56 protein-coding genes, 2 tRNA genes and 1 pseudogene (2 of these 59 cut by a window edge) are annotated in these 55162 nt (G+C 70.7%); 36 read left to right on the top strand and 23 right to left on the bottom strand.

Annotation, left to right across the window (positions count from 1 at the left end; genetic code table 11):
- On the top strand, positions 1 to 229 hold the end of the coding sequence (locus HP507_RS07290) for a phosphoglyceromutase (RefSeq protein WP_175351123.1). 518 nt of this gene lie to the left of the window's left edge; the window shows 229 of its 747 coding nt (coding positions 519-747); its start codon lies beyond the left edge, outside the window; its stop codon occupies positions 227 to 229.
- Positions 230 to 278: 49 nt separating this feature from the next.
- On the opposite strand, the gene HP507_RS07285 is transcribed toward HP507_RS07290, so the two are convergent.
- Positions 279 to 827, bottom strand: a complete 549-nt coding sequence (locus tag HP507_RS07285; RefSeq protein ID WP_175351122.1) for a P-loop nucleotide/nucleoside kinase family protein — start codon at positions 825 to 827, stop codon at positions 279 to 281.
- Between the two features lie 49 nt (positions 828 to 876).
- On the bottom strand, positions 877 to 1539 hold the full coding sequence (phoU, locus tag HP507_RS07280; protein ID WP_175351121.1) for a phosphate signaling complex protein PhoU: 663 nt from the start codon (positions 1537 to 1539) through the stop codon (positions 877 to 879).
- 156 nt (positions 1540 to 1695) lie between these two features.
- On the opposite strand from phoU, the gene HP507_RS07275 reads away from it, so the two are divergent.
- Entirely contained in the window at positions 1696 to 2862 is a 1167-nt protein-coding gene (locus tag HP507_RS07275; RefSeq protein WP_175351120.1) for a sensor histidine kinase, read from the top strand.
- Positions 2859 to 3539 carry a response regulator transcription factor gene (locus HP507_RS07270; protein ID WP_022906624.1) on the top strand — a complete coding sequence of 227 codons (681 nt, stop codon included), beginning with the start codon at positions 2859 to 2861 and terminating at the stop codon, positions 3537 to 3539. The genes HP507_RS07275 and HP507_RS07270 overlap by 4 nt, the downstream gene beginning before the upstream one ends.
- Positions 3540 to 3659: 120 nt before the next feature.
- Here the strand turns inward: HP507_RS07270 and HP507_RS07265 are convergent, their stop codons facing one another.
- Positions 3660 to 4265 carry a hypothetical protein gene (locus tag HP507_RS07265; RefSeq protein WP_175351119.1) on the bottom strand — a complete coding sequence of 202 codons (606 nt, stop codon included), beginning with the start codon at positions 4263 to 4265 and terminating at the stop codon, positions 3660 to 3662.
- A gap of 159 nt (positions 4266 to 4424) precedes the next feature.
- Here HP507_RS07265 and HP507_RS07260 point away from each other — a divergent pair, with 159 nt between their 5' ends.
- Genes HP507_RS07260 through rlmB form a run of 4 tightly spaced genes read left to right on the top strand, consistent with a single transcriptional unit; the run spans position 4425 to position 8586 of the window.
- Entirely contained in the window at positions 4425 to 4907 is a 483-nt protein-coding gene (locus tag HP507_RS07260) for a CarD family transcriptional regulator (RefSeq protein ID WP_066518156.1), read from the top strand.
- A 49-nt stretch (positions 4908 to 4956) separates the two neighbouring features.
- Positions 4957 to 6120, top strand: coding sequence for a 2-C-methyl-D-erythritol 4-phosphate cytidylyltransferase (ispD, locus tag HP507_RS07255; RefSeq protein ID WP_175351118.1), 1164 nt, complete (start codon positions 4957 to 4959; stop codon positions 6118 to 6120).
- Positions 6121 to 6137: 17 nt separating this feature from the next.
- Positions 6138 to 7547 (top strand): cysteine--tRNA ligase, encoded by a 1410-nt coding sequence (cysS, locus tag HP507_RS07250; protein WP_175351117.1) that lies wholly within the window; start codon positions 6138 to 6140, stop codon positions 7545 to 7547.
- Between the two features lie 28 nt (positions 7548 to 7575).
- Complete coding sequence (gene rlmB / locus HP507_RS07245; protein WP_175351116.1) at positions 7576 to 8586, top strand: 23S rRNA (guanosine(2251)-2'-O)-methyltransferase RlmB; 1011 nt, start codon at positions 7576 to 7578, stop codon at positions 8584 to 8586.
- Between the two features lie 96 nt (positions 8587 to 8682).
- Here the strand turns inward: rlmB and HP507_RS07240 are convergent, their stop codons facing one another.
- Both HP507_RS07240 and HP507_RS07235 read right to left on the bottom strand, forming a co-directional pair.
- On the bottom strand, positions 8683 to 9996 hold the full coding sequence (locus tag HP507_RS07240; protein WP_175351115.1) for a DUF4032 domain-containing protein: 1314 nt from the start codon (positions 9994 to 9996) through the stop codon (positions 8683 to 8685).
- An 80-nt stretch (positions 9997 to 10076) separates the two neighbouring features.
- Positions 10077 to 11177, bottom strand: a complete 1101-nt coding sequence (locus HP507_RS07235) for an ABC transporter ATP-binding protein (RefSeq protein WP_175351114.1) — start codon at positions 11175 to 11177, stop codon at positions 10077 to 10079.
- Between the two features lie 243 nt (positions 11178 to 11420).
- Here HP507_RS07235 and HP507_RS07230 point away from each other — a divergent pair, with 243 nt between their 5' ends.
- On the top strand, positions 11421 to 12353 hold the full coding sequence (locus HP507_RS07230; protein ID WP_175351113.1) for a DsbA family protein: 933 nt from the start codon (positions 11421 to 11423) through the stop codon (positions 12351 to 12353).
- A gap of 15 nt (positions 12354 to 12368) precedes the next feature.
- On the opposite strand, the gene ypfJ is transcribed toward HP507_RS07230, so the two are convergent.
- Positions 12369 to 13262, bottom strand: coding sequence for a KPN_02809 family neutral zinc metallopeptidase (gene ypfJ / locus HP507_RS07225; protein ID WP_175351112.1), 894 nt, complete (start codon positions 13260 to 13262; stop codon positions 12369 to 12371).
- An 89-nt stretch (positions 13263 to 13351) separates the two neighbouring features.
- Here ypfJ and HP507_RS07220 point away from each other — a divergent pair, with 89 nt between their 5' ends.
- The gene (locus tag HP507_RS07220; protein WP_175351111.1) at positions 13352 to 14293 is read left to right on the top strand and encodes a 2-deoxy-5-keto-D-gluconate 6-phosphate aldolase domain-containing protein; all 942 of its coding nucleotides are present in this window, start codon (positions 13352 to 13354) and stop codon (positions 14291 to 14293) included.
- Positions 14294 to 14296: 3 nt separating this feature from the next.
- Here the strand turns inward: HP507_RS07220 and HP507_RS07215 are convergent, their stop codons facing one another.
- Complete coding sequence (locus HP507_RS07215; RefSeq protein ID WP_175351110.1) at positions 14297 to 15067, bottom strand: NAD(P)H-hydrate epimerase; 771 nt, start codon at positions 15065 to 15067, stop codon at positions 14297 to 14299.
- A 34-nt stretch (positions 15068 to 15101) separates the two neighbouring features.
- On the opposite strand from HP507_RS07215, the gene HP507_RS07210 reads away from it, so the two are divergent.
- From HP507_RS07210 to HP507_RS17820, 4 genes and pseudogenes are all read left to right on the top strand, one after another.
- On the top strand, positions 15102 to 15917 hold the full coding sequence (locus tag HP507_RS07210) for an alpha/beta fold hydrolase (RefSeq protein WP_175351109.1): 816 nt from the start codon (positions 15102 to 15104) through the stop codon (positions 15915 to 15917).
- Positions 15918 to 15970: 53 nt separating this feature from the next.
- Positions 15971 to 17002, top strand: a complete 1032-nt coding sequence (locus HP507_RS07205) for an aldo/keto reductase (RefSeq protein ID WP_175351108.1) — start codon at positions 15971 to 15973, stop codon at positions 17000 to 17002.
- Between the two features lie 225 nt (positions 17003 to 17227).
- Positions 17228 to 17770: pseudogene (locus HP507_RS18535) on the top strand (DUF3800 domain-containing protein); the annotation flags it as partial.
- Positions 17771 to 17794: 24 nt separating this feature from the next.
- Positions 17795 to 17938, top strand: a complete 144-nt coding sequence (locus tag HP507_RS17820; RefSeq protein ID WP_254700983.1) for a hypothetical protein — start codon at positions 17795 to 17797, stop codon at positions 17936 to 17938.
- Between the two features lie 107 nt (positions 17939 to 18045).
- On the opposite strand, the gene HP507_RS07195 is transcribed toward HP507_RS17820, so the two are convergent.
- Positions 18046 to 18118: transfer RNA gene (locus HP507_RS07195), tRNA-Thr, on the bottom strand.
- A 37-nt stretch (positions 18119 to 18155) separates the two neighbouring features.
- Entirely contained in the window at positions 18156 to 18566 is a 411-nt protein-coding gene (msrB, locus tag HP507_RS07190) for a peptide-methionine (R)-S-oxide reductase MsrB (protein WP_175351106.1), read from the bottom strand.
- Between the two features lie 65 nt (positions 18567 to 18631).
- On the opposite strand from msrB, the gene HP507_RS07185 reads away from it, so the two are divergent.
- From HP507_RS07185 to HP507_RS07155, 7 genes are all read left to right on the top strand, one after another.
- Positions 18632 to 19105, top strand: coding sequence for a GNAT family N-acetyltransferase (locus HP507_RS07185; protein WP_175351105.1), 474 nt, complete (start codon positions 18632 to 18634; stop codon positions 19103 to 19105).
- Positions 19105 to 20100, top strand: coding sequence for a DUF2332 family protein (locus HP507_RS07180; RefSeq protein ID WP_175351104.1), 996 nt, complete (start codon positions 19105 to 19107; stop codon positions 20098 to 20100). The genes HP507_RS07185 and HP507_RS07180 overlap by 1 nt, the downstream gene beginning before the upstream one ends.
- Positions 20101 to 20196: 96 nt before the next feature.
- Positions 20197 to 20556, top strand: coding sequence for a DUF3263 domain-containing protein (locus HP507_RS17815; protein WP_271207306.1), 360 nt, complete (start codon positions 20197 to 20199; stop codon positions 20554 to 20556).
- Positions 20553 to 21128, top strand: coding sequence for a LytR C-terminal domain-containing protein (locus HP507_RS07170; protein ID WP_175351102.1), 576 nt, complete (start codon positions 20553 to 20555; stop codon positions 21126 to 21128). The genes HP507_RS17815 and HP507_RS07170 overlap by 4 nt, the downstream gene beginning before the upstream one ends.
- Positions 21129 to 21310: 182 nt before the next feature.
- Positions 21311 to 21514 carry a cold-shock protein gene (locus tag HP507_RS07165; RefSeq protein WP_022903461.1) on the top strand — a complete coding sequence of 68 codons (204 nt, stop codon included), beginning with the start codon at positions 21311 to 21313 and terminating at the stop codon, positions 21512 to 21514.
- A gap of 198 nt (positions 21515 to 21712) precedes the next feature.
- Positions 21713 to 23332, top strand: a complete 1620-nt coding sequence (gene groL, locus HP507_RS07160) for a chaperonin GroEL (RefSeq protein ID WP_175351101.1) — start codon at positions 21713 to 21715, stop codon at positions 23330 to 23332.
- A 194-nt stretch (positions 23333 to 23526) separates the two neighbouring features.
- Positions 23527 to 24543 (top strand): hypothetical protein, encoded by a 1017-nt coding sequence (locus tag HP507_RS07155; protein WP_175351100.1) that lies wholly within the window; start codon positions 23527 to 23529, stop codon positions 24541 to 24543.
- A 119-nt stretch (positions 24544 to 24662) separates the two neighbouring features.
- Here the strand turns inward: HP507_RS07155 and HP507_RS07150 are convergent, their stop codons facing one another.
- From HP507_RS07150 to HP507_RS07130, 5 genes are all read right to left on the bottom strand, one after another.
- Positions 24663 to 26366, bottom strand: coding sequence for a sensor histidine kinase (locus HP507_RS07150; RefSeq protein ID WP_175351099.1), 1704 nt, complete (start codon positions 26364 to 26366; stop codon positions 24663 to 24665).
- 64 nt (positions 26367 to 26430) lie between these two features.
- Positions 26431 to 27126, bottom strand: a complete 696-nt coding sequence (locus tag HP507_RS07145; RefSeq protein ID WP_175351098.1) for a response regulator transcription factor — start codon at positions 27124 to 27126, stop codon at positions 26431 to 26433.
- A 51-nt stretch (positions 27127 to 27177) separates the two neighbouring features.
- Positions 27178 to 28875 carry a DNA repair helicase XPB gene (locus HP507_RS07140; RefSeq protein ID WP_175351097.1) on the bottom strand — a complete coding sequence of 566 codons (1698 nt, stop codon included), beginning with the start codon at positions 28873 to 28875 and terminating at the stop codon, positions 27178 to 27180.
- Positions 28876 to 28933: 58 nt separating this feature from the next.
- Positions 28934 to 30694: a helicase-associated domain-containing protein gene (locus tag HP507_RS07135; RefSeq protein ID WP_175351096.1), complete on the bottom strand. Its 1761-nt coding sequence runs from the start codon at positions 30692 to 30694 to the stop codon at positions 28934 to 28936.
- Between the two features lie 28 nt (positions 30695 to 30722).
- Positions 30723 to 31022: a hypothetical protein gene (locus HP507_RS07130; RefSeq protein ID WP_175351095.1), complete on the bottom strand. Its 300-nt coding sequence runs from the start codon at positions 31020 to 31022 to the stop codon at positions 30723 to 30725.
- A 56-nt stretch (positions 31023 to 31078) separates the two neighbouring features.
- Here HP507_RS07130 and HP507_RS07125 point away from each other — a divergent pair, with 56 nt between their 5' ends.
- Both HP507_RS07125 and HP507_RS07120 read left to right on the top strand, forming a co-directional pair.
- Positions 31079 to 31456, top strand: a complete 378-nt coding sequence (locus HP507_RS07125; RefSeq protein WP_175351094.1) for a cold-shock protein — start codon at positions 31079 to 31081, stop codon at positions 31454 to 31456.
- Complete coding sequence (locus HP507_RS07120; RefSeq protein WP_175351093.1) at positions 31456 to 32067, top strand: DUF3027 domain-containing protein; 612 nt, start codon at positions 31456 to 31458, stop codon at positions 32065 to 32067. Before HP507_RS07125 ends, HP507_RS07120 begins: the two co-directional genes overlap by 1 nt.
- Positions 32068 to 32170: 103 nt before the next feature.
- On the opposite strand, the gene serC is transcribed toward HP507_RS07120, so the two are convergent.
- Positions 32171 to 33286: a phosphoserine transaminase gene (serC, locus tag HP507_RS07115; protein WP_175351092.1), complete on the bottom strand. Its 1116-nt coding sequence runs from the start codon at positions 33284 to 33286 to the stop codon at positions 32171 to 32173.
- 120 nt (positions 33287 to 33406) lie between these two features.
- On the opposite strand from serC, the gene HP507_RS07110 reads away from it, so the two are divergent.
- From HP507_RS07110 to HP507_RS07095, 4 genes are all read left to right on the top strand, one after another.
- Entirely contained in the window at positions 33407 to 34102 is a 696-nt protein-coding gene (locus HP507_RS07110; RefSeq protein ID WP_144711323.1) for an iron-dependent transcriptional repressor DtxR, read from the top strand.
- Positions 34103 to 34377: 275 nt separating this feature from the next.
- The gene (locus HP507_RS18165) at positions 34378 to 35370 is read left to right on the top strand and encodes a C40 family peptidase (RefSeq protein WP_175351091.1); all 993 of its coding nucleotides are present in this window, start codon (positions 34378 to 34380) and stop codon (positions 35368 to 35370) included.
- Positions 35371 to 35760: 390 nt separating this feature from the next.
- On the top strand, positions 35761 to 36255 hold the full coding sequence (locus tag HP507_RS07100) for an HNH endonuclease (RefSeq protein WP_175351090.1): 495 nt from the start codon (positions 35761 to 35763) through the stop codon (positions 36253 to 36255).
- A gap of 54 nt (positions 36256 to 36309) precedes the next feature.
- Positions 36310 to 36969: a response regulator transcription factor gene (locus tag HP507_RS07095; protein WP_175351089.1), complete on the top strand. Its 660-nt coding sequence runs from the start codon at positions 36310 to 36312 to the stop codon at positions 36967 to 36969.
- Between the two features lie 34 nt (positions 36970 to 37003).
- Here the strand turns inward: HP507_RS07095 and HP507_RS07090 are convergent, their stop codons facing one another.
- From HP507_RS07090 to HP507_RS07070, 5 genes are all read right to left on the bottom strand, one after another.
- A complete protein-coding gene (locus HP507_RS07090; RefSeq protein ID WP_175351088.1) occupies positions 37004 to 37585 on the bottom strand; it encodes a DUF2238 domain-containing protein in 582 nt (193 codons plus the stop codon).
- Positions 37585 to 38175 (bottom strand): DUF2127 domain-containing protein, encoded by a 591-nt coding sequence (locus tag HP507_RS07085; RefSeq protein ID WP_175351087.1) that lies wholly within the window; start codon positions 38173 to 38175, stop codon positions 37585 to 37587. Before HP507_RS07085 ends, HP507_RS07090 begins: the two co-directional genes overlap by 1 nt.
- Before the next feature lie 84 nt (positions 38176 to 38259).
- Entirely contained in the window at positions 38260 to 39321 is a 1062-nt protein-coding gene (locus HP507_RS07080) for a sensor histidine kinase (RefSeq protein WP_175351086.1), read from the bottom strand.
- A 41-nt stretch (positions 39322 to 39362) separates the two neighbouring features.
- On the bottom strand, positions 39363 to 40919 hold the full coding sequence (locus HP507_RS07075; RefSeq protein ID WP_175351085.1) for a glycosyltransferase family 39 protein: 1557 nt from the start codon (positions 40917 to 40919) through the stop codon (positions 39363 to 39365).
- On the bottom strand, positions 40916 to 41614 hold the full coding sequence (locus tag HP507_RS07070; protein ID WP_175351084.1) for a phosphatase PAP2 family protein: 699 nt from the start codon (positions 41612 to 41614) through the stop codon (positions 40916 to 40918). The genes HP507_RS07075 and HP507_RS07070 overlap by 4 nt, the downstream gene beginning before the upstream one ends.
- 258 nt (positions 41615 to 41872) lie before the next feature.
- Here HP507_RS07070 and HP507_RS07065 point away from each other — a divergent pair, with 258 nt between their 5' ends.
- Together HP507_RS07065 and HP507_RS07060 are read left to right on the top strand one after the other, a co-directional pair.
- On the top strand, positions 41873 to 42976 hold the full coding sequence (locus HP507_RS07065) for an epoxide hydrolase family protein (RefSeq protein ID WP_175351083.1): 1104 nt from the start codon (positions 41873 to 41875) through the stop codon (positions 42974 to 42976).
- Between the two features lie 13 nt (positions 42977 to 42989).
- Positions 42990 to 43061 (top strand) — tRNA-Arg (locus HP507_RS07060).
- 13 nt (positions 43062 to 43074) lie between these two features.
- On the opposite strand, the gene HP507_RS07055 is transcribed toward HP507_RS07060, so the two are convergent.
- On the bottom strand, positions 43075 to 43644 hold the full coding sequence (locus tag HP507_RS07055; protein WP_175351082.1) for a cysteine hydrolase family protein: 570 nt from the start codon (positions 43642 to 43644) through the stop codon (positions 43075 to 43077).
- Between the two features lie 65 nt (positions 43645 to 43709).
- Between HP507_RS07055 and HP507_RS07050 the strand changes: the two genes are divergently transcribed.
- The 3 genes from HP507_RS07050 to argG are packed head-to-tail and all read left to right on the top strand — an operon-like array spanning position 43710 to position 47063.
- Positions 43710 to 44168, top strand: coding sequence for a MarR family winged helix-turn-helix transcriptional regulator (locus tag HP507_RS07050; RefSeq protein WP_175351081.1), 459 nt, complete (start codon positions 43710 to 43712; stop codon positions 44166 to 44168).
- Entirely contained in the window at positions 44165 to 45562 is a 1398-nt protein-coding gene (locus HP507_RS07045) for an MFS transporter (RefSeq protein ID WP_217508562.1), read from the top strand. Before HP507_RS07050 ends, HP507_RS07045 begins: the two co-directional genes overlap by 4 nt.
- Before the next feature lie 58 nt (positions 45563 to 45620).
- Positions 45621 to 47063 (top strand): argininosuccinate synthase, encoded by a 1443-nt coding sequence (gene argG / locus HP507_RS07040; RefSeq protein ID WP_175351080.1) that lies wholly within the window; start codon positions 45621 to 45623, stop codon positions 47061 to 47063.
- A 337-nt stretch (positions 47064 to 47400) separates the two neighbouring features.
- Here the strand turns inward: argG and HP507_RS07035 are convergent, their stop codons facing one another.
- A complete protein-coding gene (locus HP507_RS07035) occupies positions 47401 to 48843 on the bottom strand; it encodes an MATE family efflux transporter (RefSeq protein WP_175351079.1) in 1443 nt (480 codons plus the stop codon).
- Positions 48844 to 48973: 130 nt separating this feature from the next.
- Positions 48974 to 49417, bottom strand: a complete 444-nt coding sequence (locus HP507_RS07030) for a MarR family winged helix-turn-helix transcriptional regulator (RefSeq protein WP_217508561.1) — start codon at positions 49415 to 49417, stop codon at positions 48974 to 48976.
- Between the two features lie 90 nt (positions 49418 to 49507).
- On the opposite strand from HP507_RS07030, the gene nadE reads away from it, so the two are divergent.
- From nadE to HP507_RS07005, 5 genes are all read left to right on the top strand, one after another.
- Positions 49508 to 50335 (top strand): ammonia-dependent NAD(+) synthetase, encoded by an 828-nt coding sequence (gene nadE, locus HP507_RS07025; RefSeq protein WP_175351078.1) that lies wholly within the window; start codon positions 49508 to 49510, stop codon positions 50333 to 50335.
- Positions 50336 to 50678: 343 nt separating this feature from the next.
- Positions 50679 to 52769, top strand: a complete 2091-nt coding sequence (locus HP507_RS07020; protein WP_175351132.1) for an MDR family MFS transporter — start codon at positions 50679 to 50681, stop codon at positions 52767 to 52769.
- 58 nt (positions 52770 to 52827) lie between these two features.
- On the top strand, positions 52828 to 53412 hold the full coding sequence (locus HP507_RS07015; RefSeq protein ID WP_175351077.1) for a TetR/AcrR family transcriptional regulator: 585 nt from the start codon (positions 52828 to 52830) through the stop codon (positions 53410 to 53412).
- 212 nt (positions 53413 to 53624) lie between these two features.
- Positions 53625 to 54959, top strand: coding sequence for an enolase C-terminal domain-like protein (locus HP507_RS07010; protein ID WP_175351076.1), 1335 nt, complete (start codon positions 53625 to 53627; stop codon positions 54957 to 54959).
- A gap of 58 nt (positions 54960 to 55017) precedes the next feature.
- Positions 55018 to 55162, top strand: the beginning of a protein-coding gene (locus HP507_RS07005; protein ID WP_217508560.1) for an ABC transporter substrate-binding protein. The gene runs 1088 nt beyond the window's last position; the window shows 145 of its 1233 coding nt (coding positions 1-145); the start codon lies at positions 55018 to 55020; its stop codon lies beyond the right edge, outside the window.

Raw genomic sequence — 55162 nt, 5'->3', positions numbered from 1 at the left:
GGGCAAGACCGTCCTCGTCACGGCGCACGGCAACTCGCTGCGGGCGCTCGTGAAGCACCTCGACGGGATCTCGGACGACGACATCGCCGGTCTCAACATCCCGACGGGCATCCCGCTGGTGTACGAGCTCGACGACGAGTTCCGCCCGACGAAGCCCGCGTACTACCTCGACCCCGAGGCCGCCGCCGCCGGTGCCGCCGCCGTCGCGGCGCAGGGCGCCAAGAAGTAATACCGCACAGCACGACGGCCGCGACCCCTCGGGGGCGCGGCCGTCGTCGTCACACGAAGTGCGACGCGATCTCCTGCACGAGGGCGCCGACGTCGTAGGGCTTCGCGGTGTCGATCCGGACGACCGGGGCGGTGGGCAGGCCGATCGGCCCCGCCTCGGCCTCGTGCTCGTCCCAGAACGCCAGGATCCCGGCGAGGTCCCCGTGGACCTCGTGCCGCACCGGGACGGTGCCCGGCTCGTACCGGTCCCGCAGCCGCTGCTCGGCGGTCGCGCGGTCCACGTGGCACCACACCTCGACGGCGCGAGGCGACCCGGCGGAGGCGAGCCCCGCCTCCAGGAGGTCCCGGTCACGCGTCGGCAGCCAGACGGCGTCGAGGACCACCCCGTTCTCGACGGCCCGCGCCATCGACCACATGGTGTCCATCGCGATGCCGCCCAGTGCCCGCGACGCGATCATCGGCCCGACGATGTCGGCGAGGGGCTCCTTGATCCGGTCCTTCGACAGGAACGGGCAGCCGAGCACCTCCGCGAGGGCGGCACCCACCGTGCTCTTGCCCGAACCGGGCATCCCGTTGACGACGATCGCGACCTGAGCCATGCCACGATCCTCCCGTCCCGCCCGCCCCATCGCAAAACGCGGAACGGAGTCAGACCGTGACGCTCGACGCGCCGGCCCAGTCGCCCGTCGCGAGGTACTCGACCTTCTTGGCGATCGACACCGCGTGGTCCGCGAAGCGCTCGTGGTACCGGGAGGCCAGGGTCGCGTCGACCGTGTCGATCGGGTTGCCCTTCCAGGTCTCGCCCAGCACGAAGTCGAACACGCTGGCGTGCAGCTCGTCGACGGCGTCGTCCTCGTCACGGATCTCCGCCGCGAGCGCGATGTCCTCGGTGGCGAGCAGGCGCGTGAGCTTCTGGGACATCGCGACGTCGTGCGCGCCCATCTGCTTGAACGTCCCGCGCAGACCCTTCGGGACGACCTTCTCGGGGAAACGCTGGCGGGCGAGCTGCGCGATGTGCTCGGCCATGTCGCCCATGCGCTCGAGCGAGGAGCTGACGCGGAGGGCGGTGACGACGACGCGGAGATCACGGGCGACGGGGGCCTGGCGGGCGAGGATGTCGATGGCGATCTCGTCGAGGCTGTTCGCCGCTTCGTCGATCTTGGCGTCGTCGGCGATCACCTCCTCGGCGAGGGCGACGTCGGAGTCGCTGAACGCCTGGGTGGCGCGGGTGATGGCGGACTCGACGAGCCCGGCGATCTCGGTCAGTCGCTCCTGGACGTCCTGGAGTTCCTGCTGGAAGACTTCGCGCATGGGGGAGTGCCTCTCTCTGCGTACCGGACGAGTGTCGTCAGCCCAGGTGAACGAACGGTGACGTGCGGTTGAACGCTTCGCGATCCGGAGCGGGAAGGACCCCGGACAGGGGTGAACGGGGCTCGAACCCCGCGTGACCATCCCTACACTGACGGCATGGACAACGCGTGGCTCGTGCCACTGTCGATGCTCCTCGGCGGGGTCTTCGGCGCGGGCGTCGTGGTGCTGATCATCACCGCCGAGCGCACCGCTCGTGCAGCGGACGTGGCGGAACGCACACTGCCGGACGGCGTCGCAGCGGTCATCGCCACGATGCACAACCCGGCCGTGGTGGTCGACCCCTCGAACACGGTGGTGGCGGCATCTCCCCAGGCCCTGACGGTCGGGCTCGTGGTGCGGCGGAAGCTCGTGCACGACGAGCTCGTCGACCTGGTCGACCGCGTGCGCAAGAGCGGCGAGATGGGGGCGGAGGACCTCGAACTCCCGCGGGGCCGCCGGGGCGAACTCATCGGCTACCTGAGCTTCCGCGCCGCCCAGCTCGGCAACCGCTACGTCCTCGTGACGGCGGACGACCTCACCGAGAGCCGGCGCATCGACGAGGTCAGGCGGGACTTCGTCGCGAACATCTCCCACGAGCTGAAGACCCCGATCGGCGCGATCGGCCTCCTGTCCGAGACCCTCGTCGCCGCGGCGGACGAACCCCAGCACGTGCGGAAGTTCGCCGCGCAGCTCGTCACCGAGTCCGAGCGGCTGGCCGCCCTGACGAAGGACATCATCGAGCTCTCGCGCCTGCAGTCCGTGGACGCGCTGGAGAACAGCGAGGAGACGTCGATCGACCGGATCGTGCAGGCCGCGGTCGACGCGAACGAGATCGTGGCGCGTGCCCGTGACATCGAACTCGTGCGGGCGAAGAAGTCGAAGCTCCGCGTGATGGGGGACCCGGGCCTCCTGCAGATCGCGGTGTCGAACCTCATCGCGAACGCGGTGAAGTACTCGCCGGACCACACCCGCGTCGGCGTGGGTGTCCGGTCCGCCAAGGGCTTCGTCGAGATCGCGGTCACCGACCAGGGCGTCGGCATCCCCGAGGCCGACCTCGACCGCGTGTTCGAACGCTTCTACCGCGTCGATCCCGCACGCTCGCGCGCCACCGGGGGCACCGGCCTCGGGCTCGCGATCGTGAAGCACGTCGTCGGCAACCACGGCGGCGACGTGCGCGTCTGGTCGCAGCCCGGCAAGGGCTCGACCTTCACCATCCGTCTCCCCGAGGCGGACCCCGAACTGACCACAGCACTCGAAGAGCAACTGGAAGAGCAGCAATCGTGACCAAGATCCTCATCGTCGACGACGAGCCGGCCCTGAGCGAGCCCCTGGAGTTCCTGCTGCAGCGCGAGGGGTACGACACCTCCGTCGCTGCGGACGGCGTGACCGCGCTGTCGAAGTTCGACGCGGAGAACCCCGACCTGGTGCTGCTCGACCTGATGCTGCCGGGACTGTCCGGCACCGAGGTGTGCCGGCAGATCCGCACCCGGTCGAACATCCCGATCATCATGCTCACCGCGAAGGACTCCGAGGTGGACATCGTCGTCGGGCTCGAACTCGGCGCCGACGACTACGTGACGAAGCCGTACTCCACCCGGGAGCTCCTCGCGCGCATCCGTGCGGTGCTCCGTCGTCGCACCGAGGACGATCCGGCGGACAGCGGCATCCTGCAGGTCGGCGGGATCCGGATGGACGTCGAGCGGCACACCGTGGCGGTGGACGGTTCGGAGACGCCGATGCCGCTCAAGGAGTTCGAACTGCTCGAGCTGCTGCTCCGGAACGCCGGCCGCGTGCTCACCCGCGGGCAGCTCATCGACCGGGTCTGGGGATCGGACTACTTCGGTGACACGAAGACGCTCGACGTGCACATCAAGCGCATCCGCTCGAAGATCGAGCGCGTCCCGAGCGCGCCGGAGATCCTGGTGACGGTCCGCGGCCTCGGCTACCGCATCGAGGGCTGACCCGACGGGTCGCGGCCCATGGTCGCGCCCAGCGCGCCGCGCTTCAGACTGGAGGCCCGGTGCACGTCCGTGGGACGTGCACCGGGCCTCCGGTCTGAAGCGCTCCGGAGCCTGTGGTGGCTACTGGCCGGCGTCCTGCGTGGCCGCGTCGGTCGGCGTCGCGGCGGGCGTCTCGACCGGGAGCGTGGCCTCGCCGGTCGGTTCCGGCGTGGAGGTCGGCGCGAGCGTCGCGTACTCCTCCTGCGCGCTGGTCAGCACCGGCACGCTGGCGGAGACGCCCTCGGCGCCGGAGTACGAGAAGTAGACCTTCACGAGCGAACCGGGCTTGGTGTCGGCGTCGTCGAAGACGACGTCCTCCGACTTGCCGGCCTTCGTGCCCTGCGTCGTCTCGTCGCCCGTTTCCGTGGGCGCGGTGGCCTGGGCCGTCGGGGCGGCGGCCGCGCCGAGGTCGATGTGGGTGTTCGCCGGGACCGTCACGGTCTGCGTGTCCCCGCCGACCTCGATCGAGAGGGTGATGTCGCCCTTCTCGGAGTTGTTCACGAGCGTGCCGACGAAGCGGGCGCCGTCGGCGTCGTCCGCGATGAGCAGCGCGTTGCGGACGTCGATCTTGCCCGTCGACACGTTGACACCGTCGGTGATCTGCTTGATCTCCGTGGTCTGTGCGGGCGACATGAACTCGCAGCCGGTGGCGCCGAGCGCGATGGTTGCCGCAACGGCGACGGACACGAGTACCCGAGCTCGCAAGAGATTCCTCCGGAAGATCACGATGTGGACCGGACGGTCCGAGCACCATCCTAGCGATCACCCGGGTGGGCCCGTGGTAAGGCCGCCCTTACCCGAAAATTGCTTGTGGTAAACTGGGTGTCTCGGAACGGAGCCTGATACATGCAATTCGAGGTCGGCGAGACCGTCGTCTACCCCCACCACGGGGCGGCAACCATCTCTGAAGTCAAGACGCGCGTCATCAAGGGCGAGGAAAAGGTCTACCTGAAGCTGCGGGTCACCCAGGGTGACCTGACGATCGAGGTGCCGGCGGACAACGTCGACCTGGTCGGTGTTCGCGACGTGATCGGCAAGGAAGGCCTCGACAAGGTGTTCGAGGTCCTGCGTGCCCCCTTCACCGAGGAGCCCACGAACTGGTCGCGCCGCTACAAGGCGAACCTCGAGAAGCTCGCTTCGGGTGACGTCATCAAGGTGTCCGAGGTCGTCCGCGACCTCTGGCGCCGCGACCAGGACCGCGGCCTGTCCGCGGGGGAGAAGCGGATGCTCGCCAAGGCGCGGCAGATCCTCATCTCCGAGCTGGCCCTGGCCGAGAAGACCGACGAGGACCAGGCATCGACCGTCCTCGACGAGGTCCTCGCCTCCTGAGCGCACTGAACCACTGAACACGTCCTCGACCGTTCTGTTCCCCGAAGGGGTGGACAGGGCGGTCGTCGTCGTTGCGGCCGGGTCCGGCACGCGGCTCGGGATCGGCACGGCGAAGGCGTTCGTGCCCGTCGCCGGCTCGCTGATGCTGGAGCGCGCGCTCGCACCGCTCTTCACGTTGCCGTCACCGGCACTGGTCGTGGTCGTCGCACCGGCGACCCACCTCGACGAGTGTCGTGCGCTGGTCGCGTCCGTCGCGGGCGCTGCGGTCGCGTACACGGCGGTGGTCCCCGGAGGCGCGGATCGCCACGCCTCGGTCGAGGCCGGCCTGGCAGTCCTGCCGGACTCCGTCACCGCGGTGCTGGTGCACGACGCGGCCCGGTGCCTGACCCCGGCCGCACAGTTCGGGCGTGTGTTCGACGCCGTGCTGGCCGGTGCCGGAGCGGGTTTCGTGCCCGCGCTGCCGGTGACGGACACGATCAAGCGGGTCGATGGCGACGTCGTCGTCGAGACCGTCGACCGTGCGGCGCTCGTCGGGGTGCAGACACCGCAGGGCTTCCCGCTCGCCGCGCTCCGGCAGGCGTACGCCGCGTCGTCGCGGTCCGAGACCGACGACGCCGGGGTGTTCCAGGCGGCGGGCGGCACCGTGCGGTTCGTCGCGGGCGACGCCGACGCGTTCAAGATCACGACCCCGTGGGACCTCGGCCGCGCCGAGTCGATCGTCCGGGCCCGTTCCGCGGTCCCCGACACCGTGCGGGTCGGATTCGGCGTCGACGTGCACGCGTTCGACGCGGCCGCTCCCTGCCGCGTCGGCCTGCTCGACTTCCCGGGTGAGGCCGGGCTGTCCGGGCACAGCGACGGCGATGCGGTCGCGCACGCGGTCTGCGACGCACTGCTCTCCGCGGGCGCGCTCGGGGACATCGGCGGCCGCTTCGGCACGTCCGACCCCGCCTACGCAGGAGCGGCCGGCGACGTGTTCGTCCGCGGCGCCGTCGAAGCGCTGGCGGGTGCCGGGCTCGAGCCGGTGTCCGTCACCGTGCAGGTGATCGGCAACCGGCCGCGCATCGGCGCCCGGCGCACGGAGATGCAGGACGCCCTGGCGGCGGTCGTCGGGGCTCCCGTGGCGGTCTCCGGCACGACCACGGACGGCCTCGGGTTCACGGGTCGCGGCGAGGGGCTCGCCGCGATCGCGACGGCCGTCGTCCGACCCGCCTGACGTCCTAGGCTTGGGGCGTGACCGTTCGCCTGTACGACTCCCGCGCCGCTGCCGTCGTCGACCTCGTCCCGCTGGTCGACGGACAGGTGAGCATGTACGTGTGCGGTCCGACCGTGCAGTCCTCGCCGCACATCGGACACCTCCGCTCCGCGCTGGTGTACGACATCTGGCGTCGTTGGCTCACGTACCGCGGCTACCGGGTCACCCTCGTCCGCAACGTCACCGACATCGACGACAAGGTGCTCGACCTCGCGGCCGACACCGACGAGCAGTGGTTCGCGCGTGCGTACCGCGTCGAGCTCGAGTTCACGGCGGCGTACAACGCGCTCGGCATCCTGCCGCCGACGTACGAGCCCCGCGCGACCGCGAGCGTGCCGCAGATGCACGACATCATCCAGAGGCTCATCGACCGCGGGCACGCGTACGCCGCGGCCGACGGGTCGGGCGACGTGTACTTCGACACCGGCAGCTGGCAGTCCTACGGCGCGCTGACACGCCAGCGTCGCGAGGACATGGTCGAGGCCACCGACGCCGATCCCCGCGGCAAGCGCGACCCCCGCGACTTCGCCCTGTGGAAGGGTGCGAAGCCCGGCGAACCGTCGACTGCCACCTGGGAATCGCCCTGGGGACCCGGCCGACCGGGCTGGCACATCGAGTGCTCAGCGATGTCCCGGCGCTACCTCGGCCCGGCGTTCGACATTCACGGCGGCGGACTCGACCTCCGCTTCCCGCACCACGAGAACGAGCTCGCGCAGTCGACCGCCGCGGGGGACCCCTTCGCGTCGTACTGGCTGCACAACGGCCTCGTGTCGGTGGACGGGCAGAAGATGTCGAAGTCGCTCGGCAACTCGATCTTCGCCGCGGACTTCCTCGGTTCCGCCCGCCCCGCGGTGGTCCGGTACTTCCTCGGCGCGGCGCACTACCGCTCGTCGATCGACCACCACGACGGCTCCCTCGCCGAGGCCGAGGCCGCGTACGACCGCATCGACGGCTTCCTGGCGCGCGCCGAGGAGCGGCTCGAGGGCGTGCACCTCGCCGACGCTCCGGGCGTGCCCGAGGCGTTCGCCGACGCCATGGACGACGACCTCGCGGTGCCCCAAGCCCTCGCCGTGCTGCACGAGACCGTGCGTGCCGGGAACGCCGCCCTGGACGCCGACGATGCGGAAGCGCTCGGAACCGCGTACCATCAGGTGGCCGCGATGGTGGAGGTGCTCGGCATCGACCCGCGAGCCGCCCACTGGTCGGGCGGTGGTCACGACGCATCGGCCGCACCGCTCGCAGCCCTCGTCGAACGCCTCGTGCAGGAGCGCGCCGACGCCCGGGCCGCACGCGACTTCGCCACGGCCGACCGCGTGCGCGACGACCTCGCATCCGCGGGCATCACGATCGAAGACACCGCAGCAGGTACACGCTGGAGCATCGCCTGACAACGGCCGTGCCGGACAGGAGAGAGCAATGAAGAACGTCTCGGGGAGCAAGAAGGGTCGGCCCGGCGCCGTCCGCTCGGGCCGCAAGGGCAACAAGCAGGTCGGCTCCGGCGGACAGGGTGCGCAGGCGCTCGAGGGGCGCAAGCCGACGCCGAAGGCCGAGGACCGCCCGTACCACCCGGCGGGCAAGCGCAAGGCCGCGAAGGAGCGCTACGAGGCCGCGCGCGGTCGGCACGGTGCGTCGAGTGCGCCGCAGCAGCGGACCGCTCGTCCGCCGCAGCGGAAGACCGACGACTCCGAGCTGGTCACCGGTCGGAACTCGGTGCTCGAGGCCCTGCGCACGAAGACCCCCTCCACGACGCTGTACATCGCCGCCCGGATCGAGGTCGATGACCGCGTGAAGGAGATCCTCGCGCTCGCCAACCACCGCGGCGTGCCGATCATGGAGATCATGCGTCCCGAGCTCGACCGCATCACCGGGCACGACAGCGTGCACCAGGGCGTCGCGCTCAAGGTGCCGGCGTACGAGTACGCCGTCGCGGAGGACCTGGTCGAGCGGGCCTTCGCGAAGGACGAGGTCCCGCTGGTCGTCGCTCTCGACGGCATCACCGATCCGCGGAACCTCGGCGCGATCATCCGTTCGACGGCAGCGTTCGGCGGACACGGTGTCATCGTGCCGCAGCGCCGCTCGGTCGGTGTGACCGCGAGCGCGTGGAAGACCTCTGCGGGTGCGGCCGCGCGCACGCCCGTGGCGATGGCCCCGAACCTCACGCAGACGCTGAAGTCCCTCAAGTCGATGGGGCTCTTCGTGCTGGGGCTCGCCGGCGACGGGGACGTCCAGCTCGATCAGCTCGAGCTCGCCGACCGTCCGATCGTGATCGTCGTCGGTTCGGAGGGCAAGGGCCTGTCGCGCCTCGTCACCGAGACGTGCGACGCCATCGTGTCGATCCCGATCTCGAGCGCGACGGAGTCGCTCAACGCGGGCATCGCCGCGAGCGTCACCCTGTGGGAGGTCGCCCGGCGCCGTCGCGCCGAGTAGCCCCTCCGCAAGACGCAACGACGGCGGTTTCTCGCAGCGGTACACCCCTGCGAGAAACCGCCCACCTTGCGTTTTGCGGGAGGAGGGTGCGCGGCGTCAGACGCTCGCGCGCCAGTCCTCGACGTCGTCCGGCGACGCCGGGGCGCCGTCGGCCGAGGACACCGTCGGGATCGGCAGGGTCATCGACGACGTCGGCGGGTTGATGAGCAGCCGCTCGTCACGGCGGTGCCGCAGCACATCGTTGATGTACGCGGTCGTGGCCTCCGGCAGGGAGACCGAACGCTCTTCCTCCTGGGACATGAACCAGCGGTGCTCGAGCAGCTCGTGGAACACCTCGGCCGGCTCGAGGCGCCCCCGGAGGTCCCGCGGAATCGACCGGATCACCGGCTCGAACACCTTCGAGACCCACTCGTGCGCCACCATCTCCTCATCGAGCTGGTCGCGGCCGTTGCGCGCCCGGTACGAGTCGAGGTCGTTGAGGAGCCGCCGGGCCTGGTTCTCGCCGGCGTCCAGGCCGGTCAGGCGCAGCAGCCGCCGCTGGTGGTGTCCGGCGTCCACCACCTTCGGCTGGATCCGCACCTGGGAACCACCCTCGGTCGTGTGGATCGAGAGCTCCTCGATGTCGAAGCCGAGCGCGTTGAGCCGTTCGACGCGGTCGTTGATGCGCCAGCGCTCCTTCACGTCGAACTGCTCGGTGCCGGTGAGCTCCTTCCAGAGCGTGCGGTACTGCGCGACGATCCGGTTCGACACGTCGACCGCGTCGGCGTTCTCGTCGAGCCGGCCGCCGGCTTCGAGGTCGAGCAGTTCGCCGGCGATGTTGACACGGGCGACCTCGAGGTCGTTCTCGCGCTGCCCGTTCGACAGGCCGCCCGGGTAGAGCTTCCCGGTCTCGGCGTCGACGAGGTACGCGGCGAAGGCGCCCGCGTCGCGGCGGAACAGGGTGTTCGACAGTGAGACGTCGCCCCAGTAGAAGCCGATGACGTGCAGGCGCACGAGGAGCAGCGCGAGGGCGTCGACGAGGCGCGTGGCGGTCTCGGGCCGCAGCGTCTGCGAGTACAGCGCGCGGTACGGCAGCGAGAAGCGCAGGTGCCGCGTCACGAGCACGGGGTGCAGGGCTTCGCCGTCGGCGCTCACCCGGTTCGTGATGACGGCGACGGGATCGACGCACGGCACGTCCATGCGCTGCAGCGTCCGGAGCATCTCGTACTCGGAGCGTGCCACCTCCTCGCCGGTCTCCTTCACGGCGACGACGTAGCCGCCGAGCTGCACGAAGCGCACGAGGTGCCGGGAGATGCCCTTCGGCAGCGCGACGATCGTCTCATCCGGCCAGTCCGCGAGGGGCAGGTCCCACGGCAGGTCGAGGAGCCCGGGGTCGACGGTGGCGGCGGTGATGGACATGGAGTCGGGCACGGTTGCTCCTGTGGTGCGTACTGACGGACGGGAGGCGCGGTGCCAGCTGGCACCGCGCCTCCTGTTCGGACCTTCCAGCGTTACGCGCTGACGACGGCCTTGTCGTCGAGACGCTCGCCCGACTCGGTGTCGAAGGCGTGCACGTGGCCCTGCTTCGGCGTGACGACGATCGTGTCACCGATCGACGGGTGCGCGCGCCCGTCGACGCGGGCGACGATGTCGACGCGCGAGCCGTTGACGTCGGCGTGACCGTAGAGGTAGCCGTCGGCTCCGAGCTCCTCGACGACGTCGACCGTGACCGGCAGGCCCTCGCCCGACTGGGCGACGACGATGTCCTCGGGGCGCACACCGACCGTGATCTGAGCGGCACGGGCGTTGGAGAGCGTGTCGCGGTCGATCGCGTGGTTGAGCGTGCCGAACTTGATGCCGCCCTCGACCACGTCGGCCGGGAGCAGGTTCATCGCCGGCGAGCCGATGAAGCCCGCGACGAACACGTTGTTCGGCTTCTCGTACAGGTCGCGCGGCGAGCCGACCTGCTGCAGGATGCCGTCCTTGAGCACCGCGATGCGGTCGCCCATCGTCAGGGCCTCGGTCTGGTCGTGGGTGACGTAGACCGTGGTGACGCCGAGACGACGCTGCAGCGACGCGATCTGGGTGCGGGTCTGGACGCGGAGCTTGGCGTCGAGGTTCGACAGCGGCTCGTCCATGAGGAACACCTGCGGCTGACGGACGATCGCTCGGCCCATCGCGACGCGCTGACGCTGACCACCGGAGAGGGCCTTCGGCTTGCGGCCGAGGTACTGCTCGAGGTCGAGGAGCTTCGCGGCTTCCTGCACGCGGGTGGCGCGCTCTTCCTTGCCGACGCCGGCGATCTTGAGCGCGAAGCCCATGTTCTCGGCCACGGTCATGTGCGGGTACAGCGCGTAGTTCTGGAACACCATCGCGATGTCGCGGTCCTTCGGCGGGACGTCGGTGACGTCGCGGTCGCCGATGCGGATGGCGCCGGAGTTGACCTCTTCGAGGCCGGCCAGCATGCGCAGCGAGGTGGACTTGCCGCAGCCCGAGGGGCCGACGAGGACGAGGAACTCGCCGTCGGCGACGTCCAGGTCGAGGGAGTCGACCGCGGGGCGGTTGCCTCCGGGGTAGAGACGGGTTGCCTTGTCATAGGTGACGGACGCCATGAGCGTTCGGTCCTTCCTTCACCGGCAGGTACGTGCCGGACGATCCGAGTGAAGCGGTTGCCCGTGCGGGCCCCGGATGGTCGCCGTCGACCATCGAGGTTCATACAACACGATCTCCCTCGGGAGCGCCAGTGCTTCGTGTGGTTGGGTGGTTGTTCGGGGAAGGGCCACTACAATCGGCGGGTCCGTCCGCCTGTGCGGGGGAGGCCGTGCGGACGACGACCAAGTGAGGACCATCGACGCATGACCAACCGCCCCGAGGGTGACGCCCGCGCCGCGCGGAACGAGCGACGCGAAGCAGCACGACAGCGCGCCCAGCGTGCCCGTGCCCAGCAGAAACGACGCCAGCGCGGTCTCCGGCTCGGCCTGCAGATCGGCCTCGGCGTCGTGCTGCTGGCCGCGGCGACGATCGTGACGCTCGTCCTCGTCGACTCCGTGAAGCCCGCGGGCCCGGGGCCGTCGAACATGTCGCAGGGCGGCATCACGATCGGCCAGGACCTCAAGGCCGTGACCGCGTCCTCGGCGTCCCCGGCACCGACCGCCACCGACGGCTCCGGCGCCGTGCGCATCACGATGTACGTCGACTACCTCTGCCCGGTGTGCGGTCAGTTCGAGGACGCGAACAGCGACTACATCGAGAGCCTCGTCGACTCCGGAGCGGCCACGGTGGACATCCACCCCGTCGCGATCCTGTCGAACCGCTCGCAGGGCACGAAGTACTCCCTGCGCGCCGCGAACGCCGCGGCCTGCGTCGCGGACAACTCCCCGGACCGGTTCTTCGCCGTGAACAGGGCGCTGTTCGCGAAGCAGCCGGAGGAGGGCACGGCCGGTCTCACCGACGCCCAGCTCACGAAGGTCGTCACGGGTGTGGACGGGCTGCAGAAGCGGTCGGCCATCACGAAGTGCATCCAGGACCAGACCTACAGCAAGTGGATCGACGAGCGGACCAGTGCCGTGTCCGGCGGGGACATCCCCGGGTCGACGCTGAAGGAGTTCCCCGGCACGCCCCTCGTGCTCGTGAACGGGCAGCACTACGAGCTGACGTCGCCGATCACGAACGACGACTTCCGGACCTTCGTCGTGACGGCGGCCGGAGCGAGCGAGGCGACCCCGACCCCGACGCCGAGCGCCACCCCGGGCCGGACCTCGTCGCCGAGCGCGACCCCCTCGAGCTGACCCGGCCCTGGCGTCCTACAGGGACGACCCCGGCACGCTGAAGGTGTCGCAGCCCGTCGCGCCGCGCTGGTAGCCGCGCAGGAACCAGTTCTGACGCTGCTCGCTCGACCCGTGCGTGAACGTGTCCGGGTCGACGTGGCCGCTCGAGCGCTCCTGGATGCTGTCGTCGCCGACGGCGCTCGCGGCGGACAGTGCGTCGTCGATCTGCGACCGCGTGATCGGCTCGAAGAAGGTCTCGCCGTTCGCGTCCTTCGTGGTCGCGGCATCGCCGACCCACGCCCCGGCGTAGCAGTCGGCCTGCAGTTCCACGCGGACGCTGCCGGACGACGCCCCCGTGCCCGAGCGGTCGGTGCCGGCGAAGGCGCCCTGGAGCTGCTGTACGTGGTGGCCCCACTCGTGGGCGACGACGTACATCTGCGCCAGCGGGCCGCCCGACGAGCCGTACTCCGACTGCAGGTCGTCGTAGAAGGCCGTGTCGAGGTAGATCGCCCGGTCCGGCGGGCAGTAGAACGGGCCGGTCGCGGCGGACGCCTGGCCACAGCCGGTGTCGGTCGACCCGCTGAACAGCACGAACCCGGGTGACGTGTACGAGATCCCGAGCGTCCGCGCCTCCGACGTCCAGTAGCCGTCCAGGGATTCGGCCGCGCCCTCCATGCGGCACTCGACCTTGAGGTTCGCGTCGCGTCCGGTACGGCACTCGCTCGCGGCGTCGACCGTGTCGCCCTGCTGCTGGATCTGCGTGGTGCCCCCGCCGTCGCCGACGATGCCGCTGAGGTCCACGCCGGTGAACTGCGCGATGAGGAACACGACGATGGCGCCGACGCCCACCGCGCCACCACCGATCGCGGCGCCGCGGCCGCGTCGCGTGACCTTCCCGCCCTTGAGCTGCGAGTCCTCGTTGAACGTCATGCCCCGAATGTACGGGTGACCGCCCCCGCGTGACCGAGCACCGACCGAGCACCGACCGAGCACCGACCGACGGGGAGTAGACCGGGGGCATGCCGGACCTGGACGAAGCACACCCCCTCTTCCTGTTCGCGATGGACCAGCGGTCCTCGCTCCTGGAGCACACCTACGACGAGGCCGACGGTGAGCCGATCGACGAAGCGGAGGCCGAGCGCGTCCGCGCGGGCAAGCGGCTCGTCTACCGCGGCGTCCTCACGGCCCTCGCAGCCGGGGCGTCCCGGGAGCGCACCGGCGTGCTGGTCGACGAGCGCTACGGCGCCGACGTGGCCCGGCTCGTCAAGGAGGCGGGCCTCCAGCTCGCGATGCCCGTCGAACGCTCGGGCCGCGAGTGGTTCGAGCTGGAGTACGGCGACGACTGGATGGCGCACGTCGATGCCTTCGACCCCGACTGGGTGAAGGTGCTCGTACGGGACAACCCCGACTTCGACCCGGGGCACCGGGAGCAGCAGGCGTCCGACCTGGCCGCCGTCGCGTCCGCGCTGCACGACGCCGGGCGACCCTTCCTCGTCGAACTCCTCGTCCCTGGCACCGATGCGCAGAAGGCCTCGGTCGACGACTACGACCGGGAGCTCCGACCCGACCTCGTCGTGCAGGTCGTCGAGTACCTGCAGGACCACGGCGTCGAGGCGGACGTGTGGAAGCTCGAGGGCCTCGACGAGCGTGCCGACGCGGAACGCATCGTCCGGACGGTTCGCCGTGGCGGGCGTGATGCCGTGCAGTGCATCGTGCTCGGCCGGGACGCGCCCGAGGAACAGCTCGACCACTGGCTGCGAACCGCGGCACCGGTCGACGGTTTCGTCGGCTTCGCGATCGGCCGGAGCAACTGGGAGGAGCCGCTCGAGGACGTCGTCCGCGAGCACCTCGACACCCAGGCGGCCGAGGCGTTGATCGCGGCGAACTACCGGCACTTCGTCGACACGTGGCTCGAGGCCCGCGGCGACGTCGAGCACGGCGTGGACGCCGGATCGATCTGAGGCTCAGGTACGGACGAGTGGCTCCGCTGCCGCGAGCTCCGCACCGATCCCGACGTCCACCAGCACGATCCGGCCCGCGAGCGTGGCTGCCGGCCCCATCAGCAGGCCGGCCTTCACACCGCCGAACGTGACGGTGACGTCGGCGTGCAGGACGTGGTCGTCGGCGATGCCGCCGGTGTCCACGTCGATGCCGCTCGGCACGTCGACCGCGACGACGAACGGGGCGCGCTGGTCACGAGCGAGCTCGCGGATCGCGTCGACCACCTCGCGCGCCGGGGAGCGCAGCGCCGCCGGACCCCGCACCCCGATGCCGAGGATCCCGTCGAGCACCAGGTCCGCGTCGAGGGCGGCATCCGTCGCGACGGACGCCAACCGGCCGCCGTCGTCGGGGACCGCGGCCTGCAGGATGTCCGCCGCCCCCGCGTCGCCGGCGGTCGCCCCTGGTTCCGTCGGGCCGTCCAGGAGGCGCGCCCCGGCGTCCAGCGCCGCTGCCAGGCCCGCCTCGTGGACGCGTGAGCCGACTCGCAGCACCGCCACGCGCCTCCCGTCCGCCGCCAGGCGAGCACCCGCGAACAGGGCGTCTCCGCCGTTGTCGCCGCTGCCCACGAGCAGCAGGACCGACCCCGGTCCGTCGCCCGGGCGCACGGCCGGGTCGTCGAGCAGGCCGCCGACGATCGCCGCCAGTCCATCCGCCGCGCGCTGCATGAGGGGTTCGCCCGCGTCGAGGTGCGGCCGTTCCGCAGCACGGATCTGATCGCCGCCGTAACCGTCCATGGGACCACAGTGCCCCCGATACCCTGGAGGGGACATGTCACTCGTCCCCGAAGCGCCCCGTCCGCGTGCCGTGATGTCCCCGGACGGCCTGAAGATCGCCACCTACGACTTCGGCGACCCCGAGGCGCCGGCCGTCGTCGCCGTCCACGGGTTCGCCTCCGGCGCGCTCCTCAACTGGCACGCCTCGGGCTGGACCCGGGACCTCGTCCGCGCCGGCTACCGCGTCGTGGCGATCGACCAGCGCGGGCACGGCGCGAGCTCGAAGCCGCACGACCCCGCCGCGTACTCGATGGACCTCCTCGTCGCCGACGTCACCGCCGTCATCGACACGTACCTGCTCGACGACGCCGCCTACCTCGGGTACTCGCTCGGCGCGCGCGTGGGGTGGCACACCGCGGAGCGCCTCCCCGACCGGATCACCCGCGCGGTCTTCGGCGGCATCCCGGACGCCGACCCGATGCGCCGCGTGCGGGTCGACCAGGCGAAGGCGTACCTCGCCGACGGGACCGCGATCGAGGACCGCGTGACGAACGGCTACCTGACGATGGCCGGGAACGTCGAGGGGAACGACCTCGCGGCACTCGTCGCGATGGTCGAGGGGATGCGGGACAGCATCGAACCGACGCCGTCGAACGCCCCGTCGCAGCCGATCCTGATGGCGGCCGGCAGCGAGGACGGCATCCGCGACAGCGCCGTGCGACTGGCCGCCGCGGCGCCGGACGCGTCGTTCTTCGAGATCCCCGGGCGGAACCACTTCAACGCACCCACGTCTCGTGCGTTCCGCGAAGCAGCGATCCGGTTCCTGTCGGGTCCTGCCCCGACGGACGCCGCCCTGTCCGGCGGACGCTGACGGGTACTCGCAGGTCCTCTCTGCTCCGCGCCCCCTGGCGTACCGTCCCGGCCATGGACTACAGACTCCTCGGCAACAGCGGGACATCGGTGTCGACGCTGACCCTCGGCACCATGACGTTCGGCAGCGAAGCCGACGAACCCACCTCCCACCAGATCATCGACACGTTCGTCGCCGCGGGCGGCACGCTGATCGACACGGCCGACGTGTACTCCGGCAACGAGTCGGAGCGGATCATCGGCCGCTGGCTCGCCGCGCACCCCACCGAGGCGCAGCAGGTCGTCGTCGCCACCAAGGGCCGGTTCCCGCAGGGCGACGGCCCGAACGACGTCGGACTCTCTCGGCGGCACCTCTCCCGTGCCCTCGACGCGTCCCTCGGACGGCTCGGCGTCGAGACCATCGACCTGTACCAGATGCACGCCTGGGACGCCCTCACCCCGATCGAGGAGACCCTGCGTTTCCTCGACGACGCCGTGTCCGCGGGCAAGATCGGCTCGTACGGGTTCTCGAACTACCTCGGCTACCAGGTCACGAAGGCCGTGTACGAGGCACGGGCCCACCACTTCGCGCCGCCCGTCACGCTGCAGCCGCAGTACAACCTGCTCGTCCGCGACATCGAGCACGAGGTCGTGCCCGCCTGCCTCGATGCCGGCATCGGCCTGCTGCCCTGGTCGCCCCTCGCCGGCGGCTGGCTGTCCGGCAAGTACCAGCGCGACGAGGCGCCGACCGGCAGCACGCGTCTCGGTGAGAACCCGCAGCGCGGCATGGAGGCGTGGGAGGCCCGCAACGGCGACGAGCGCACCTGGGCCGTCCTCGACGCGGTCTCCGGGATCGCCGACGCGCACGGCGCATCGCGGTCACAGGTCGCCCTCGCCTGGCTGCTCGCGCGGCCCGCGGTGACGAGCGTCATCCTCGGCGCCCGCACGGTGTCGCAGCTCGAGGACAACCTCGGTGCCGCCGACCTCGTGCTCGACGACGCCGAACTGCAGACGCTCACCGACGTCAGCGCGCCGCGCATCGACGACTACCCGTACGGCACGGCCGGGGTCGCGCAGCGCGAGCGGAAGATCACCGGCGGACGCTGAGCGGCAGCTGACCGGGTTCTGCGGCTTTCCGCGAGGTTGAACCGGGGTGTGGACACCGTGACGAGTGCGGTGTCACCATCACTCCACGGCCGGCTGGTTACCGTGCCGAGCGCTCGGAACGCCCCCTGATCCGCGTTCCGCGTGCCCGAAGGCCCCGGGTGGGATCCACCCGGGGCCTTCGCGTGTTCGGGGCCGGCAGTGTCCGGCGGTACGTAGAACGCTGGGATGCGCCTGTGTTTCGTCGACGAGTCCTGCAACGGCGACTTCTCCGGGTTCGGGGCGATCGTCGCTGATGCTCTGCAGACCGCGCAGCTGACGCGTCGGATGAACGAGATCGTCGCCGAGCTGGACGAGGGGTACGGCATCGGGCGAGCGACCGAGGTCCATGCGTACCTGATGTTCCATGGCAAGGAGCAGTGGTCCGAAGTTCCCGTGCGTGTCCGGATCCGCGCCTTCGAACAGGTGATCGACGCGGTTTGCAGTGCAGGTGTCGATGTCCTGCTCCGTGCGGTGCACTGCGAGCGGCTTCGTGAGCGACAGTCGCGGAGCCGCTACCGGGAACACCACTCGCCCGATCAGGTCGCGTTCCAGCACCTCCTGCAACGCATTGACGAGATCGCGCTCCGAGACCGTACCCACGCGCTGGTGATCGCGGATGAGCGGACCGACCGCGAGCGTCATCGGGATCGCTTCGCCGTCTACCAGCTGCATGGAACTCCGGGGTCCTACCTGAGCACGAGACTCGATCGGCTCCTCGACACCGTGCACTTCGCTCCGAGTCACCACTCTCGGATGCTCCAGATCGCGGACGTCGTTGCGTTCGTCTGGCGACGCGCCGAGACCGTCGTCGAGACCGATGCGCGGCAGGCCAGGACCATGTCCCGACTCATCGAGCAGATCCGGAGTCGCGCGTACAAGCCGGGGATCTGGCCCTGATGGGCCGACGGGTTCGCGCTGAGCAGATGCACGACAGCCCCGCGCTCGGCGGGGCTGAAGGCGGTGCGGGCGGCGACGCTATCGCGGCCTGCGGACCCAGTATATCGGGCCGGCAGCGGGACTTGAACCCGCAACCCCCGTATTACAAGTACGGTGCGCTACCAATTGCGCCATGCCGGCTGACGCCGCTCATCCTACCGGTGACGGCGGCGGAGCCTCACTCGGCGTCGCTCTTCTCGGAGAAGTTCAGCGAGATCGAGTTCATGCAGTACCGGTCGCCCGTGGGCGTGCCGAACCCGTCGGGGAACACGTGCCCGAGGTGCGAGCCGCAGTTCGCGCAGCGGACCTCGGTGCGCGCCATGCCCAGGGAGTCGTCCTCGAGCAGCTGCACCGCGTCCGGGCGGACCGACTCGTAGAACGACGGCCAGCCGCAGCCCGAGTCGAACTTCGTGCCGCTCTTGAACAGCTCCGCGCCGCAGGCCGCACACGTGTACACGCCGGCACGCTCCTCGTCGAGGAGTTCACCGGTCCAGGGGCGCTCGGTCCCCGCCTGACGGAGGACGGCGTACTGGTCCGGGGAGAGCTCCTCACGCCACTGGGCGTCGGACTTGTCGACGTTGTATGCCATTGCTTCCTCCTGCTTCCGGCCGGGGTCCGATGGTGACGTCCGACCACTTCAGTAAACTCGCCACGATGTCCGAGCATTCCGTGCACCACGCCCGCTGGGATCGTCTGACGACGGACGAACTGTACGGCATCGTGGTGCTGCGGAACCGCGTGTTCGCGCTCGAACAGCGCGTCGAGGCCGAGGACTTCGACGGCCGCGACCGCGAGCCGGACACGGAGCACTGGTGGTTCGGCACGGAGGCCGACGCGGTCGGGTACCTGCGGCTCATCCGGCCCGCGGTCGACGAGGTGCACCCCGACGGTTCGGAGCGGCCCGCGCGGGCGATCGGACGTGTGGCCACCGACCCTGGACACCGGGGGAGCGGGATCGCGGGGCGACTCGTGGCCGCCGTGCTCGAGGCCCATGGGCACGAACCGTTCGTCCTGCACGCGCAGGAGTACGTCGCCGGCCTCTACGAACCCCACGGGTTCGTCCGGTTCGGCGAGCCCTACGACGAGGCCGGCATCCGCCACGTGGGCATGTACCGGGCTCGTCGCTGATGGACACGCGCGAGCGGTACGCCGCCTACGCCGAGCGCATCGAGGACGTCTCGCCGTCGTACGCGGCGTGGGCCCGGTTGCTCGACGATCGCCTGGTCGCGCTCCTCGACGAGGTCCCGGAGCCGAAGCGGCAGCCGGAACTCCTCTTCGCGGTCGCGCGGCGGCTGGGCGCGGACCCGTCGGACCCCGGTGCGCTGCGCGCGCTCGGCCTGGAGGCGCGACCCGCTCTGGTCGCAGCCCTCGCGTCCGCCACGGTGCAGGCGAACGACCCGCGACGGCTCGGTCCGGTCGTCCCGCTGTTCGCGGCGCTCGCCGCGCGGGTGGGGCGGCCGCTCGGCCTCGTGGACGCGGGCGCCGCGGCCGGGCTCTGCTCGATCCCGGACCGGGTGACGCTCGACCACCGCACGGGGAACGGCGTCGTCCGGGTGCGCACGGCCCCCGAGGAACCCTCGCTGCACCTCACCGTGGACGTGTCCGGCATCGAACTCGCACCGGCCGACGCGCCGATGGAGATCGCAGCGCGCATCGCCCTCGACCCGAACCCGATCGACCTCGCCGGACCTGGAGCCTTCGACCGCCTCGTCGAGGCCGTCCCACCCGAGGCGACGGACCGCACCGCCCTCATGCGCGAGGCGGCTCGTGCGACGCTCGCCGCGCCTCCCGTCCGTCTCCTGGGTGCCCTGCCGGGGGACCTCGACCGTGCACTGGACGCCCTGCCGGACGGCGCCGTGCCCGTCGTCCTCACCACCGGGACGCTCGTCTACGTGCCCGGCGCCGACCGGCAGCGGTTCGTGGACCGCGTGCGGGAGCGGGGCGTGCACTGGATCGCCCTCGAACGCACCGGGATCCTCGCCGGCGTCGCCGCGACCCTGCCCGGGGACGTCGACGCGGCCGATCCCGATGCCTTCGCGACCGCATCGCTGGACGGCGTCGCCATGGCCGTCTCCGATCCCTTCGGTGTCCGGGTGCGATGGCTGCGCGACCCGAACCCGTGACCGGTCTTCGCGACAGTCCAGCGCCGTGCCAGGGTCCGGAACACCTGCACCCCTACGATGTGCGAGACCCGTTACCTCACCGTGATCGGAACCGCAGTGACCGCCACACCCGCCGACGAGCGCAGTGCTGACCAGCCCCGTGCTGAGAAACCGCGCGCTGATCAGCCCCGTGCTGACCAGCTCGGTGAGCTCGCCAGGCACGTGCTCGCCTTCGAGCACGACCGGGCACCGCACGACCGCACGAAGGAAGCGGAGATCCGGGTCGAGTTCGACATGTCGCCGGCGCGGTACTACCAGGTGCTCAACCGTGTGATCGACTCACCCGCTGCGCTCGCGTACGACCCGCAACTGGTCTCCCGGTTGCAGCGGCTCCGGCACGCGCGCACGAGTGCCCGGGCGGCGCGCAGCTTCGTCGCTCCCGGCGCAGCACCCGAAGGACGTGAAGAGGAACGATGACGACGAGATACCCCCGAGACCGGTTCGACGACGTCGCCGACGGCCCGCGGGTCGGTGCGCACCGCGGTGCGCAGCGCCGGGGGCGCGGCTGGATCGCGTTCGCCTGGGCGGCCCTCGCCACCGGCGTGCTCGTCGGACTCGGGGTGCTCGTCCTCGCGCTCCTGAACGGGAGCTACTCGTTCACCGGGTCGACCGAGCCGTCGGCGTCCTCGTCGGCGTCCGCGTCGGCGACACCGTCGGCGTCGGCGTCGTCGCCCGCGTCGCAGGCCCCGGCGGCGGCGACCCCGGCCGACCAGGGGTCGACGACGCTCGTCGTGCTGAACGGTACGACCACCACCGGGCTCGCGGCGAAGGCCAGCGCGGCGCTGACCTCGGCCGGGTGGAAGGTGACGTCCACCGGTGACGCCGGGACCACGGGGACGACCGCGACGATCGTGTACTACCAGCAGACGTCCCAGGCGGCCGTCGCGCAGGGGATCGCGAAGTCCCTCGGGGTCACCGCCGTGCAGCAGTCGGCGGCCTTCCCGAACGCCGACATCAGCGTCGTGCTCGGTGCGGACTACGCCGGCTGACGCATTCCGCGGGTGCCTTTGGCCGGCATTTGTGACGGACGTGTTTCCGGCACGTTGAATCTTGACGGAATCGTCGTGAAACAACGTCACACCCCTTGCCCTGTCGGCATTGTTCGGTCAGAGTCGTGCCAAGACGGCGACAGCGCCGTCCGCAACAGCACCACCGCAGGGAGCAAGAGATCATGGCCAACGGAACCGTGAAGTGGTTCAACGCCGAGAAGGGCTTCGGCTTCATCACCGTCGATGGAGGGGGCCAGGACGTGTTCGTGCACTACTCGGCAATCGACATGTCGGGTTACAAGGTCCTCGAAGAGGGCCAGGCAGTGACGTTCGACGTCGGTACCGGGTCGAAGGGGCCGCAGGCCGAATCCGTTCGTCCCGCCTGACCCGAACCACTTCGAACGCGCCGTCCCGCTGGGGCGGCGCGTTCTGCCGTGTTCTGGGCCTGCGCTGAGAACTCGACCCGCGCCTCCCGTCTGTGTTGCACTCGCACCCTCCGAGTGCCAGAATCGGCGTTGGCACTCGCTCACGTTGAGTGCCAGCACGACCCCCATGACGACGTCCGGGAGGGACGAGAAACTCACATGGCTAAGATCATTGCTTTCGACGAGGAGGCCCGCCGTGGCCTCGAGCGCGGCCTGAACATCCTGGCTGACGCCGTGAAGGTGACGCTCGGCCCGCGCGGCCGCAACGTCGTCCTCGAGAAGAAGTGGGGCGCCCCCACGATCACGAACGACGGTGTCTCCATCGCCAAGGAGATCGAGCTCGACGACCCGTACGAGAAGATCGGTGCGGAGCTCGTCAAGGAGGTCGCCAAGAAGACCGACGACGTCGCCGGTGACGGTACGACCACCGCGACCGTGCTCGCCCAGGCGCTCGTCCGCGAAGGCCTCCGCAACGTCGCCGCCGGTGCCGACCCCGTGTCGCTCAAGCGCGGCATCGAGAAGGCCGTCGCCGCCGTCTCCGACGAGCTCCTCGCCAACGCGAAGGACATCGAGACCAAGGACCAGATCGCCGCCACCGCGTCGATCTCGGCCGCCGACTCCACCATCGGCGAGCTCATCGCCGAGGCGATCGACAAGGTCGGCAAGGAAGGCGTCGTCACCGTCGAGGAGTCGAACACCTTCGGCACCGAGCTCGAGCTCACCGAGGGCATGCGCTTCGACAAGGGCTACCTGTCGCAGTACTTCGTCACCGACCCCGAGCGTCAGGAAGCCGTCTTCGAGGACGCCTACATCCTGATCGTCAACTCGAAGATCTCGAACATCAAGGACCTCCTGCCGGTCGTCGACAAGGTGATCCAGGCCGGCAAGCAGCTCCTGATCATCGCCGAGGACGTCGACGGCGAGGCCCTGGCCACGCTCGTCGTGAACAAGATCCGCGGCATCTTCAAGTCCGTCGCCGTCAAGGCCCCGGGCTTCGGCGACCGTCGCAAGGCCATGCTGCAGGACATCGCGATCCTCACCGGCGGCCAGGTCATCTCGGAAGAGGTCGGCCTCAAGCTCGAGAACGCCACGCTCGACCTGCTCGGCAAGGCGCGCAAGGTCGTCATCACCAAGGACGAGACCACGATCGTCGAGGGTGCCGGCGACAGCGAGCAGATCGCGGGCCGCGTCCGTCAGATCCGTTCCGAGATCGAGGCGACCGACTCCGACTACGACCGCGAGAAGCTCCAGGAGCGTCTCGCCAAGCTCGCCGGTGGCGTCGCCGTCATCAAGGCCGGCGCTGCGACCGAGGTCGAGCTCAAGGAGCGCAAGCACCGCATCGAGGACGCCGTCCGCAACGCGAAGGCCGCTGTGGAAGAGGGCATCGTCGCCGGTGGTGGCGTCGCGCTCATCCAGGCCTCGAGCGTGCTCGACTCGCTCACCCTCGAGGGTGACGAGGCGACCGGTGCGAACATCGTCCGCGTCGCGATCGACGCGCCGCTCAAGCAGATCGCGCTGAACGCCGGTCTCGAGCCGGGCGTCGTCGCCGCGAAGGTCCGCGAGCTCGAGTCGGGTCACGGCCTCAACGCCGCGACCGGTGAGTACGTCGACCTCGTCGCCGCGGGCATCATCGACCCGGCGAAGGTCACGCGTTCGGCGCTGCAGAACGCTGCGTCGATCGCCGGTCTGTTCCTCACGACCGAGGCCGTCGTCGCCGACAAGCCCGAGAAGACCCCGGCCATGCCGGCCGGCGACCCCACGGGTGGCATGGACTTCTAGGCAGTCCTGACCTCGAAGGGCCCCGCACGCTGCGCGTGCGGGGCCCTTCCGCGTGCGCGGGGTGGGTGCGGGTGGGTGCGGGCGCGGCTCCCGGGTTCCAAAATCTCGGCATCTGGGCGCCGACACGGCCTGGTTCTCGAACCTCGACGAGCTCCGGACGGCGAGTTGTGGAACCTCGGAGGTCACCTGCAGTCGTGTTCTGCCTGGAGGCGCGGCGCGGCACGTTCTCCACAGGCACCCCGCTCGCGCCTCGCGTCGCCCACCTCGCGCGAGATGCTCTGGTCATGTCGAGTGGGCCGCTCCGCGATGAAGGACCGACCGGTGGGTTCCGGGTCCGCGATGCGCTTGCAGCCGGGGTGCCTCGTTCGCGGCTCACACGCCGTGACCTCACTGCGCCGGTGCATGGCGTTCGGTCGCGCAAGGGTGTCCCGATGACGACCGTCGAAGCCATCGCACTGGTGCTCCGCGACGACCAGTTCATCAGCCACGTCACTGCCGCCCGACTGTGGGGCGCACCCCTGCCCGGCCCGTTCGACGACGAGCTGGTGCACGTCTCGTCCATGGGCGTTGCGCCTGTCATGCGACGCCCTCAGGTAGCACCGCACCGGTCCCGGTCGCAGGGGTTCGAGGTCGACCACGTCCGTGGCATCCCGGTGAGCCCTCCGGCCCGAGCCTGGTTCGAGTGTGCCTCGCTCGTGGGTGAAACCGACCTGGTGGTGCTCGGCGACTACTTCGTCGGTCCGAGTGCTTTGGCGACGACTGACGCACTCAGGGCGGCGATCGTTCCCGGCAGTCGCTCGGCGAGGAAGGCCAGATCGGCGCTCGACCGGGTGCGTTGTGGCGTCGAGTCGCCGATGGAGACACGATTCCGGCTGGGCGTGATCGACGCGGGGTTCCCGGAACCCGACGTCAACGTCGACGTCGTGGACGAGGCCGGGGTGTTCCTCGGACGAGCAGACCTCGCCTGGCCCCAGCACAGGATCGCGTTGGAATACGACGGTGATCACCACCGCGAGCGACGCACGTTCCAACATGACCAGCGCCGGTCGAACGGCTTCGTGGTCAACGGCTGGATCGTCATCCACGCGACGGCTGCTGATGCCGGACGACCCGCGGTGCTCGTCGAGCGGCTTCGCCAAGCGTTCGCTCAACGGCGGATCGAGCAAGCTCGCCGCGCGCGGCGTGATGCGAGGATGTCGACCCTCGCCTGAGACCTCGAGGTTCCACGACTCGCCGCATGCTGATCGTGCAGGTTCCGAGGAATGGAGTGGGGGCGCGTGAGATGCCGAGATTTTGGAACCTCGGGGTGGGGCGCCCGCGTGCGCCCGCGTCAGGACGCGGGGGTGGCGGGGGCTGCGGGGGTGTAGTCGCGGGGGAGCAGGGGGAGCCACACGCGGAAGGTGGCACCGCCGCCCTCGGTGTCGAAGACCTCGACGGAGCCGTGGTGCGCCGCGACGATGCCCGACACGATGGCCAGCCCGAGGCCCGACCCGCCGGTGTCCCGCGCCCGCGAGGTGTCGGCACGCCAGAAGCGCTGGAAGATCTTGTCGCGCAGCTGCGGCGGGATGCCCTCGCCGTGGTCGATCACGTCGAGGTGCGCCATGCCACGGTCGTCGTCCACGCCGATGCCGATCTCGATCGGGTCGTCGTGCTCCGTGAAGCGCATGGCGTTGCCCATGAGGTTCGTGACGATCTGGCGGATCTTGTTCTCCTCCGCCAGGACGATCGGCGGGCGCTTCGGCAACACGACGGTGGGCAGCGGTGTCGTCTGGTCGGTCGGTGCAGCGGTGGCGTCGACGTTCATCGCCCGGGTCCGGCGGGCACGGAGGCGCGCGATGGTCTGGCGTGAGAACGCGATCGGTCCGGTGCTGTTCGCCGAGGACGGCGACGCGGGAGGCTTGTCGCCCGGCGCGGGCGAGGACGAGGGGCGCACGGCGTGCGGCACGCTCTCACCGGTGACGGAGTCCTCGACGAGCACCTGGATCTCACGGTCGGGGTTCGACGCCATGGTGTCGAGCGCCGAGTCGCGGGCGATCGCCACGAGGTCGACCGGCCCGAGCTCGAGCGGCTTCGACTCGTCGATGCGGGCGAGCTGCAGGAGGTCCTGCACGAGGAGTCCCATGCGCTGGGCTTCCTTCTCGATGCGCTCCATCGCCTGGGCAACGTCCTCTTCCTTGCGGAGCGCTCCCATCCGGTACAGCTCGGCGTAGCCCCGGAGTGAGACGAGCGGCGTCCGCAGTTCGTGCGAGGCGTCGCCGACGAACCGGCGCATCTGGTCGATGGTGCGCTGCCGGTCCTCGAACGCGGAGTCGATGCGCTCGAGCATGGAGTTCAGGGAGCGGTTGAGGCGACCGACCTCGGTGTTCGGGGTGTCCGCTTCGAGTCGCTGGTTGAAGTCACCGGCGGCGAACCGGGCGGCGGTGTCCTCCACGTCGCGCAACGGGTCGAACGTGGCGGTGACGAGGAGTCGGGTGAGCATGGCGCCGAGCAGGATCACCGAGATGCCGAAGCCGAGGAAGATGACGGTGAAGCGTGCGATCGTCTGGTCGGTGTCCGCGCTCGACACGGCGACGAGGACGTACCCGGTCTCGGTGGTGCCGTTCGCCTGGTCCTGCAGCGACGCGGGGATGACCTGCGCGCGCCACTCGTGGTTGTGCTGGCTGTCGTACAGCGAGAACCGCACGCCGCTCTGCGCCGCTGAGGAGAAGTCGAGCTGGTGGATGTCCGGTCGGCTGGACGCCTTCGTCTGGCAGATCCGGTCGCCGTGGGAGTTGTAGGCGGCGACGTACGCGCTCTGCGAGAGGACGACCGACAGCTTGCAGTACTGCTCACCGTCGCTGATGTTCTGACCCTCGAGCTGCTCGGTCGTGTTCTTCACGCTGTTGTCGAGCTGCGACATGAGGTACGTCGACAACACCGTCATGGTGCCGAGCCCGGCGACGAGCAGGCCGAGCGCCACCAGGAGCACCGTGATCCCGGTGATCTTGGTGCGCAGGGAGATCCCGTCCCACCAGCGGCTCATTCGCGTGTGCATGCTGCCCCAACGATAGACAGCGGTCGCCCGGTGAAACCGGACGACCGCCGTGAAGAAGACGACCCTACGAGGCCTTCGACGCCTTGAGCATGTAGCCGAAGCCGCGCTTCGTCTGGATGATCGGCTCGGCCGAGTACTGGTCGAGCTTGCGGCGCAGGTAGGAGATGTACGACTCGACGATGCCCGCGTCGCCGTTGAAGTCGTACTCCCACACGTGGTCGAGGATCTGCGCCTTCGACAGCACGCGGTTCGGGTTGAGCATGAGGTAGCGGAGCAGCTTGAACTCGGTCGGCGACAGCTCGATCTGCGCTTCGCCGATCGTGACCTCGTGCGTGTCCTGGTCCATGGTCAGTTCGCCGGCCCGGATGATCGCGTCCTCTTCGTCGTTCATGGTCCGACGGAGGATGGCCTTGATACGGGCGACGATCTCGTCGAGCGAGAACGGCTTGGTGACGTAGTCGTCGCCGCCGACGGTGAGGCCGGTGATCTTGTCCTCGGTGTCGTCCTTCGCCGTGAGGAACAGGATCGGCGAGGTGTACCCGGAGGACCGGAGACGCTTGGTGACGCCGAAGCCGTTCATGTCCGGCAGCATGACGTCGAGGATGATGAGGTCCGGCTCTTCCTCGAGCACGGCGGAGATCGCCTGTGCACCGTTGCCCACCGCGCGCACGGCGAAGCCGGCGAAGCGCAGCGAGGTCGTCAGGAGGTCGCGGATGTTCGGCTCGTCGTCGACGATCAGGATCTTGGGGCCATCGCTCATGCGCCTATCTTCTGACCGTTCCCTAACGGTTTCCTGGGAGCGCTGCGTGCGTCAGCCCACGACCGCCTGTACCTGGTCCGCGTCGAGGATCGTGTAGGAGTACCCCTGCTCCGCGAGGAACCGCTGCCGGTTCTGCGCGAAGTCCTGGTCCACCGTGTCCCGCGTCACCAGCGTGTAGAACGAGGCGGGCAACCCGTCCTTGTTCGGGCGGAGCAGTCGGCCGAGCCGCTGCGCCTCTTCCTGTCGGGACCCGAAGGAGCCGGACACCTGGATCGCCACGGTGGCATCGGGCAGGTCGACCGAGAAGTTCGCCACCTTCGACACGACCAGGACGTCGATGGATCCGTCCCGGAACGCTTGGTAGAGCCGCTCGCGCTCGTCGACCGGGGTCGCGCCCGTGATCTCGGCGGCATCGAGCGAGGAGGCGAGCGCGTCCAGCTGGTCGATGTACTGCCCGATCACGAGGATCTGCTCCCCGCGGTGCTTCTCGATCAGTTCCCGCACCACCGGGGTCTTCGCCGGCGAGGTCGCCGCCAGCCGGTACCGCTCGTCGTCGCTCGATGCGGCGTACTCGAGCCGGTCCTGGTGCGGCAGGTCGATGCGCACCTCGTAGCAGGCTGCGGGGGAGATGTACCCCTGCGCCTCGATCTCCTTCCACGGGGCGTCGTAGCGCTTCGGCCCGATCAGGGAGAACACGTCCCCTTCGCGCCCGTCCTCGCGCACGAGCGTCGCCGTGAGCCCGAGCCGCCGGCGCGCCTGCAGGTCCGCCGTCAGCTTGAACACCGGCGCGGGCAGGAGGTGCACCTCGTCGTACACGATGAGCCCCCAGTCGAGCGCGTCGAGCAGCGACAGGTGCGTGTACTCGCCCTTCCGTCGGGCCGTGAGGATCTGGTACGTCGCGATCGTGACCGGCCGGATCTCCTTCACGCTGCCCGAGTACTCGCCGATCTCGTCCTCGGTCAGGGTCGTCCGGCGCAGCAGTTCGGACCGCCACTGCCGGGCGGAGACGGTGTTCGTCACGAGGATGAGCGTGGTCGCCTTCACGGTCGCCATCGCTCCGGCGCCGACGAGCGTCTTGCCGGCACCACAGGGCAGCACGACCACGCCGGACCCCTGCGCGAAGAAGGTGTCGACGGCCTGTTCCTGGTACGGACGGAGACTCCACTCGGACGTTTCCAGGTCGATCTCGTGCGGCTGGCCCGGGGTGTACCCGGCGAGGTCCTCCGCCGGCCACCCGAGCTTCACGAGTTCCTGCTTGATCTGGCCGCGGGCCCACGGCAGCAGTTCGATCTCCTCGGGGGAGCGCTGGTCACCGAGGAGCGGCTTGATCCGCTTCGACCGGACGACCTCGGCGAGGATCGACGGTTCCGTCGCGGTGAGCAGCAGCACGGGCTGGCGCTCGAGTTCCTCGGTGGGGGAGTTCGCGATCGCGGGGGCGTCCGGGCGCTCCTCGCGACGGATGACGAGTCGTCCGTAGCGCGCCACCGTGTCGCGGATGTCCACCGTGACGCTCTGCGGGACCGGGAACTTCGCGAAGTGCTCGAGCGTGTGGATCATGCTCTCGGCGTCGTGACCGGCCGCCCGCGCGTTCCAGAGTCCGAGCCGCGTGATGCGGTACGTGTGCACGTGCTCCGGGGCGCGCTCGAGCTCGGCGAACACCGCGAGGTCGTGCCGCGCGTCCTCCGCGTCGGGGTGCGCCACCTCGAGCAGCACGGTGCGGTCGCTCTGCACGATCAGCGGTCCGTTCATGACGGATCAGCCTAGGCGTCGCGCCTGCGAACCGGCGCGGATCGGCTCACCCTGTGGATCAAGCATCGCTCTCCACAGCCACCACGAGGGAGAGCGGTAGGGTCCGCTCGACGTCGACGGCCGTGTCGCGTCCGCGCACGCGCCCGGCCGCGACCGAGGTCGGCACGATCGAGAACGGCCGCTCGGTGCCGTCCGGCATGCGCACCGTCACGCGGATCGGTGTGCGCCCACGGACAGCCAGGTCGATCTGTCGTCCCAGCCACTCCTGTTCGGGCTCCGCCTCGCCGCGCTCGGTGGCGACACGGAGCCGTTCCACGAGTGCGTGCGCCGCCTGCTCCGGGTTGCGACCGCCGGCACGGCGTCGGCCTGGAGGCACGGATCCCGTCGCGGGGCGGGCTGCGGCCGTCAGCACCGCCGGGTAGCGCTGGTCCTCCAGCGCCGTGTGGACGACGTGCGGCGGGTAGCGGGTCAGCAGGGTCGTCAGGTCGCTGCGCTCCCACGCGAGCTGCCGGAGCTCGGCGTCCACGCCGATGAGGTCGAGCTGGTCGGCCGTCCCGTGCACGCGGCTGCCGACGCCCTCGTCCCCGACGTCGACGACGATGCTGCCGTCGCGGGACGCCACCTGGTCCACCAGGTAGGCGAGCGGCTGCGGCACGCCGGTGGCCGAGAGCCGCTCGAGCAGCGCGACGACGTCCTGCCGGGTCCGTCCGGCGCGGAACGCCCGGCGCAGCGAGTCCTCCGAGATGCGGTAGCGCGCGGCGAGGCCGGGTGCTTCGAGCACGGCGACGCTCCGGAGCGCGTCGTCGTCGACCGGGGCGAGCGGCCCCGGGGCGATCACCGTGAGGTCGTGCTGCAGGTACACGCCGTCGACGGTACGGGGGAGGTCGTCGGCGGCCGGTGCCGCGTCGTCGTCGAGCAGAGCCCGGCCGGTGCTCGTGACGACGCCGTCCACCGTGAGGCCGAGCGCGGACGCCGTGCCGCCGACGTCGAGCAGGACGGCGTCGAGCCAGCGTGCGCCGGCCGGGTAGGCCCACCGCCCGACGGAGACCAGGTCGCGCAGGTCGTCGCCGGCCGCGTCGAGCACGTCCCGGACGGCCTCGTCGAGCGCGTCCCGCCACGCCGACACCAGCGTCGCCCAGCGGTCCGGCCAGTTCGCCACGAGCCAGGAGTCCCCGGCCGGAGTGGTCGTCCACGTGCCCTCGTCGGGGGCCGCGAAGCCGACGCGCTCGAGCAGCGCCAGGCGGTCCGGCACGACCCGGGGATCGGCGCCCGACCGTTCCCCGAGCGTCTTCGCGAGCGGGGTCCCGATGCCGCCCTTCACGAGCTCGCGCACCGCGCCCTCGTCGACCGCGCGGAGGAGCTCGGCGAGCACGGTCATCGTCGCGAAGGCGTGCTCGGACCCGGTCGTCCGGGCGCGCGCGTCGTCACCCCGCTCGGGGGCCGGGGCGGCGGGTCGGGGACGACCCGCGCCTCCCGTCAGTCCACGCAGGTCCGGGTGCGCGGTGAGACGGGCCGACACCGCGTCGTCGACCCCGCCGTCGTCGTCCGCCAGGCCGAGTGCGACTGCCGGCGCGAGCGCCTCGGCGTCACCGGTCCCGGCCTGCAGGGCGAGCAGCGTCGCGCGCGGCAGGTGCTCGATCGCCGCGTCCACCGCGTCGTCGGTGCGGAGCGCCTCGGCGAGGTCGAAGAAGTCCGACACGCGCAGCGGGCCGGCCTCGGCGAAGACGGCAGCGGGCAAGCGGCGGGCCACGACGAGCCGTTCGAGGGCGTCGTCCGGCATCGCCCGGAGGCGGGCGGCGAGGTCAGCGGTGGTCGTCATCGTCCGCCGCTCGTCGTCGGCGCGGGCCTCAGCGCGCCGCCCGGTTCGCTCGCGCCCGGCGCGTCCAGGTGATGCCGAGCAGGGTGAAGACGAGGACCATGCCGATCGGGAACCCGATGAGCGGGATCGCCATGATGACGGGCCACGGCATCGATCCCTGGGCGCTCGGGACGGTCAGCCACATCACGATCATCGCCGCCATGCAGAGGAACGCGGCGATGAAGATCCCACCGACCATGAACGCGAGGGCGCGTTCGGTACGATTGAACGTCACCGGGGGTTCCGCGGAATCCTGCGTGTTCCCGGTGGATCGGGTCGGCTTGGCCATCGACCCAGGATATCCGACGCACCACGGCCGTTCCACGACCACGAGGAGACCGACGAATGCCCACCGGCAAGGTCAAGTTCTACGACGACCAGAAGGGGTTCGGGTTCATCACCGGCGATGACGGCGAACCCGTCTTCCTGCACGCGTCCTCGCTGCCCGACGGCGTCACGTCGGTGAAGGCCGGTTCGCGGCTCGAGTACGGCGTCGTCCAGGGGAAGAAGGGTTCGCAGGCGCTGTCCGTGCGGCTCCTGGACCCGCAGCCGTCCCTGGCGAAGATGTCCCGGCGATCCGCGGACGACATGGCCGTGATCGTCGAGGACCTCGTGAAGGAGCTCGACCGGATCAGCGGCGACCTCCGTCACGGTCGGTACCCGAAGAACGGCACCCGCATCGCCGCGATCCTGCGGCACGTCGCTGACCAGTTGGACGCGTGATGACCGACACCTCTCCCTCCCCCTCGACGGACCTCACGGCGCTCGCCCGGAAGGCCCTGCTCGAGGTCACCCCGGAGTCCACCGTCGGCGCGCCCGCGGGCACCGTCGACGAGGGCGACGGCGTCGTCTCCGTGCTCTTCGCCAACCGCATGGCCGGGTACCCGGGCTGGCGCTGGACCGTCTCGATCGCCCAGGTCGAGGGGGACGACCCGACCGTGCTCGAGGTCGAACTCATGCCCGGCGACGGCTCGCTGCTCGCGCCCGACTGGGTGCCGTGGTCGGAGCGGCTCGCCGAGTACCGCGCCGGGCAGGACGCCGAGGGCGCGGACGACGAGCGCGACGAGTCGGACGACGACTCCGATGACGAGTTCGACGACGACGAGGACGACGAGGACGACGACGAGTCCGCCGACGAGGACGCCGACTACGACGACTCGGACGACGACGAGTCCGACGACGACGAGTCCGACGACGACGAGGACGACTTCGACAACGACGAGGACGACCTCGACGAGTCGGACGACGACGACATCGACGGCGTGGACGTCGACGAGCTCGACGAGTCCGACCAATCCGACGAGTCCGACGAGTCCGACGAGTCCGACGCCTGACCTTCCCCTTCCACGAAACGCAACGTGGGCGGTTGCTCGCAGCGACATTCCGCTGCGAGGAACCGCCCACGTTGCGTTTTGCGGGGCGAGGGGGAGGCGGGGGTCAGCGGAGGGCGTTCACCGTGAAGTCGATCGCCTGCACGAGCTTCGCCACGTCGTCCGGGTCGATGGCCGTGAAGGTCGCGACGCGCAGCTGGTTGCGTCCGAGCTTCCGGTACGGCTCGGTGTCGACGATGCCGTTCTGGCGCAGGGTCGCGGCGACGGCCTTCGCGTCGATGGAGTCGTCGAGGTCGATCGTCGCGACGACCTGCGACCGGTGCTCCGGCACGGTGACGAACGGCGTCGCGTAGTCGACCGACTCCGCCCACTCGTACAGCGTCGACGACGAGGTCTTCGTCCGGGTGTCCGCCCACGAGATCCCGCCGGACTCGTTGATCCAGCGGACCTGGTCGTCGAGCAGGATCAGGGTCGCGAGCGCCGGGGTGTTCAGCGTCTGGTTCAGGCGGGAGTTGTCGACGGCGTTCTTGAGCGACAGGAACTCCGGGATGTAGCGGCCCGACGCGGCGATGCGCTCGACGCGCTCGATCGCGGCGGGGGAGAACAGTGCGAGCCAGAGGCCACCGTCCGACGCGAAGTTCTTCTGCGGTGCGAAGTAGTAGACGTCCGTGGCGCTGACGTCGAACGTGGCACCACCGGCGGCGCTCGTGGCGTCGACGACGGTGAGGGCGCCGGGGTCTCCCGCGGCGCGGACGACCGGCGCCATGACGCCCGTCGACGTCTCGTTGTGCGGGTAGGCGTACACATCGACGCCGTCCACCGGCTCGAGCGACGCGAGTGAGCCGCCGGGCGCCTCGACCACGTGCGGGGCCTCGAGCCACGGCGCGCCGGCGGCCTTGGCGAACTTCGAGCCGAACTCGCCGAAGGACAGGTTCTCGGCGCGACGCTCGATGAGGCCGAACGCGGCGGCGTCCCAGAACGCGGTCGAGCCGCCGTTGCCGAGGACGACCTCGTAGCCCACCGGGACGTCGAACAGGTCGGCGATGCCCTGGCGGACGCTGCCGACCAGGTCCTTCACGGGCTTCTGGCGGTGGGACGTCCCGAGGATCGTCGCCCCGCGGGTCACGAGGGACTCGAGCTGCGCGCCACGGATCTTGGACGGTCCGCAGCCGAATCGGCCATCGGTCGGGAGGAGGTCGGCGGGGATGACGATGTCTGCCATGCACCGATCCTAACGAGCGGTATCCCACCCCGAGTCTTGCACCCTGCAAGTGTCGGTCGTTCCACGTCGTCCCGAACAAGTAGGGTGGGGCGCGCTGGGCCCAGACATGAGAGGCGGACCGTGACCGATCTCGTCGACACCACGGAGATGTACCTGCGCACCATCCTCGACCTGGAGGAAGAGGCGATCGTGCCGCTGCGCGCGCGCATCTCGGAGCGCCTCGGGCACTCGGGCCCCACGGTCTCGCAGACCATCGCCCGCATGGAGCGCGACGGTCTCGTCGTCGTCTCGGGCGACCGTCACCTCGAGCTCACCGGAGAGGGGCGCTCCCGCGCGACCCACGTGATGCGCAAGCACCGGCTCGCGGAGCGCTTGCTGTCCGACGTCATCGGGCTCGACTGGGCGTTCGTCCACGACGAGGCATGCCGCTGGGAGCACGTGATGAGCGAGCAGGTGGAGGTCCGCCTGCTCGAGATGCTCGGCAACCCGACCGAGTCGCCGTACGGCAACCCGATCCCCGGCCTCGCGGAGATCGGCGGCCCTGCGGCGCCCGGCTTCCTCGACGGCGTGCAGAACATCGTCGCCGCGACGGAGGGCACCGACGCCGTCGCGACCGGTGTGATCCGCCGCCTGGGTGAGCCGGTGCAGTTCGAACCGGAGCTCCTCCACCAGCTGCGGTCTGCCGGGGTCATGCCCGGTCGGGTCGCCAGTGTCCAGCGTGCGGGGGCGTACGTCGCCGTCCGCGTCGAGGGCGAGGACGCGGGCATCGAGCTGCCCACCGAGGTCGCGCAGCACGTCTACATCGAGCGTTCCTGAGGCGTCTGCCCCCGAAACTGGGGCGAAGCCGATTTCTGCGGTCTGATCAGGGGTTCTTTACCATTCCGTTACAAACAGGCGTTTTCATCTCGACAAGGTAACGGTCGCCACGTACACTCGTCGAGTCCGGTGGCCAGCCACGAGGCCCAGGACCCGTGACAGGACGTCTCGAACCCGTCTCCTGTCTCGATCGGAAACGATGACGAACGGATGGGGTTGCACGGCCCGCGATCACCCCCGCGGGCAGTGATGACGAGACGCCGGAGACACCACCCTTGACGCAGACCGGTTCCGCCGCGGACGACCAGACGACCGCGAACTCGACGAACACCGCGAACGCCACCGACGCCCCGCTCTCCCGGCGGGCCGCTCGTCAGAGCGAAGCCGGCGAGGCCCGCGCCGCTCGTGCCGCCCGCACCGCGACCGCCGCGACTCCCGCCCGCACCGTGACCCCCGTGCGCGACGCCCCGCTCCCCGGCGGCCGTCGCGCCGCGCAGGCCGCTCGTGCCGCCGCCTCGAACAAGGCGAGCTCGTCGGCCCGCAAGCGCCGCTTCCTGGCACCGGTCGTCCTGACCGTCGCCGCGGGCATGTTCGGCACGGTCGCGGTCGCCCCCGCGTTCGCCGCGACGCAGCAGTCCACCGGAACGGACGCCGCGAACGCGCAGCGCCAGATCCGCACGACCGAGGCCCAGAACTTCTCCGTCTCCGACGCCGTCGCCCTCGCGGGCACCAGCCGTGACGGCTACGGAGCCACCGCGCAGTCCACGCTCGACGCCGAAGCTGCGCAGAAGGCCGCCGCCGCGGCCGCGAAGCAGGCGGCCGCCACGCAGGCCGCCCGTGCGCAGACGGCCTCGCAGTACGCCTCGTACACCGGCCCGAGTGCGTCCGACTACGTCGCGTCCTCGACCGCCGCGAACACCCCGTTCTCGCTGCCGGCCGTGGTCGCCACCGCCAAGCAGTACATCGGCACCCCCTACGTCTTCGGCGGCGCGGACCCGTCCGGCTTCGACTGCTCGGGCTACGTCATGTTCGTGTACGCCCAGTACGGCATCAACCTCGCGCACTCGGTGCCGCTGCAGGACCAGGCCGGCACCACGATCCCCGAGTCCGAGGCGCAGCCGGGTGACGTCGTCATCTTCAACAACGAGGCGCACGACGGCTTCTACATGGGCAACGGCATGATCATGGACGCCCCGAAGCCCGGTGGTTCGATCTCGATCCGCAAGATCTGGACCAGCGACTACCACATCGTCCGCTTCGGGATCTGACCCGCCGGATGCCTCTGACCGGGCTCGCGACCCGGGCGGCGCACGAGCGTCGATCCCGTGAACATCGCCGGAACCGGCCCGCACACCCTCGTGTCGGGCCGGTTTCTGACGTAACCTGACGCTGCACCGGTCCGAACGGCCCGAGCAGGGAGACCCCATGTCAGCGTTCCGCACGACCCGCACCATGGGTCGGCGCGCGCACGTCGACATACGGTCGACCGCCGCCTGCGCGTACGAGCACGCCCCTGCATGACGAGAGCACTGCCCATCCGGGTGGTGCTCTTCGTGGTTCAGGGGGCGTTCGCGCGAGCGGAGGTCACCTGCGCGGTGCCCGAGGTCCGACGCACCCGCACAGCCTGGAAGCCGTCCAGGCACGTCGGAAGGGAACCCATGCGCACTCTCGTCCTCAACGCCGGTTACGAGCCCCTCGCGGTGATCTCGTTCCGTCGGGCCCTCGTGCTCGTCATGAACCAGAAGGCCGCCATCGTCGCCGCCGACCTCGAGCACCCGGTCGCGGGCTCGACGGCGACCTACGACCGTCCGTCCGTCATCATCCTCACGCGGTACGTGCGCATCCCGCACTCGAGACTCGTGCCCGTGTCCCGCCGCGGGGTCCTCCGTCGGGACGCGAACCGGTGCGCGTACTGCGACCGGCACGCCACGACGATCGACCACGTGCAGCCGAAGTCCCGCGGCGGGCAGGACTCGTGGGAGAACCTCGTGGCCTGCTGCCTGGCGTGCAACAACACGAAGGGCGACCGCACCCCGCGGGAGATGGGGTGGCGGCTCCGCTTCCGCCCGAAGGCCCCGCACGGGACGTCGTGGGTGGTGCGGGGCATCGAGCGCCCGCAGTCCGAGTGGGACGAGTACCTGGTGGCCGCGTAGCGGTCCTCGCCGGTGGTCGGTACCGGGGACGGACGGTGACCGGAAGGACCGCCCGTGACGCCCCGTCTCCTGCTCGTCGAGGACGACCCCCGGCTCGGCCCGCTGGTCGCGGACGTGCTCGGCGTCGACTGGGACGTCACCCTCCGCGCGGACGGGGAGAGCGCACTGCAGGTGGCGGCGGAGCAGTACTTCGACGTCATGGTCGTCGACCGACGCCTGCCCGGCATCGACGGCACGGAGGTGGTCGCCGAGCTGAGGGCGCGTCGTGTGAGCACCCCGGTCCTGATGCTCACCGCGCTCGGCGAGGTCCGGGACCGCGTGTCCGGCCTCGATGCGGGGGCGAACGACTACCTGGTCAAACCGTTCGACTTCGACGAGCTGAACGCCCGGCTCCGTGCGCTCACCCGCGACTACTCCGGTACCGGCGCGGCGATCGAGATCGGCGGATGGGCGTTCTGGCCCGACGACAGCAGCGTCACCTCGCCGTACACCGGACGCGTGATGCTCACGGAGAAGGAGACCGAGTTGCTCCGCCTGCTCGCCAGCGATCCGGCCCGCGTCTTCACCCGCCAGCACCTGCTCTCCGCGGTCTTCGAGCACGGCGAGCAACTCGGCACCGTCGACACGTACGTGCACTACATCCGGCGGAAGACCGACCGCGACATGATCAGCACGGTCCGCGGCGTCGGGTACCGGCTCGGCACACCCGCCTGACCGTCGAGCGGCACCGGCGTGAGCGGAAGGCCGGTCAGACCGGGAGCCCGGGCGGACGGACCCGCTTCGCCACCGCGAACGCGACGAGCGCGGCGGCGGCGCCGACGGTGCCGGCGATGATGTCGGTCATCGTGTCGGTGTTGCCGTGCTGCGCCTGCGTCCCGAACAGCGTGTCGCTCGTGAACTCGACGATCTCCCACCCGGCAGCGATCGCCATGGCGCACCCCTGGACGAGCAGGAGTCGCGGCCACCGCGTCGATCGCCCCCGCAGGAGTGCCAGACCGGCTGAGACCACCAGCACGCCGGAGTCGGCGTGCACGAGCTTGTCCCAGCCGGGCAGCGCCGAGTAGAGCCCGAACGCGGCACCGGCGAACGGCCCCGCGGCGATGAAGCAGCCGAGCTGGACGGCGAGGTGCGTCGGCAGCCGCTGCTCGACCACGCGTCCCAGGACCGCGGGTGCGAACATCGCGGGGACGAGCAGCGCGGCGACCAGGGCGCGGGGCCACGCCCCGACGACGAGGAGCGCCACGGCCCCGGTCGCGAAGACCAGCTGGAACCACGCCGCCGTGTGTGACGTCCCGCGCCGGACACCGGGCCGCGTCGAGGGGTCGAGCATCAGGACCCTCGGCTCACCCGCGGCGCGCGGACGAGCGCCGCCGTGTCGTCGCGTGCCGGGGGAGCGGAAGGGGCGGCCGGCCGTCCGACCACGGAGCGCCACGCGTCGCGGAGACCGCGGTGCCGTCGCCACTCCCGCCAGGTCAGGGCGATCACGACCGCGTCGAACACGGTCAGCGCGGCGATGCCGACGGTCGGTCCGGTGGCGAGCTGGTAGCCCTGCCAGACCAGGAAGCCGCTGAGCGCGACGATCGCCCACGGGTACACGCGGGCGGTGCCGCGGAACAGCGCGGCGAGGATGCCGAGCTTCACCGCGCCGTGGACGACGAGGTACACGGCGGCGACGACGGTGGCGTCGGCGCTGAGGGACGCCGCCCCGTGGAGCAGCACGTGCGCGAGGAGGTCGTGCGGGTCCTCCCGGAGTTCGCCGGCCGTCAGGGCCCGAGCGATGCCGAGGACCTGGGCCGGGCGGAGGACCAGGAGCGGGAGCCCGAGGAGCAGCTCGACGGCACCGTCCAACCCCTTCAGCGCGATGCCGAGGAGGAACACCAGGTCGAGGACCCGTCCGCGCGACCACGTACGTTCGTTCATGTCACCAGCGTCGGGCACCTGCTCCCAGAAAGGTCCAAGAGCAGCCCGACGCGGACCGCCCCGAGGCGCTCGCCGCGGGCGTCCTCAGTGACGTCGTCTCCTGCCGCCCGCGACGGGGAGCCGCAGCAGGAAGGTCGTGCCGTGCGGTCCGGTGTGCTCGACACGGACGTCGCCGCCGTGCCGGACGGCGACGTCGCGGACGAGGGCGAGACCGATCCCGGATCCGGAACGGGTACGGCCGTCCTGCGGCGGCCCGGTCGGCGTGCCGTGGGCGAAGCGCTCGAAGACCCGGCGTGGGGCGATGCCGGCGATGCCGGCGCCCTCGTCACGCACCCGGAGGGACACGAAACCGTCCTCGACGGCCGCCGTGACCGTCACGGTGCCGCCCGCCGGCGAGTGCGCGATCGCGTTGTCGACCAGCGCGACGATCGTCCGGCGCAGTGAGGTCGCCGGCACGGTGACGACCGCGTCCGTCGGCGTCGTCCGCAGTCGCACCCGGTTCTGCTCGGCGAGCACGGCCATGTCCCGTTCCGCCGCGACGAGCTCGGGGCCGAGCGCGGTCGGGACGGCTTCCCCCGCCCCGCGCGCGGCCTCGAGGAGGTCGTTCACGATGTCGACCAGGACACGGGTGTCGTCACGGACGTCGTCCACCACGGGACGCCGAGAGTCGGCGGTGTCGATCATCGCCCGGAGTTGTTGCACGCGGGCGTCGAGCACGGTCAGCGGGGTGCGGAGCTCGTGGCTGGCGTCGGCGACGAAGGCGCGCTGCATCGTCAGTGCCTCGGCGATGGGGCGGACCGCTCGGCGGGCGATGATCCACGAGGCGACGCCGGCGAAGAGGATCGCTGCGCCGCTGAGGACACCGATGGCGATGGCGAGGTCGACGGTGTCGAGGTAGACGTGGACGTCCTCGGGCCCGTGCGTCTCCTGCTGCTGCGCCGGGGTGAGCTGCCACAGCACGTACACGACGACGAGCGCGACGATCGACAGCACGAGGGCCGCGGACACGACAGCGACCTGGACTCCCATGCGTGTCGCGGAGCGCCGGTACGCCGCCCGGTCGGCGTCCGTGTCCCCGCGGAACACCGACGACCACCGCGCCGGCAGTCCCAGGGCGTCGGGGATCGACGACCACCACAGTCCCATGGTCCGCCCTCCTCTCCTGACTCCAGCCTGGACCCTCCCGATCACCGGAGGTACCGGACCACCCGCGTCCGTGCGACCGTCCACGTCCGGTCCACGTGGTACCCCGCTGCCGCGAGGGACGCCGTCACGGTCGCGCGTTCGTCCGGCGACACCGCCGTGAGCAGCCAGACGGCGTCGTCACCGGCGACGGCACCGCCGATGTCCGACAGCGGGCGCTGGGTGTCCCAGAGCGCGTCGCCGCCTCCTGCCGGAGTGACGAGCAGCGGGTCGCGGGCGCCGGCGAACGCCTTCGGGTAGGTCTCCTCGATGATCCGGGACGTCGCTTTCGGGTGGCGCTCGAGCGGGCCGAACACCACCGCGTCGACCGTTCCCGCCGGTTCCCGCGCGCGTTCCCGGTGCACGAGTGCCGCGACGGCGTTCCACGCCGAGTCGTCCTTCGCCGTCACGGTCCGCTGGGCGACCCAGGACGGTGCGGAGAGCGCTGCCGCCACGGCGACGGCGAGCACCGTCGTCGCCCCGGCCGCCCGTCGTGACGAGATCGCCGCGCTCCGCTGGAGCGCGTCCACGGCGACGGCCATGCAGAGCGCGGCCGTCGGCGCGGCGAACGACACGTAGCGCGGTGAGTAGAGCGGGTTCGTCACGAGCGACACGGCGACGAGCCCGATCGTCGGCACCCCCACCCACGGCAGGACCACCGCGAGGAGACGCCGACCCGGAGCGTGGTGGAGCGCGAACAGCGCCCCGCCGACCGCGAGGATGCACATGAGGACGGCGAAGCCGGTGTTCTCGTAGGAGAACTGGGTGACCAGGACCTCCTCGAGCGTGTGCGCGCTGACGTGACGGATCCAGTCGATCTGTCCGGACTGCGAGGACGTGGCCCGGGCGAACGGCAGGAGCGCTCCGAGCACGACGACGGCGGCTCCGGCCCAGCAGCCCGCGGCACGGAGCGCGGCACGCGTCCGTGTGCTGCGGCGGAGGAGCGGCAGGGCCACGGTCACCCCGTGCCCGACGGTGACGAGCGCGAGGTAGAGGAACACCGCACCGCCGAGGGCGGACACCGCCACGTAGCCGATCCACCACGGCCAGGAGCGCGCCGCTGCCTCCGTCCGTCGCACGGCGACCACCAGCAGCAGGGTCCCCGCGACGGCGAGGAGCATGCCGAACGCGAACGACCGCCCCTCCTCGCCCATCCACGTCACCCGGGGCAGGAGCGCGGTGAACACCCCGGCGAGCACCCCGACGCGCCGACCGGCGAGCGCTCGCCCGAGGACGACGGTCAGACCGACGGCCGCTCCGACGGCGATCGCGGACGGCAGGCGGAGGGTGAACGGCGAGTACCCGACGAGGTCGAACCAGACGTGCATGAGGGCGTAGAACGTCACGTGCACGAGGTCGACGTGCTGCACCTCGCGGCCGAGCGCTCCCCACGACCTCGTCGCGGACACGACCGTCGCCGCCTCGTCGTACCAGACCGACGGGACCCAGCTCCCCGCGACCGAGACGGCCGCCGCGAGCACGCCGATGAGGACCGGGGCCGGCCAACCCCGGCGACGTGTCACGGCGACGGCGGGCAGCGTCCGTTCGAGCAGGGCGGTCACCGTGACTCCCCGTCCAGGACCACGCCGCGGACCTGCCGGTCGGTGCGGTGACGGGCCGTCGTCGTCCGGGCCGCCGGCAGGCGCGGGAGCAGCGCGCTCACGACCACGGCGACGGCGCCCGCCCAGACGGCGGCGGCGGCCACGTCGCTCGGGTGGTGTACGCCGAGCACGAGCCGGGAGACCGCGACGGCGACCACGAGGACGGCACCGACGGCGAGCACCTGCGCGCGCGCACGGCCGGCGGTGACCGTGACGAGGCCGGCCACGATCGCGGTCGCCAGTGCGACGTGCCCGGACGGGTAGGACCAGCTCTCGTGCACGACCGCGATGCCCGGCAGGACCGGCCGAGGTCGGTGCACGAGCAGCTTCACCGGCTCGACCGACAGCCACGACACGGCGGCGACCACGAGGAACCGCCCGGTCCGGCGGAGGTCCCCGCGGAGCAGGACCACCCCGCCGACGATCACCAGGAGCAGGAGGCCTCCCGCGGGTTCGAGGACCATGCCGACGGTCGTCGCGATCGCGACGCCCGTCGGGGGGACGTGCGCGATCAGGAAGCGGTCCACGCCGAGTTCGGCGAGGCCGACCTCCGGCACGGCGGCGAGCGTCCAGCCGGTGACGAGCACGACGACACCCAGCACGAGCGCACCGGCGACCGCAGGGGTGCGGACCCGGCCGACGAGGTCACTCCACATCGCAGAGCCCCTCTCGGTCGACTTCGACGCCCGCGGCGACGAGGGCGACGGCCGCACCCGAGACGGCGAGCAGCGCGACGGCCGCTCCGATGATCAGACCAACGGTCATGGTGGTACCTCCGGGAACGAGGCTCACGCCGCCGCTCCAAGGAACCGCCCAGAAGCGTCGGGCGCCGCCCGTCGCCGGACGGGAGGCGCGGTGCGGGCCCGCCACGCGCCTCCCGTCCGTCCGTCGGCGGTGCTGGGTAGCGTGCCGTCATGACGGAGACACCGCGGATCGACGACGCGACCATCGCGGACCTGCGCGCGCGACTGCGCGCGACCCGTTGGCCCGACGCTCCCGTCGGGACCGGCTGGTCGCTCGGCGTCGACGTCGACGAGCTCCGGGCGCTCGTCGAGTACTGGGCGGACGGCTTCGACTTCGACGCGCACCGCGCCGCGCTCGCAGCGCTGCCGAGCCGGCGCGTGCGGGTCGACGGGATCGGCGTCCACGTGCTCCACGCCCGAGCCGCCGAGCCCGGGGCGCTGCCGATCCTGCTCGCACACGGCTGGCCGGACTCCGGGTGGCGGTACCGCAAGGTGCTCCCGATGCTCGTCGACGCCGGGTTCGACGTCGTCGTGCCGGACATGCCCGGCTACGGGTTCTCGGACGCGCCGCCCCGGCCGATCGACGCCCGCGCGGTCGCCGGACTCTGGGCCGCACTCATGACCGACCTCGGGTACGAACGGTTCGCGGTCTCCGGCGGCGACATCGGGACGCACGTCGCCCGGTACCTCGCACTCGACCACCCCGATCGCGTCGTCGCGGTGCACCGCATCGACGGCGGGTTGCCCTGGCCCGGACTCGACCCCTCGTTGCTGTCCGAGGCCGAGCGCGCGTTCGTCGCCGAGACCGAACGGTGGCGCACCGCCGAGGGCGCCTACGCGATGATGCACCGGACGAAACCGCAGACCGCCGCTGTCGGGCTGAACGACTCCCCGGCCGGGCTCGCGGCGTGGATCGTCGAGAAGCTCCGATCGTGGAGCGGCTGCGACGGTGACGTCTGGTCGGTGTACACGAGGGACGAGGTCCTCGCGCTGCTCACCGAGTACTGGGCCACGGGGACCATCGGTTCGTCGATGCGGATGTACCACGCCAACGCGGCGGTGCCGGCGGAGCAGATGGCACGGCGGGTCGAGGTGCCGTCCGGGTTCTCGGTCTTCCCGGGCGACCTCGTACGAGCACCGAGGGAGTGGCTCGAGCGGACCACGAACCTCGTGTACCACCGGGAACTCGATCGCGGCGGGCACTTCGCGCCGTTCGAACAGCCGGACCTGTTCGTCGGGGAGCTCCGCGCCTTCCTGGAGCCGTTCCGCCGCTAGAGTGGGAGGGCCAGCCTCTGTAGCTCAACGGAAGAGCAGTTCCGTCCTAAGGAAACGGTTGGGGGTTCGAGTCCCTCCAGGGGCACCTTCGATCCGCGCTACGCGGCGACCGTGTCGATCCACTCAGCGGTGCCGATGACGGTCGCCTGCCGCGGGAACACCTTCTCGGTGAGGACCCGGTGCACCTCGGGGTCGCCGTCGGCGCAGGCGTCCCCGAGCACGGTGATCCGGTAGTCGAGGTCCGCTGCCTGGCGCACCGTGGACAGCACCACACCGCTCGTCGAGATCCCCGCGACGACGATCTCCCGGGCGCCCGCACCACGGAGCAGCACGTCGAGGTCGCTGCCCGTGAACGCACTGATCCGGCGCTTGGTGACGACCGGCTCCTCCGGGCGGGGTGCGAGCGCCGCGTGGATCTGCGTGGCGGCGCTCTGCTCGGTCATCGTGTCGCCCGCGGACGACTTCGCGGCGGCGAAGCCCTGGTTCGTGTCGGCGACCTCCGGGTAGCCCGGGCGGAACGCCACCCGGACGAAGAAGACGGGGATGCCGGCTGTTCGGGCGGCGTCGACCGCTCGGGTCGCTGCGGCGAGGACGTCGGCGTTGCCGAGTCGCTCGACGATGCCGTGCTGGAAGTCCATGACGAGGAGGACGGTGTCGTGTTCGGTCATGACGGTCACCATAGATCGTCAGCCTGAACTGTACAAACCTAACTGTGCAGTGCAGACTGTCGATCATGAACGACCCGCTGCAGCTCGGGACGGACACGGACACCTCCGCACTCCGGGCCTCCATCGACCTCCGCGTCGCCGTCGGCCGACTCCGTCGACGGATGCGCGAGGTCTCCTCCGGCGACGAGCTCACCGCATCCCAGGTGTCCGTGCTCGCCCGCCTCGCGAAGGGGGAGGCCGCATCGGCCTCCGCGCTCGCCGTGCTCGAGGGCGTGAAGCCGCAGTCGATGGCCGTCACCCTCGCCGGGCTCGAGGAGCTCGGGCTGATCCGTCGCAGCGCCGACCCGTCCGACGGGCGCCGGCAGATCGTGACCCTCACCGATGCCGGCGAGCACCGCAACTCCGGGCTGCGCGAGGTCAGGAGCGAGTGGCTGGTCCGGACCATGGACGAGTCGCTCACCGAGGCCGAACGCCGGACGGTCATCGACGCCGCCGCGATCATCGAACGGATGGTGCGCCGGTGACGGCCGTCTCCGAGCATCGCCCCCGCGCGGACCGGTTCGACCGGCGGCTGCTCGCCCCGATGATGCTCGGGTCGATCCTCAACCCGATCAACTCGTCGATCATCGCCGTCGCCCTCGTCCCGATCGCCGCAGCGTTCGGCGCCCCGGCATCCGAGACCGCGTGGCTCGTGTCGTCGCTGTACCTCGCGACCTCGATCGGGCAGCCGCTCGTCGGCCGGCTCGTCGATGCGTTCGGCCCGCGCCGGTTGTTCCTCGTCGGAGCGTTCCTGACGCTCGTCGCCGGTGTGATCGGAACCGTCGCGCCGAACATCGGCGTGCTCATCGTCGCGCGGGTCGTGCTCGGGTTCGGGACGTGCGCCGGGTACCCCGCGTCCATGTACCTGATCCGCAGCGAATCGGCGCGCACCGGCATCGCCTCGCCCGCCGGCGTGCTCACCGCGCTGTCCGTCGCCACGCAGACGATCGCGGTGGTGGGCCCGACGCTCGGCGGGCTGCTCATCGGGATGGGAGGCTGGCGCACCACGTTCACCATCAACATCCCGCTCGGCCTCGCGTGCATCGTGCTCGGCGTGCTCGTGCTGCCGCGACACACGGCGCTCGAGACCGGTGGCGCCGCTGCGGCACCGAAGCGCTTCCGGCTGGACCTCGTCGGCATCCTCCTCTTCGCCACGACGCTCGTGTCCCTGCTGCTGTACCTCATGGACCTCGAGGTCACGACCCTGTGGCTGCTGGGCGTCACCGTGCTCGCGGCCGCCGGGTTCGCCGTCCGGGAGCTCCGCACCGCCGACCCGTTCATCGACGTGCGGGTGTTCGCCGGCAACCTCCCGCTGCTCGTCACCTACGCCCGCGGGGTCGTCGCGGCGACGGTGTCGTACTCGTTCCTCTACGGCGTCACGCAGTGGATGGAGGACGGGCGCGGGCTGAGCGCCTCCGCCACGGGGCTCATCCTGCTGCCCGTGTTCGCCACCGGGATCCTCGTGTCCACCCTGACCGGACGGCGACCAGAGGTCCGGATGAAGCTCGTCGTCGGTGCGGTGTTCCAGCTCGTCGCCTGCGCGCTGCTGCTGTTCGTCCGCGCCGACGCGGCGATCTGGTCGCTCGTCGTCATCGGGATCCTGTTCGGCATCCCGCAGGGCCTCGTGAACCTGGCGATCCAGAACACCCTCTTCCACCAGGCGGACCCCGAGCGGATCGGAGCGTCCTCGGGGCTGCTCCGGACGTTCATGTACCTCGGAGCGATGCTCGCGTCGTCCGGAGGCGCAGCGTTCTTCGGGGACCGGGCCACGACCGGCGGTCTGCACGAGCTCGCGGTCTTCATGCTGATCGCGGCCGGCATCCTGTTCGTGCTGACGGTCGCCGACCGCACGCTCAAGCACGTCGTGCCCCGCCGCTGATCCCCACGACCGTCGTGCTGGACGGTAGTGACCCCCGCGCGCCCCGTACGATTGACCCGTGTCCAAGGTCTTGAGCAGTCTCCCGGTCGGCGAACGAGTCGGCATCGCGTTCTCCGGAGGTCTCGACACCTCCTGCGCCGTTGCCTGGATGCGCGAGAAGGGCGCGGTGCCGTGCACGTACACGGCCGACATCGGCCAGTACGACGAGCCGGACATCGACGCCGTCCCGAGTCGCGCCCACGAGTACGGCGCGGAGATCGCCCGCCTCGTCGACGCGAAGAGCGCCCTGGTGGAAGAAGGGCTGGTCGCCCTGCAGACCGGTGCCTTCCACATCCGTTCGGGCGGCAAGACGTACTTCAACACGACGCCCCTCGGCCGCGCGGTGACGGGCACGATGCTCGTCCGTGCGATGCGCGAGGACGGCGTCGACATCTGGGGCGACGGCTCGACCTACAAGGGCAACGACATCGAGCGGTTCTACCGCTACGGCCTGATGGCGAACCCGCGCCTGCGCGTCTACAAGCCGTGGCTCGACTCCGAGTTCGTCCAGGAGCTCGGCGGCCGCAAGGAGATGAGTGAGTGGCTCGTCGCCCGCGGCTTCCCGTACCGCGACTCCACCGAGAAGGCGTACTCGACCGACGCGAACATCTGGGGCGCCACGCACGAGGCGAAGAGCCTCGAGGAACTCTCGAGCGGCCTGGACATCGTCGAGCCGATCATGGGCGTCGCCGCCTGGCGCGACGACGTCGAGGTCGCCACGGAAGAGGTCAGCGTCCGCTTCGAGGCCGGTCGCCCGGTCGCGATCAACGGTGTCGAGTACGCCGACGCCGTCGCGCTCGTCTACGAGGCGAACGCGATCGGCGGCCGCCACGGCCTCGGGGCGTCCGACCAGATCGAGAACCGCATCATCGAGGCGAAGAGCCGCGGCATCTACGAGGCGCCGGGCATGGCGCTGCTGCACATCGCGTACGAGCGCCTGCTCAACGCGATCCACAACGAGGACACGGTCGCGTCGTACCACAACGAGGGTCGCCGCCTCGGGCGTCTCATGTACGAGGGTCGTTGGCTCGACCCGCAGTCGCTCATGCTCCGCGAGTCGCTGCAGCGCTGGGTCGCCTCGGCGGTCACCGGCGAGGTCACGCTGCGCCTCCGTCGCGGTGACGACTACACGATCCTCGACACGACAGGTCCGGCGCTGTCGTACCACCCGGACAAGCTCTCGATGGAGCGCGTGGGGGACGCCGCGTTCGGTCCGGACGACCGGATCGGCCAGCTCACCATGCGGAACCTCGACATCGCGGACTCGCGGTCGCGCCTCGAGCAGTACGCGGCCGCCGGCCTGATCGGCGGGGCGACCGGCGATCTCGTCGGTCGGCTCGAGTCGGGCGAGGCGGAGGAGATCCTCGGCGGTGCCGTCGCCACCTCGGACGCGGAACTGGCGCGAGAGCGGGCGACGGACGCCGCGTCAGAGGGCGCGGCCTTCGACACCGGCACCGACTGATCTCGACGTCGGACGCCGGGGCCGTCGCGTTCCGCCGGGGCCGTCGCCCGACACCGCACGCGTTGATCGACGGGTGCGCTGTCGAATCGGCGCTGTCGCGGCGGGACGGCCGACGGGGCCATCGCGCTCCGGCTCGAGCCGCAGGGGAAGCGCTCGAGGGCCGGAGCGTCGATGCTCGCTGCGAGTCCCGGCGGGGGAGCGCCGGTCGGGTGCGACTCGCTGACGATGTCCACTGTAGCGGTCCGCAGAAGTGTGGACAGACAGATCGGTCTCCCCAGTTCGGGGGCCTCCCGACGAGCCGTCTCACGTGGAGTTCCGCCGACCGGCCCGCCGTCGGTCAGACGGCCGCTTCCACGAGCGTGGCCTCGGCCCGCTCCGGCGACCCCTCGGCGAGTCCGCGGGCGATCCGACCCCGGGATGCGACCCAGAGCACGACCGCGGCGACGAACACGAGCACCTCGGTCACGGTCAGCGCCCAGATGATCCCGGCGAGCCCGAACCACAGGTTCCCGACGATGACGATCGGGATGAAGAGCACGCCCTGCGCCATCGACAGAACCATCGCGGGCAGCACCATGCCGGTCGCCTGGAACAGCGAGGTGAGCAGCCCCGTGAACCCGTTCACGATGGTGGCGACGAGCTGGGCGGTGAGGATCGTCAGGCCGATCGCGAGGACCGAGTGGTCGCCGGAGAAGATCGTGAAGACCTGCTCGCGGAAGACGAACACCGTGCCGGAGAACACCAGGACGATCGTGCCGACCGTGAACGCCGCACTGCGGAGCGCCGCGCGGAGCCGCACGCCGTCCCCCTTGCCGAACGCGTAGGCGAGCAGCGGCAGGACGCCGATCGTGACGCCCATCACGAGGAACTCGGGCACCTGGGCGATGCGGACCGCGACGCCCATCGCGGCCAGCGGGTCGTCGCCGTACCCGGCGGCGAGGTTGTTGAGCACGAGCGTCGTCACGATGAGGAACCCGGACTGCAGGAGCTCCCCGGCGCCCACACCGAACACGCCCCTGAGGATGTCGGGGCGGAGCGTGAACCACCTCGGCGCGAAGCTGACGTTCTCGCTGTTCCGCTGCAGCCAGACGATCCAGTAGCCGATCGACACCATGTTGCCGAGCCCGATCGCCAGTGCAGCGCCCGCGACTCCCCAGTGCAGCACCAGGATGAAGAGCACGTCGAACACCAGGTTGCCGACGGTCGACAGGATGAGTCCGATCATCGCCTGGCGCGCAGCCCCCTCGGAGCGGACGATCTGCTCGAGGGCGAACGACGCTACCAGCACGGGGACGAACGCGAGCATCACGGCCACGTACGCGCTGGTGGCGGGGACCGCGGCCTCGTCGGCGCCCAGCACGGCGACGAGTGGCTGCAGGAACACGAGGCCGACCACGGCGAGGACGGCTCCCGTGACGACGGCTCCCCACAGCGCGAAGGAGGCCACACGCTTGATGTCCTGCGCCTTCGCGGGGTCGTGCTCGGATGCTCCGAGCATGCGGGACATGAGCGCGCTGCCGCCGACGCCGAACACGCCGCCGACGGCCATGATGATGCCGAGGAGCGGGGTGCCGAAGGTGATCGCGGCGAGCAGCGACGTGTCGTGCTGCGAGCCGATGAAGCCGGCGTTGATGACGTTGTAGACGGCGCTGACGACCATCGCGGCGGCCATCGGCACGCAGAGGTGCACGAGCGCACGTCCGATGGGGGCGGCGGACAGGTACCAGCGGTTCTTCGCCGCGGCGGTGTCGAGGGTGGGGTCTTCGGTGGTGGTGCTCATGGCTGCCTCCTTCTGGGCAGGGCTGCGCCGCCCGGTTCCGGGCAGCGTGGAGCGCACGATCGGCGGGTGCCGTCGAGTCGGTGGGTCGGGCCTCCGGCGGGCCTTCGGCGGCCTGGAGGCGCGGGGTGCGCTAGCGGGTGGGTTCCGGCAGCTCGGCGGTCACCTTCTGCAGGAGGGCCTGCAGTGTGGACCGCTCGTCCGCGTCGAGCGGCGCGAGCAGGACGTCGTCGAGGGCGGTCATGGCGTCCTCGAACCCGGCGATGAGGGCGATCCCCTCGTCGGTGGCGAAGACACGCTTCGTCCGGGCGTTCTCGGCGTCCGCCCGGCGTTCGACGAGCCCGCGACGCTCGAGCCCCTGCAGGAGGCTCGAGACGCTGGCCGCACTCGTCCGGGTGATCTCGGCGATGTCCCGCTGGATCACGCCGGGCGTGCGCTGCAGGTACCCGAGCACGAAGCTCTGCTCCTGGGTGAGGTCGCGTTCGCGGACCCACTCCTCGGCCGCCTTGCGCTGCGCCCACCCGATCCAGCGCATCTGCTGGAGGGGCGAGTCGAACCGGGGTGCCTGCTGCGTCATGATCAGAACTCTAACCGTTCGAGAGCTAACTGTCAACGATCGAACTGATCGAGACTGTTCACCGGCACGGTGCAGCGGGATACTGGGGTGGTGCGTGAACTCCAAGCCGCCATCGCAGCGGACCTCAACGTCCAGCCGACCATCGACCCGGAGCGGGAGGTCGCGCGGCGCGTCGGGTTCCTCCGCGACTACCTGCTCACCACCGGTGCCGCGGGCTACCTGCTCGCGATCAGCGGCGGCCAGGACTCCACGCTCGCCGGTCGCCTGACGCAGCTCGCCGTCGAGTCACTCCGGGCCGAGGGACACCCGGCCGAGTTCACCACCGTCCGCATGCCCTACCGCGTGCAGGCCGACGAGGACGATGCCCAGCTCGCCCTGCAGTTCATCGCGGCCGACCCCGGCATCACCGTGAACATCGAGCACGGCGTCGACGGCGTCGTCCGGGACACCCTGGCGTCCGGCGTCGAGCTGAGCGACTTCGTGAAGGGCAACGTGAAGGCCCGCATGCGGATGGTCGCCCAGTACGCGATCGCCGGGCAGCGCGGGCTCCTCGTCGTCGGCACCGACCACGCGGCCGAGGCCGTGACGGGCTTCTTCACGAAGTACGGCGACGGCGGCGTGGACATCACGCCCCTCACCGGCCTGACGAAGACCCAGGGGCGCCAGCTCCTCGAGTACCTCGGTGCTCCGGCTCGGCTCTACGAGAAGGCGCCGACGGCGGACCTGCTCGACGACCTGCCCGGTCAGACGGACGAAGCGAACCTGGGCCTCGCCTATGCCGAGATCGACGCCTACCTGCAGGGCCACGACGTGCCGGTCGAGGTCGCCGAGGCGATCGAGTCCCGCTACCGTGCCACGGAGCACAAGCGCCAGGTCCCGGCGACGCCCTTCGACGACTGGTGGCGTGTCGGCGCGTAGGCGCTCACACGACCGACCTCCAGGAGGCGCGGTGCGGGTCCGACCCGCACCGCGCCTCCTGTGCGTCGACGCGTCCGGAGCCGATACCTGTGAGGGTGTTCACCAAACATGCACGATGGGAAAGTTTGCGTTGGCAGCAAACGTGCTCTTGGTGTAAAGTTGCAGCGTCTGCAAGGTTGACCCGCCATCGTCGGTCCCTCGCGACCGACACCTCGCCGCCGGGCCACCGCTCGACGGGACGCCACGCACCCCTCAAGGACACGCATTGTCTACTGCCACCGCACCCGTCGAGGTGCAGCGCGGACGACAGAACGGCACGGCCAGCACGCCGGGCAAGCCGATCATGTCGCACCGTCAGATCCTCCTCGTCATCTACGGCCTCATGGCCGGCATGTTCCTGTCGTCCCTCGACCAGACGATCGTCGGCACGGCGATCCGCACGATCGGTGACGACCTGCACGGTCTCGACCAGCAGGCCTGGGTCACCACGGCCTACCTGATCGCCTCGACGATCACCACGCCGATCTACGGCAAGCTCTCCGACGTCTTCGGTCGTCGTCCGCTCTACATCTTCGGCATCGCGGTGTTCATCCTCGGCTCGCTGCTCTCGACGATGTCGACGTCGATGATCATGCTCGCCGCGTTCCGTGCCTTCCAGGGCATCGGCGCCGGTGCGCTGATGTCGCTCCCGCTGGCGATCATGGGCGACATCCTCGCCCCGCGCGAGCGCGCCAAGTACCAGGGCTACTTCCTCGCCGTCTTCGGCATCTCCTCCGTGATCGGCCCGCTCATCGGCGGCCTGTTCTCCGGTGCGAACGAGATCCTCTGGATCACCGGCTGGCGCTGGGTCTTCCTCGTGAACGTCCCGATCGGCATCGGTGCGCTCCTCATGGTCATCGCGTTCCTGCACCTGCCGAAGTTCGGTGACGCCAAGGCCAAGCCGCGCATCGACTGGTGGGGTGCCACCTCGGTCATCGTGACCCTCGTCCCGCTCCTCCTCGTCGCCGAACAGGGCCGCACCTGGGGCTGGGGCTCCGCCGGCGCGATCACCTGCTACGCGATCGGTGTCCTCGGCCTCGTCGCCTTCCTCGTCATCGAGACGCTCATGAAGGACGACGCGATCATCCCGCTGAAGCTCTTCCGTTCGGGCGTCTTCTCGATGGCCACGGTGCTCGGCTTCCTCGTCGGCTTCGCGATGTTCGGCGCCATGCTGACCATCCCGCTGTACCTGCAGATCGTCACCGGTCTGACGCCGACCGAGTCCGGCTTCGCGACCCTGCCGATGATCGGCGGTCTGATGATCGCGTCGATCGCGTCCGGTCAGATCGTGGCCCGCACGGGTCGGTACCGGATCTTCCCGGTGATCGGCACCGCGCTCGTCTCGATCGGCTACGTCGTCCTGACGTTCATGACGATCGACAAGCCGCTCTGGTTCCTCATGATCGGCATGTTCCTGATCGGCCTCGGCCTCGGTCAGCTCATGCAGAGCATCACGCTCGCCTCGCAGAACTCGGTCCAGCCGCGTGACATGGGCGTGGCGACCAGCTCGGCGACGTTCTTCCGCCAGATCGGTGGAACGCTCGGCACCGCGGTGCTCCTGTCCGTCCTGTTCTCGATCATGCCGACGAACATCCTGCACGCCACGGCGGACGAGAAGAACCTCACCGGTGCGCTCGACGCCGCCCTCAACCCGACGGTCGCCTCGGCGAAGGCGAACCAGGGCGTCATGGACCAGATCTGGAACCCGATCGTCACCCCGGTCGAGAAGAGCGTCCAGTCGAAGCTCGACGGCGCCGCGGCACAGGCGAAGCAGTCCGCCGATGCCGCCGTCACGAAGCAGGTCACCGCCGCCGTCCAGCAGCAGGTCGCCGCGGGCACCGTCCCGGCCGCCGCGGCGCAGACGGTCATCGACCAGCAGGTCTCCGCAGCCACACCCGCCGCCGAGCAGCAGGCGCTCGCCGCGGTCGCGGACAAGGCCCACGCGACCGTTCAGTCGAACGGCACCGTGAGTGTCGACTGGTCGAACGCCTCCCAGCGCACCTACTGGGTCGACCAGCTCGCCCCGCAGCTCTCGAAGACCATCTCGAAGCAGGCGGACTCGAACGGGTCGAGCAGCAGCTCGGAGACGAGCGACACCTCGTACCTGAACGGTGCGGACAAGGCGCTGACGAAGCCGTTCATGACCGGGTTCAACTCCTCGGCCGTCACGGTCTACTGGGTCGGCTTCGCGGTCATCCTGCTCGCCTTCATCCTGAGCTGGTTCTTCAAGGCGCCGCCGCTCCGCAAGAGCTCGGCCCTGCAGGAGCAGGCAGACAAGGAGGGCACGGCCGACGACCTCGAGGTCCAGGCGGTCAAGGCCGCGGACGCCATGGGTTCGCCCACGGCTCCCGTCACCGGATCGATCCCCGTCCAGCGGAACGCCTCGGACGACTAGGCCGATCGGGGCCTCCCGCCACCGGACGGGAGGCCCCGATCCGCACCAGGAGCAGCACGTGACCAGCACCGAAGCACCCGCCACCGGCGACAGCGGCCTGCGGGAGCGCAAGAAGCAGCAGACCCGGAACGCGATCCACGAGGCCGCGCTCGACCTCGTCACCGACCGTGGCCTCGCGGGCGTCACGGTCGAGGAGATCTGCGCCGCGGCCGGGGTCTCGCCCCGGACGTTCTTCAACTACTTCCCGTCGAAGGGCAACGCAGCGCTGGGGTTGCCCGCGACGACGATCCCCGAGGGCGCGCGGGAAGCGTTCGCCACCGCGGAGGGCTCCCTCGTCTCCGACCTCTGCGAGCTCGTCGCGCAGACCGTGAACCTGCCCGCGGACCGCAGCCGGATGAAGGCGCTCGTGCAGGCGCGCCCGGAGATGGTGCCCACGATGCTGCAGTGGATGGCGGACGCCCGGCTCGAGGTGTACGAGGTCGCCGCCGCGCGCACGGACGCCGACTCGGCCCGCACCGCGGTGACCCTCGTGATGGCCGCCGTCATCGAGGCGGCGCACCGCTTCACGGTCGGGTCGCGTGAAGAGCTGGCGGACCGGCTCCGCGGCGTGGTGGCGGAGATGGGCCGGCTCGCCTCCGCCTGATAGAAGCGAGCGCAGACGGGAGGCGCGGTGCGGGTTCAACTCGCACCGCGCCTCCCGTCTGTGCTCGCTTTCTCCACGCCTGGACAAAGTCATCGGACCAAAACGGCCTGCCTCGTGGCCAAAACGCAATCGAGATCCCCCTTGACATGCGAGACATCCGATGTTTCGATTACCTCGTTCGGTCGACGGAGACCGGACGGGCAGGAGACACGATGAGCCGCATCACCGGACTGCGCGTGCGCGACATCCGGTTCCCGACCTCGCGGGAACACGACGGGTCCGACGCGATGAACCCGGCACCCGACTACTCCGCCGCCTACGTCGAGATCGCCACCGACGCCCTCGACGGGCACGTCGGATCGGCCTTCGTCTTCACCATCGGCCGCGGGAACGAGGTGCAGGAAGCAGCCATCGCAGCGCTCCGCGAGCACGTCGTCGGCGCTGACGCCGAAGCGGTCCTCGCCGACATGGGCGACACGTGGCGGCGGCTCGTGCACGATTCGCAGCTGCGCTGGCTCGGCCCGGAGAAGGGCGTCATGCACATGGCCATCGGCGCCGTCGTGAACGCCCTCTGGGACCTCCGGGCGAAGCGCGCCGGACAGCCGCTCTGGGCGTTGCTCGCCGACATGAGCCCCGCGGAACTCGTCGACCTCGTGGACTTCCGCTACCTCACGGACGCGATCACCCCGGCGGACGCACTCGGACTGCTCGAGGCCGCCGTGCCGCTCCGGGCCGAACGGAAGCGCCGCCTCGAGCAGCGGGGCTACCCGGCGTACACGACCACCCCCGGCTGGCTGGGCTACGACGACGAGAAGCTCGCCCGCCTCTGCCGCGAGGCCGTCGACGACGGGTTCGCCCAGATCAAGCTCAAGGTCGGCGGTGACGTCGACGAAGACGTCCGGCGCATGGGGCTCGCCCGCGCGACCGTCGGCCCCGACATCCGGATCGCGGTCGACGCCAACCAGCGGTGGGACGTCGACGAGGCGGTCACGTGGATCGAACGGCTCCGGCCCTTCGACGTCGCCTGGGTCGAGGAGCCGACGAGCCCGGACGACGTGCTCGCGCACGCCGAGATCGCCCGCCGCATCGCACCGATCCCGGTGGCGACGGGGGAGCACATGGCGAACCGGGTGATCGCGAAGCAGCTCATCCAGGCCCGAGCGATGTCGGTGCTGCAGATCGACGCCACGCGGGTCGCCGGGGTGAACGAGAACCTCGCGATCCTGCTCCTCGCGGCGAAGCACGGCGTTCGGGTGTGCCCGCACGCCGGTGGCGTCGGGCTGTGCGAGGCGGTCCAGCACCTCTCGATGTTCGACGCGGTGGCCCTCACCGGCGACCTCGACACCCGGTGCATCGAGTACGTCGACCACCTGCACGAGCACTTCGTGACCCCGGTCGACGTGCGCGACGGCCGGTACTGGCCACCGACCGCTCCCGGTGCGGGCACCGAGATGCTCGGTGGCTCCCTCGACACGTACTCGTTCCCGGACGGACCGGTCTGGTCGGCCGCCGACGAGACGATCCCCGACGCCGTGCGCGTCGCCTGAAGCCAGCACGACACGCAAGACCCTCACACCCGATCACCACGACGAAGTGGAGACACCGATGCAACGACGTTTCACCGCCGGGCTCGCGGCAGCAGCCGCCATGGCCCTCGTGCTCACGGGCTGTTCCGCCGGGAGCAGTGCCGGCGACGGCCAGTCCAAGGACGCGCTCACCTGGGCGATGTGGATCTCCGGCAAGGAGGACA

Source organism: Curtobacterium pusillum (assembly GCF_013359865.1).
Taxonomy (GTDB): domain Bacteria; phylum Actinomycetota; class Actinomycetes; order Actinomycetales; family Microbacteriaceae; genus Curtobacterium; species Curtobacterium pusillum.
This window is presented reverse-complemented; position numbering and strand designations above follow the sequence as displayed.

Coding starts and splice junctions, on each gene's coding strand:
- HP507_RS07285 (WP_175351122.1), bottom strand. CDS start 827: ATGGCTCAGGTCGCGATCGTCGTCAACGGGATGCCCGGTTCGGGCAAG.
- phoU (WP_175351121.1), bottom strand. CDS start 1,539: ATGCGCGAAGTCTTCCAGCAGGAACTCCAGGACGTCCAGGAGCGACTG.
- HP507_RS07275 (WP_175351120.1), top strand. CDS start 1,696: ATGGACAACGCGTGGCTCGTGCCACTGTCGATGCTCCTCGGCGGGGTC.
- HP507_RS07260 (WP_066518156.1), top strand. CDS start 4,425: ATGCAATTCGAGGTCGGCGAGACCGTCGTCTACCCCCACCACGGGGCG.
- rlmB (WP_175351116.1), top strand. CDS start 7,576: ATGAAGAACGTCTCGGGGAGCAAGAAGGGTCGGCCCGGCGCCGTCCGC.
- HP507_RS07235 (WP_175351114.1), bottom strand. CDS start 11,177: ATGGCGTCCGTCACCTATGACAAGGCAACCCGTCTCTACCCCGGAGGC.
- HP507_RS07230 (WP_175351113.1), top strand. CDS start 11,421: ATGACCAACCGCCCCGAGGGTGACGCCCGCGCCGCGCGGAACGAGCGA.
- ypfJ (WP_175351112.1), bottom strand. CDS start 13,262: ATGACGTTCAACGAGGACTCGCAGCTCAAGGGCGGGAAGGTCACGCGA.
- HP507_RS07220 (WP_175351111.1), top strand. CDS start 13,352: ATGCCGGACCTGGACGAAGCACACCCCCTCTTCCTGTTCGCGATGGAC.
- HP507_RS07215 (WP_175351110.1), bottom strand. CDS start 15,067: ATGGACGGTTACGGCGGCGATCAGATCCGTGCTGCGGAACGGCCGCAC.
- HP507_RS07210 (WP_175351109.1), top strand. CDS start 15,102: ATGTCACTCGTCCCCGAAGCGCCCCGTCCGCGTGCCGTGATGTCCCCG.
- HP507_RS07205 (WP_175351108.1), top strand. CDS start 15,971: ATGGACTACAGACTCCTCGGCAACAGCGGGACATCGGTGTCGACGCTG.
- HP507_RS17820 (WP_254700983.1), top strand. CDS start 17,795: ATGCTCCAGATCGCGGACGTCGTTGCGTTCGTCTGGCGACGCGCCGAG.
- msrB (WP_175351106.1), bottom strand. CDS start 18,566: ATGGCATACAACGTCGACAAGTCCGACGCCCAGTGGCGTGAGGAGCTC.
- HP507_RS07185 (WP_175351105.1), top strand. CDS start 18,632: ATGTCCGAGCATTCCGTGCACCACGCCCGCTGGGATCGTCTGACGACG.
- HP507_RS07180 (WP_175351104.1), top strand. CDS start 19,105: ATGGACACGCGCGAGCGGTACGCCGCCTACGCCGAGCGCATCGAGGAC.
- HP507_RS07170 (WP_175351102.1), top strand. CDS start 20,553: ATGACGACGAGATACCCCCGAGACCGGTTCGACGACGTCGCCGACGGC.
- HP507_RS07165 (WP_022903461.1), top strand. CDS start 21,311: ATGGCCAACGGAACCGTGAAGTGGTTCAACGCCGAGAAGGGCTTCGGC.
- groL (WP_175351101.1), top strand. CDS start 21,713: ATGGCTAAGATCATTGCTTTCGACGAGGAGGCCCGCCGTGGCCTCGAG.
- HP507_RS07150 (WP_175351099.1), bottom strand. CDS start 26,366: ATGCACACGCGAATGAGCCGCTGGTGGGACGGGATCTCCCTGCGCACC.
- HP507_RS07145 (WP_175351098.1), bottom strand. CDS start 27,126: ATGAGCGATGGCCCCAAGATCCTGATCGTCGACGACGAGCCGAACATC.
- HP507_RS07140 (WP_175351097.1), bottom strand. CDS start 28,875: ATGAACGGACCGCTGATCGTGCAGAGCGACCGCACCGTGCTGCTCGAG.
- HP507_RS07135 (WP_175351096.1), bottom strand. CDS start 30,694: ATGACGACCACCGCTGACCTCGCCGCCCGCCTCCGGGCGATGCCGGAC.
- HP507_RS07130 (WP_175351095.1), bottom strand. CDS start 31,022: ATGGCCAAGCCGACCCGATCCACCGGGAACACGCAGGATTCCGCGGAA.
- HP507_RS07125 (WP_175351094.1), top strand. CDS start 31,079: ATGCCCACCGGCAAGGTCAAGTTCTACGACGACCAGAAGGGGTTCGGG.
- HP507_RS07120 (WP_175351093.1), top strand. CDS start 31,456: ATGACCGACACCTCTCCCTCCCCCTCGACGGACCTCACGGCGCTCGCC.
- serC (WP_175351092.1), bottom strand. CDS start 33,286: ATGGCAGACATCGTCATCCCCGCCGACCTCCTCCCGACCGATGGCCGA.
- HP507_RS07100 (WP_175351090.1), top strand. CDS start 35,761: ATGCGCACTCTCGTCCTCAACGCCGGTTACGAGCCCCTCGCGGTGATC.
- HP507_RS07090 (WP_175351088.1), bottom strand. CDS start 37,585: ATGCTCGACCCCTCGACGCGGCCCGGTGTCCGGCGCGGGACGTCACAC.
- HP507_RS07085 (WP_175351087.1), bottom strand. CDS start 38,175: ATGAACGAACGTACGTGGTCGCGCGGACGGGTCCTCGACCTGGTGTTC.
- HP507_RS07080 (WP_175351086.1), bottom strand. CDS start 39,321: ATGGGACTGTGGTGGTCGTCGATCCCCGACGCCCTGGGACTGCCGGCG.
- HP507_RS07070 (WP_175351084.1), bottom strand. CDS start 41,614: ATGTGGAGTGACCTCGTCGGCCGGGTCCGCACCCCTGCGGTCGCCGGT.
- HP507_RS07065 (WP_175351083.1), top strand. CDS start 41,873: ATGACGGAGACACCGCGGATCGACGACGCGACCATCGCGGACCTGCGC.
- HP507_RS07055 (WP_175351082.1), bottom strand. CDS start 43,644: ATGACCGAACACGACACCGTCCTCCTCGTCATGGACTTCCAGCACGGC.
- HP507_RS07050 (WP_175351081.1), top strand. CDS start 43,710: ATGAACGACCCGCTGCAGCTCGGGACGGACACGGACACCTCCGCACTC.
- HP507_RS07035 (WP_175351079.1), bottom strand. CDS start 48,843: ATGAGCACCACCACCGAAGACCCCACCCTCGACACCGCCGCGGCGAAG.
- HP507_RS07030 (WP_217508561.1), bottom strand. CDS start 49,417: ATGACGCAGCAGGCACCCCGGTTCGACTCGCCCCTCCAGCAGATGCGC.
- HP507_RS07020 (WP_175351132.1), top strand. CDS start 50,679: ATGTCGCACCGTCAGATCCTCCTCGTCATCTACGGCCTCATGGCCGGC.
- HP507_RS07010 (WP_175351076.1), top strand. CDS start 53,625: ATGAGCCGCATCACCGGACTGCGCGTGCGCGACATCCGGTTCCCGACC.